This window comes from Terriglobia bacterium (assembly GCA_020073085.1).
Taxonomy (GTDB): domain Bacteria; phylum Acidobacteriota; class Terriglobia; order JAIQFV01; family JAIQFV01; genus JAIQFV01.
This window is the reverse complement of sequence record JAIQFV010000010.1, coordinates 1-57671: the sequence shown is the minus strand read 5'-3', so window position 1 is coordinate 57671 and position 57671 is coordinate 1. Positions and strand designations below refer to the sequence as shown.

Sequence of the window (57671 nt, the reverse complement as noted above, 5' to 3'; positions counted from 1 at the left end):
AGTGCGGGAACTCTTCCCATGGGTGTTCATTCTGCCGCTGTCCGCGTTATGGCAGAATTAGGCATTGATATCTCCGCGCAGCAGTCTAAATCCATAGACCAATTTCTGGATCAGCCGTTTGACTATGTCATTACCTTGTGCGACGAGGCGGACGAAATCTGCCCTGTTTTTCCGGGAGGACGACAACGTCTTCACTGGTCGATCGCCGATCCCGTGGTGGTAAAGGAAAAAGAGGACGAGAGGTTAAATGCCTTTCGAAAAGTTCGCGACGAAGTCTTTGCCCGGGTGTGCTCATTCCTGGCCTTAAACATCTCAGACAGAGATTCTGCTTAAGCAAACAATCCGGGGCGCACGGGCCAGCCGGGCTCAAATCATGACGCCATCGCTGGCTTGCCCGACTCGGTGGAGAGGCGTATACTCCGTCCCTGTTTTTCCTCCCGCCGAATTTTCCTTGAGATATGAGTGACTCTCGCTGATGAGGGAGAAATAATTGCCGAGGACTGATTTCAAAATAAAATTCCATCCGTGGACTCTCATCTTACTTTTGTTCCTCCCCATCCTTGCCATGACCCAAACTACAAAGCAGGGTACGAAGGCGGTTCCTCTCTCGCTCAACCCGACCGAGGCCTCGCATTTTGCCAAGCTCGCGCTCAAATGCGTTACCAAGGAGTATCCCAACAAGCCGGATCATGTCATCAATGACACTTCCGAAGTGCGAAATCCCCGCGCGCTTCATCCTGCGTTCTATGGATGCTTTGACTGGCATTCCTCGGTTCATGGGCACTGGATGCTGGTCCACCTGCTCCGTCTATTTCCGAACTTGCCGGAGGCGAGCGAGATTCGGACGGCATTGAATCAGAATCTCACTGCGGAATACCTCCTGGTGGAAACGGCCTATCTGGACCAACCCAACCGGCAATCCTTTGAGCGGACCTATGGATGGGCATGGCTTCTGAAACTGGCCGAAGAGCTTCACGATTGGAATGATCCGGACGGGAAACAGTGGTCCCGAAACCTGCATCCCCTCGCCGAGGCCCTCGCGAAGCGATACACCAGCTTTCTGCCCAAACAAACCTATCCGATTCGCACGGGCGTTCATCCCAACACCGCGTTCGGATTGGCATTTGCCCTGGACTACGCTAAGAAGGAAGGCGACCAAAAGCTGGAGGAGATGATTGCAGAGCGAAGCAGGACCTATTTCGGGGCGGACATGAATTATCCCGCGGCGTGGGAACCGGGAGGCGAAGACTTCTTTTCCCCGGCACTGATGGAGGCGGACCTGATGCGGCGAGTCATGAACCCGGTCGAGTTTCAAAAGTGGTTCCACCGATTCCTGCCCGGGGTGGCACGGGGGGAACCTAAGGGATTGTTGAGCCCGGCCATGGTCACGGATCGCACCGATCCCAAGCTCGTACATCTGGATGGACTCAATCTCAGCCGGGCCTGGTGCATGCGCAACATCGCCTCTGCGTTGCCGGTGACGGACCCGGCCCGCAGGGTTCTGTCGGAGTCGGCACACCGCCACGCCCAGGATGCGCTGGCTCATGTCGCCAGCGGCGATTATGCCGGTGAACACTGGCTGGCGTCCTTCGCCGTTTTTATGCTTTCAACCCCGTCCCCCCGTTTGGGCCATTAGGACAGCCCCGGCTTGCTGAGGATGAGGAGATGAGTGACAGGAAAGCCTGCTGAGTGGGAAGCCCCAGACCCTCCTCAGACTTCTGCGATCGGCAAGGAAAAACCCGTGATCCCAAGAAGCGGGATCACGGCTACCCAAGCTTACTACTTCGTGAGACGTTGTCATGCGTCAATATTTTCCATCTCCTGAGGAGTCCTTAATGAAATTCAAACTCTTTGTGTGCGCCTTGTTTTGCGGAATGCTCTTGACGAGTGGGCTTCAGGCCCAACCCTCGCTGGATTCCCTGATTGACCGCAACCTCTCAGCGCTCGTCGCCACGTACAAGACGCTTCACGAATCTCCCGAACTGTCCCACCAGGAAGAGAAGACCTCGGCGTTCATGGCCAGGGAGCTGAAGTCCTACGGTTACACAGTCACCGACCGTGTGGGGAAATATAGTAGCCCGGATCGAATCGGGTACGGGTTAGTCGCGGTCATGAAAAATGGTCCCGGACCTACGGTCCTTGTGCGGACGGAGTTGGACGCCCTTCCCGTCGAGGAAAAAACCGGCCTGCCCTACGCGAGCAAGGTGAGGACCAAGAACGACGCGGGCCAGGACGTCAGCGTCATGCACGCCTGCGGGCACGACATCCACATGACTTCGCTTCTGGGGACCGCCAAAATGCTGGCGGAGATCAAGGATCAATGGCACGGAACGCTGATGCTGATTGGACAGCCGGCGGAAGAAGCCATCGATGGGGCTTTGGCCATGCTCAATGACGGGCTGTATTCCCGGTTTTCCAGGCCCGACTTCGCGGTGGCCCTTCACGACTCGGGGAGTTTAGAGGCGGGGAAGGTGGGTTTTACTCCGGGTTACGCGCTGGCCAGTTCGACCTCGGTGGACATTATTATCCATGGCTTGGGTGGACATGGATCAGCACCGGAGACCACAAAAGACCCGATTGTCGTGGCGGCCCAGGTCATCCTGGCCCTCCAGACGATTGTCAGCCGAGAGGATTCGCCGTTCGATCCGGCTGTCGTCACGATCGGTTCGATCCATGGGGGGACAAAGCACAACATCATTCCCGATGAAGTCCGCCTGCAGTTGACCGTCCGTACCTACAAGGAAGAGGTCCGTCAACACATTCTGGCTTCCCTCCGACGCATCACCAAGGGGATCGCGGCCGCGGCGGGAATCCCCGAAGACCGGGCCCCCGAGGTGATGGTCAGCGATACCGAGGTAACGCCGGCGACGTACAACGATCCTGCCTTGACGGAGCGGCTGGCGGAGACGTTCAGAAAGGTTCTGGGTTCGGAGAACGTGGTGAAGCTGGCTCCCATCATGGCCAGTGAGGATTTCGGACGCTTCGGGCTGGAAGGGCGTCAGATTCCCACCTGCATGTTTACGCTGGGAGCCGTTGATCCTGAGAGAGTCGCCCAGAGCAGGCGGACGGGCACGCCGCTCCCCTCCCTCCACTCCAGCCTGTTTGCGCCTCTACCCGAGCCCACCATTCGGACCGGGGTCAAGGCCATGACGGCGGCAGTGCTTGAGCTGATGAAGAAGTTAGAACCATAGCCTGACCGACAAGGCGCAGCAAACGCCGAAGGAACACCTGCTGATTCGTATCCCTCTTCCGTTCCGCGTCTCAGCGGTGGATCAAGCCCCCATTTCAGGCTTCCCGCATCTCGATCAGCTTGTGAATCTCCCGGACCGCTTTCTCAGCATCCTCAGTGTCAACAATCATACTGACGCTGCATTCCGAGGATCCTTGCGCAATGGCCACGACGTTGATCCGATCTTTCCCCAGCGAACTAAAAATCTGACCCGCAATGCCCGGGGTGTGCCGCATCCCCGCCCCGACCACCGTGATGATGACCACGTTTTCCATCGCCCAGATCCGGTCAATATTCTGCTGCTCCAGCTCGCGGCGAAATTCGTCCTTGAGAGCATCCATGACGAGGGAGGCGGCGGGCGAAGGGACGATAAAGCAGATGCTTTGTTCTGAGGACGCCTGCGTGATGAGGGAAACACTGGTGTGGGTGCGGGCGACGGCACTGAAAGTGCGTGCGGCCACGCCAGGCACGCCGAGCATGCCGCGCCCTTCGACGGTCAGCATCGTCTGTCCCCGGATCGCCGTCACCGCCCGGATGGTGCCATGCGGCGCCGTCTCGTCGGAGACGACGCGAGTGCCGGCGCTCGAGGGGTTGAAGGTGTTTTTCACCCACAGGGCGATGTCGCGTTCGATTACCGGACGGATCGTCTTGGGGTGCAGTACCTTGGCGCCATAGTACGCCAACTCGGAGATCTCCCGGAAAGTGATTTCAGGCAATGTTCGCGCGGCTGAAACGATCCGCGGATCGGCGGTCATCACCCCGTCGACATCCGTCCAGATCCAGACCTCACGGGCATCGAGCGCCACCCCCAGCAACGCCGCGCTGAAATCGCTTCCGCCGCGCCCGAGCGTGGTGACGACACCTTGCGCCGTCGCCCCGATGAAACCCGTCACCACGGGGACAACGCCTCTTTCAAGGAGCGGGAACAACCTGGCCTGAGTGCGTGATCGCGTAAGTTCGGAGATCGGGTTTGCGGATTGGAAATTCGTGTCCGTCATGATGAGCTCGGTCGCTTCGATCGGTTCGGCAGGGATCCCCGCCTCCCGCAAATAGGACGCCACCAGATGAATGCTCATCCGCTCCCCCAGCGAGGAGATCGCATCGAGCGCCCGGGCGGAGGCCTCTCCCAGGACATAGACGGCATGGCAGAGGGTTTCGAATTCCTCGACGAGAGAATCGATCCACACGCGAACCTCGTCCCAGCGGACCGGAGATCTCAGATCCTTCGCCAGGTGATTGAGTGTGTCATAATGTCTTCCGCGCAACTCTCCAGCCAGTGCCTTAAACGTCTCTCCATCGCCTTCCGCCGCCGTGTGCGCGCCCTTGAGGAGCATGTCGGTGACCTTGCTCATGGCCGAAACAACGACGACCACCCGCGGCCAATCGGCCTGCACGCCGCGAACGATGCGGCCGACATGGCGTATCGCGTCGGCATTACCGACTGAGGTCCCGCCGAATTTCATGACCAGTGTGTTCAAGCAACGCCTCCAGGAATGGGTTTTATCAATTCAGTAAAGAAGGAGTAATCAAAACCATTCTCAGCCTAAAAGTTGGCATTTTGCAATGGGAAACCTTTAGAATAGGTCGGCTCTACTCCTCCCGAGCATGGGGCCTTCCATCGAGGCAGTACTCGGTGGAGAAGTGCTCGAAGGAAGGAGGGCCAACCTTCTGGCTCTGATCCGGAAAGAATGAGAGCGGTGGCCCCATCGCGGGATATCTTCTCATGACCCACGGTCACGACCTTTACAGAATGCATTCATTTGCCATTGGGGATTTCACTATGCGTGCTCAAACAGGTTTCATTCTAGGTGCAGCCATTCTGCTACTCATCGCATCACCCTTGTCTCTAAACTCCCGGGATCGATCCATTGAAGATCCAACAAGCGCAACCACCGACCCGCTCACCCGACAGGAGCCCTGGATGAAGAATTCCGTTTCAAAGCTCGAGAAAGAACTGACTGCAAAATATGGAGAGGGAGAGCGGGCGAGGCTTCTACGTGGCCTGCAACAGGTGTCTGATTTCTGGCGCGCCGGGGACGGTGACGCGGCCGCGTTCGAGGATTTTGTGCGGTCAAATTTTGCGGCCGATGCAGCCACTCGCGACGCTATGTTCAATCGCTTCGAACATAACCTGGAGCAACTCGACGGACACATGCACGAGATCAACCGCGAGTTTCGGACCCCCATCGATCTGGACATCGGGACGCTCTATCCCTTCGATCAGGTCTTTGGAGGCTACGATCCCTCGGCCCACCTGACCGATGATTTTTTTCAGAACAAGCTCCCCTTTACCATCCTGCTCAATTTCCCGTTGACGACGCTCGACCAGCGCCTCCGCGAAGGCGAACACTGGTCGCGGCGCGAATGGGCGGAGGCACGGCTTGCCCAGAGATTTTCAAAGCGGGTTCCCGCCGAGGTGAATCTGGCCCTGGCGCAAGCGGAAGCAGAAGCCGCCCGCTACGTTTCCGAATACAACATCTGGATGGGGCATGTTGTCGAGGGTGGCGGCCCGCGCCTCTTTCCGGCCGACCTGCGCCTGCTCTCTCATTGGAATCTGCGCGACGAAATCAAGGCCGATTACAGCGATGCGAAATCGGGCCTTGCCAGGCAAAGGATGATTCAACAGGTCATGGAACGGATCGTGACGCAGACAATCCCGGAAAGCGTCGTCAATAATCCCCACGTGGACTGGAATCCTTCCTCGAATGTGGTGACACCGGCGGATGAGAAATCACGGATCGGATCGGGCGTCCCCTCCAGCATACCCGAACCCGACACTCGCTATGCCAAGCTGCTGCTGACGTTTCAGGCCTCCCGTAAAGTCGATCCGTATTCGCCGACCGCGCCTACCCTGATTGCACGGCGCTTCGACGAAAACCGGGAAATCCCCGAGCCCCGCGTGAAAGCCATGCTGGAGCAGGTGGTTTCGTCACCGCTTGTGGCTCAGGTGGCAAAACTGATCGAGTCCCGGCTCGGCAGGCCGCTGGAACCCTTCGACATCTGGTACAACGGTTTCCGGCCTCGGGGCGCTTACACGGAGGCCCAGCTGGACGAGATCGTGGCCCGCAAGTATCCCACGGCGGAGGCCTACCAGAAGGACATCCCAAACCTCTTGATGAAACTCGGGTTTTCGAAGGATCGGGCCGGATATCTGGCCAACAATATCATCGTTGATCCGGCACGCGGGTCAGGCCACGCCATGGGCGCCGGAATGCGCTCGGAAAAAGCGCACCTGCGCACCCGGGTTGAGAAATCCGGAATGAATTACAAGGGGTATAACATCGCGGTTCATGAGATGGGACACAACATCGAACAGACCTTCTCCATGAACAACATTGACCATTACTTGCTTCAGGGGGTGCCGAATACCGCCTTCACGGAGGCACTGGCTTTTGTGTTCCAGGGACATGATCTGGAACTGCTGGGGCTGGCCAATCCCGACGCGAAGAGTCAGGCGATGAAAACGTTGGATGATTTCTGGGGAACTTATGAGATCGCCGGCGTCGCACTGGTGGACATGGCCGTTTGGCACTGGATGTACGACCATCCCCAGGCCACCCCCGAGCAGTTGAAACAAGCCACGGTGCAGATTGCAAAGGACACCTGGAATCTGTACTACGCTCCCGTCTTCAAGACGCGCGATATGGTCTTGCTCGGTGTCTATTCACACATGATCGATTCCTTTCTCTATCTTCCGGATTATCCCATGGGGCATATGATCTCGTTTCAGATCGAAGAGCAGATGGAAAAGGCGGGAAACCTGGGAGCGGAATTTGAACGGATGGCAACCATCGGAAGCATTGCGCCGGATCTCTGGATGAGGAAAGCCACTGGCGCCCCCGTGGGTCCCGAAGCGCTCCTGGCGGCCACGAAGAAGGCGTTGAGCGGTGAATCGGTCAGGTAAATGGGCGCAGAATCACCACACAGACACCGTCTGTAATTGGTCGTCCTTCATCCTTAATGTTCTTGCATAGGCGATGGATGGTTCGTACCAGCGGCATCGAACTTATGACCGAAGCTTGCATGATTTTCCGTAGGAGCGCATAGCCATGCGGCCCCTGGAGTATATGCACATACATAGGTTGGGGCGAATGGCGATGCGCCCCTACCGCGAAGAATCCGGCGTGATCCCTTATGACCTTATTTATGAATTCTGCGCTTTTCTCATTTCCCGACATGTTCTTTGCATAGCGGTTTTGATTTGGGTGTCGCTGGCGCCTGGTCGGATGTGCAGTCAGGACCCTAATCCTCCGCCCCCAAGCAAACCTGACCAAGCATCCAGGGACAAGAGCGAAACCAAGGACGACACAGGGGAAGAACCGGACTTCATCGTGCCCGCGCGCCCGACCGTTTCGAATCCGGCCGAGTTCCAGCGACCCGGCGTCCTGCAATTGGAAATGGGATATAACTCAAACTTCCATGCGCGCGGGGTACGGAGTGAGCTGGATACGCCGATGGCGATACGGTTCGCGGCCAGCCGGAGAATCCTGCTGGAGTTCGACAGTGACAATGTGATTTCTCAGGTTAACTCGGACGGGTTCAGGATGACCAGTGTGGGCGACACCCAGATCGGCATCCAGGGCGTTGCCGGCCATGAATCTCATTCGCGACCCGGCATTGCATTCGCCTACTACCTCAAATTGCCGACAGCCAGCAGTGCCAAGGGACTGGGAACGGGACGGGTTGACCACAATTTCATCGGATTTGTCAGCAAGAAAATTGGCAATACCACCCTGGACTTCAATGCAGTCTACCTGCTGGCCGGTCGGCAGGGGAGAGCGGGCCTAGCCTCCAGCGGACAGGCGGCCCTGGCCGCGTCCTACAATGTGACCCGGAAATTCGTCCTGGAAGCCGAATTCAGTGGCTTCAGTCGGAATGACATTCAGTCGGGTGCAATCTTCGGACTCGGCGTGATTGCTTACCAGGTGAACCGACGCCTTGTTTTCGATGCGGGCATTCGGACAGGCTTCACGCGCGGCTCTCCACGGGTGGGGGCGCTCGCCGGATTGACCGTCGGAGTAGCTGATTTTTTCAAGAGGCATCGTTGACCCTGAAGCCCCGGGGACAAACTGCCGGCAGCGCCTGTCGAACACTCGGATCGTGAAGCCCGGTGTCCGGCTAATCAACGTTTATGAAGTGACCTCCAATCAGCCTGTTCCTTGACCACCTTTCTGCAATGATGGCAAACTTTTCTATCCTTCTATCTAGTTTCCTCTTGCAGGGCCCGTCCCCGATTCAACTGAGGGCCCAGTTGCGCGCGGATCTGGGCCAGATCCTGCTTGCCGTGCTGTTCGTATCGGTGGGCGTCGCCGTGTTAATCCTGGCCGGGTTGCGGCGGAGATTCAAGGATCTTTCGCTCGTCTCGTTTGGCGTGTGCGGTGTGCTTTATGGGGTGCGCTTGTTTTCAAGTGCCGGGACAACACCGCTACTTTTTGACGTCCCGCCCATCTTGTGGGTTTATATAACCGCGTTCATTACTTATTTCATCCCGGTCCCGTTTGTGGTTTACCTGGAGCAGTTCATGGGGCGGGGCTGGAAGTCTTCCATTCGTCGACTGTGGCAGCTGCAGGGCCTTTATGCGGCCGTGGCTATTCCGCTCAGCGCCTTTCGACACAATCCCTGGGAGGCCGGCGGTTGGAACAACGCCCTCGTCATCCTGATCATGGTCGTGATCTTCGGAAACCTTTTCCGCATGGTCCCCCGCCTGGCCGGAGAGTTGAAGGTGTTTTGGGCCGGTGTGACGATTTTCATGATTTTCATTTTAAACGCAAACCTTGTCCAGAGGGGCCTTCTGCCGTGGCGCTGGACCGCAGAGCCGATCGGCCTCCTCATCTTCATCGGCTTTCTCGGCTATGCGGTTGCCCGTCGCTTCTTCATGAACGAAAGACAACTCCTCGCCATTGAGCAGGAGATGATTACCGCCCGGCGCATTCAGGCGTCCATCCTGCCCCAACAAATGCCTGAGGTGTTGGGCCTCAACCTGGCCGCCCGCTATCTTCCCATGGCAGCCGTGGCCGGTGATTTCTACGATTTTCTGGTTCTGGACGGGAAGGGAATCGGGATCCTGGTGGCTGACGTGTCGGGACACGGGGTGCCTGCAGCATTGATCGCCTCCATGGTCAAGGTATCGTTTGCTTCACAGGCCCCACTGGCCTTAGACCCGGCCGCCGTGCTCGCGGGGATGAACCAGGTCTTCTGCGGGAAGTTCGAGCGTGAGTTTATCACGGCGGGTTACCTGCTCCTGGATATGGGAAACCGAAAACTCGTTTATGCCGGCGCCGGTCACCCCTCCCCCTTGTTATTGAAAAGGTCGGAAAATAAGATCTACGAGCTTTCGGAAAACGGTCTCATCATGGGACAGTTTCCGGAGGCGCACTATGTGAATGCCGAGTTGGACCTTGGACCCGGCGATCGAATTGTGCTCTACACCGACGGAATCCCGGAGACCACAAACCCCTCCGGTGAATTTTTTGGAGAAGATCGTCTGAAACAGTTCCTTAAAGCGCAGGAACACCGCTCGCCCGGACGGTTCGCAGATGCCTTACTTGAACAGCTCTTCCGATGGTCGGGCAAACGGTCGGGCGAGACGTTGGACGATGACCTGACGTTGATTGTTGTGGATATTGAAACTGCAGCTGCCTCGACCGATTGAATCCAATCGGAATCACTCATCGTGGAGAAGAATTCATCAGGTTCATTCATGAATTTCCAAAGGAGGCCCTCATGAAAATCAAATCTTCGATCTTGACAGGGATGGCCCTGGTTGTAATGGCACTTTCGTCCTCCCTGCCCCTGGCCCAGGAGCTGAGGCCCATCGAACTGCCGGCTCCCCAGATGGACAACGGGCGCCCGCTCATGCAAGTTCTCAAAGACCGGCACACCACAAGGGCATTCAGCACTGAGAAATTACCGGTGCAGGTGCTTTCCAACTTGCTCTGGGCAGCCTTCGGCATTAATCGACCCAAGACCGGGGGCCGGACCGCACCCTCAGCGATGAATTGGCAGGAAATCGATCTCTATGTTGCCACCGCGGATGGGCTCTTCCTCTATGACGCCAAAGCCAACCTGTTGAAGCCGATCCTCAAGGAAGACGTCCGGGCTTTGACCGGCAGCCAGCCGTTTGTTAAGGAAGCTCCGGTGAATCTCATTTATGTCTCGGATCTGGCACGGACGAGCCGGGCGTCTTCAGAGGATCAAAATCTGTATACAGGCGCAGACGCCGGATTCATCAGCCAGAACGTGTACCTGTTCTGTGCGTCAGAAGGGTTGGCGACCGTGGTCCGGGGCTCGGTCGATCGTCCAGCGCTGGCGAAGGCCATGAAACTGAGGCCGGAACAGAGGATCATCCTTGCCCAATCTGTAGGGAAGCCGAAACAGTGAAAAGCCTGGTCTAAGATGTGACCGAGTAAAATAATTTGGTGAATTGGGCTGTGTAATTACCGATTGCTGTTCTGAAGATAGGGCGCAATCGGAGGTCGTGGGGTGGAGGGGCCTCTTGTTGTAGGCTGGAAAGGAAGGATCCCCCAGCTTCCGTTGGGGGAATTTTTCCTTCCCTTTTGCGCCGGCAAAATTTTTCTAGTGTTTGAGCGAGCCGGGCTTGTCTTTCTCTTTGATTGCGTGGATTCTTTTCGAATCACTCACCCAGGAGAATTGTTATGAAACCCAGGAAAACTTGGGCGGAAAAACTTGCCGACAGTAAGGACCTGCCGAAGGTGGTCGCCATCCCGGAGAAGATGCGCGAAAAGTGGGGAACCGGCACCCTTGTGGTTCCGGCACCTCATGAGGTCGATGAAATCATGAGGAACGTCCCCCGGGGGAAGCTGATCACCATCAATGAAATTCGGGTCGTGCTGGCGCGCAAACACGGTGCCACGATTGGGTGCCCGATCACCACGGGGATCTTTGCCTGGATTGCCGCTCATGCCGCGGAGGAGTCGGCCACCAAGGGAAAGAGGCGAATTACTCCCTATTGGCGGACTTTGAAGTCGAGGGGCATGATCAACGAGAAATATCCGGGAGGGGCAAAAGGTCAGATTGCAAAATTGAGAATCGAAGGACACCGCGTCTCGAGGAGAGGGAGTAAATACGCGGTGGAGGATTTCGAGGAATCCTTGGTGCTCAAAGATCCAGAAGAAGAGTGAAAACCTAAATCCTAACGCTGAGACGCAAGAGGGCCGCCAAGGACGCTGAGGGTGGGCAAGCTTAAACCATAAGAGGTCTTTGCGCCCTTGGCGCCTCAGCGGTGAGGTTTGTGAATCGGATGACCGTCCACTCAATCGAAAGAGGGAATCCCTCGCTCCGGCACGCGCTGCACGCCAAGGAATACTTCACCCTTGCCTTTGGATCGATGGTCGGCGTGGGCTGGATGGTGGTCATCGATGATTGGCTGGCGCGCGGGGGAGCGGTGGGAGCGATGCTGGGCTTTCTGATCGGCGGCCTGGCGCTTGTTCCGATCGGATATGTGTACGGGCGACTCACGGAGCGGATGCCTGATGCGGGAAGCGAGATTGCTTACACGGGCGCCGTTTTTCCCCGTTGGGTGAGCTTTTCCACCGGCTGGGCGATGACCCTGGCCTACTTGATCGTGTGCCCGTACGAGGCGGTCGCGGTCGGGCGAGTGGCCTCTTATGTCTTCCCCTCGATGAATGCCATGGAGCTCTATCGCGTGGGAGGCTATCCCGTCTTCCTGCCCCATCTGCTCGCCGGTTTGGTTCTCACTGCAATGATCACCCTGGTGAATTACCGCGGAGTTCAAGTGAGCGCCGCGTTTCAGAATGTGACCACCTTCGGCCTGCTGGCGATTTTTGTCATCTTTTCGGTGCTGGGCTGGTCTCGGGGGAGCACCCACAATTTCATGCCGCCCTTCGCCGACAGCCGGGGGGTTACCGGCGGATTGCTTTCCACTTTGATGGTCCTTCAAATTGTTCCGTACTTCATGACCGGGTTTGAATCCGCACCCAAGGCCTCGGAGGAGGCGGCCGTCGATTTCAAGTCAAAGCACTTTGTGCGGGTCATCTTTCTCGCCCTCGGTGCAGGAATCGTCTTTTATGTTGGAGTCATTGCGGTCGTGTCCATGGTCCAACCCTGGATGAGCCTGACGAAGGAGCGGTTTGCGACGGCTGTGGCCTTTGAGCGAGCCTTCGGATCGCGCTTCCTGGTGCAATTGATCATGTTCGGTGTGTTGCTCTCCCTGCTCAAGGTCTTTAATGGAAACTTTCTGACCTCGACACGGCTGCTCTTCGCGATGGGTCGCCGGTCCCTGCTCGACGAGCAACTGAGCCGGGTGCATGAGCGGTTCCGCACCCCTGCCGTCTCCATCGTCTTTGTGGGCTGCCTGACGGCGATCGCCTCCTTCCTTGGACAAGCGGTCCTGGTTCCCATCTCCGAAGTGGGGTCGCTCACTTCGGCGGTAGGATGGTTTGCGACCTGCCTTGCCTTTCTCAAAGGGGCAGGCGGAGCGTCGTCCCATCGTGGGCGAATGATTGGGTACGCGGGGATGGTCGTGGCCGCGATGCTGATTCTCATGAAGGTGCTCCCCGCTATTCCCGGAAGCTTCCACCGTTACGAGTACGTGGTGCTGGCGGTGTGGATTGCGCTGGGTGTTCTGCTTTGGCGCCGGCGCACCGTCGCTTGAACCGCTGAGGCCCGGGCCTAATAGAAATCTCCCCGCGATATGCACCCACTCTCTGCATGTCTGTGGCACCCAGCTCATCTTTGGTCTCGGACACGATGGGAAAGATTGACTTGGGGTGCCGCACGCATGCGTTCTTTGCATGCATGCGCCGGCAAGGCTTACGGAGGCGTCAGGAGGGGTTGTTGGGGTGAGGAGGTTGACGATCCGTCGAATCAATCTGTTTGGCTGGGGTTGGCAGACATGCAGAAAGCGCCTGTCTGCGGCACCCGCGCATCCCGAGCGCCCAAGTTCTCCTTCGTTTGAATCTCACATCTACAGCTAAAATCATTGGCTTGAAATCCCCAGGTAGCGTATACTGGTTTTGATCGTCTCCCCCTGGGGGCGACGCTACCTTCATCGGATAATACTGTGGCCTGAGGGCTGACCGAACGCAGGCATGCATCGCCGGAGAATGACAATTGGTCTCCGACACACGGAATTCCGTTGTGCCGGGAGCCATCAATCACGAGGATTTAGACATCTGAATATGTCCTGAGTTTCGTTTTCCCTGGTATCGGCGTGCCTTCTGGGTTCGACTATTATCCAAGCCACCAGTACAACCCACGTAAGCGCTTCGATCCACTCATTCGAAGATAGCGATCCGTTGCGGAAGGGCCTGAATGATGAGGGATTCCGTGGCGTTGCGTTCCACAATTGAACCTAACTCAAGCAGTACGGCCCAAACCAATAAGGAGATCATTGTGAACATTTACGTGGGTAATTTATCTCGAGACGCCAGTGAGGAGGATATTCGGACTGCTTTCCAGTCCTTCGGACAGATCGAGGCGGTCAACATCATCCGGGACAAGTTCAGTGGCGAACCGAGGGGATTTGGTTTCGTGGAAATGCCTAATCAGGCTGAGGCCCAGGCTGCAATCACCGCTCTGAATGGCTCCGATCTGAAAGGCAGGGCACTGAGCGTGAATGAGGCCCGCCCGCGTCCGTCGTTTGAGCGGCGCCCGGGCGGGGGTGGAAGACCCGGGGGTGGAGGCGGATATGGTGGTGGCCGAGGCGGTGGAGGCGGTCGGGGCGGGAGACATGGTGGGGGTGGTGGCGGCGGCGGACACCGTTCCTGGTAACTCCTTCCAGCTTGTGAACCGTTGGGCCATAGCGGAATAGGTGTTGGCGAGGAAACCCTTCGCTGGGGGTCTGTCCTTTCGGCGATCGGCGCAACCCTGATCATCGTCGCGTCGATCGCCATCGCCTGCCCCTATCCGGACGCCTGCACTCGAGTGGGCCCTTATCTTTGGGCAGGGGGCCCCGGCGATCACCTGCTTGTTGTTTGTCGAGGTGTTTGTCGCGCTCATTCCTCTTCGCCGGGGAGAGAAGCGGTCCTTGTGGGCCTACTTGCTTTCCCTGCTCCACGACGGCATTCCTTTTCTCACCCTGGACGCCCTCCCTGCTCCCCGCGAAAATATTTTCGTCACGCTGATGCCTCCATCCTGGAGCCTGGGCTTTGGATTCATCGGGGGGATCCTGGCGGGAACGAGCATCTTTCGACCGGAACCAATTGAATAAAGGGCGAATCCGCCCCCTCCTCACCCCGCTGACCTCCCCCCTCCAGATCCAGATTGAGCGCACCCCTTCCTTCCGGCCCGGGACTCCGTCGGAAGACTCGCAAAAGGCCGCGTGCTGTCGGGATTCTTTCCTATATATCGTAATACGATATGATGGCTAAAAATAGTTGACTCCGCCCATGGACATTAATATACTTCCGTTTCTGTTCCAAAATGCTTAGAGGCAGGTTTTGTCAATTCTCGCGGGGTGTAAGGCCCGGCGAGTAACTCGCAATGTCCGAAGCGGAGTCCTGTCTTCCGACCGAGCGCGTCCCGGTCGCGGACAGGTGTTCCGCCGGGCAGCGAAGACGTCTTCATCCACACCCGTAGAATCCCGGCGATGGCGCAGATATTTCATCGCAGCACGAACATCCTGTCGAGGCTCACCATCTACGGGGCCGTTTTTATCCTTGCCGGCCTCGTTTGGGCGGCCTACATCATTTATAGTTCTCCTTATTTTACGGAAGTCAACGTCGCCCGCCAGCAACCCGTCCCTTTCAGCCATAAACACCATGTCAGCGGCCTGGGACTGGATTGCCGTTTTTGCCATACCTCGGTGGAGGAGTCCTCTTTTGCAGGAATCCCTCCCACTGAGACCTGTATGACTTGTCATTCCCAAATTTGGTCTGACAGCCCCATGCTCGAGCCCGTGCGGGCAAGTTACCGCAACAACACTTCGCTGGAATGGACACGGGTTTACCAGCTTCCCGGCTACGCCTACTTCAATCACAGCATCCATCTCAACAAAGGCATCGGCTGTTCCACCTGTCACGGACGCGTCGACCGCATGCCGCTCACCGCTCGAGAGAATCCGATGCAGATGCAATGGTGCCTCGATTGTCATCGCAACGTGGAGCGGTATGTCCGGCCCCGGGAGGATGTCTTCAAGATGGATTATGTGCCGCCCCGCGATCAACTCGCGTTGGGAGAGAAGCTGGTGAAGGAATACAAGATTCAAAAACTGACGGATTGCACGACATGTCATCGATAAACGAAAAGGGGATTTCCAGGCAGGCTCTTGACCCGGCTTCCATTCGGGCGCGTCTGGAGAAAACACGAGGCCGGGAGTACTGGCGAAGCCTGGACGAGCTTGCCGGGACCGAGGAATTTCTGGAGTTTCTCCGCAATGAATTTCCACGGCAATCCGGCTTGCTTGGGGAAGGCCTCGACCGTCGTCAGGCTTTGAAACTCATGGGGGCCTCGCTGGCGCTGGCGGGCCTGGCCGGTTGCGCCCACATGCCGACGGAAAAGATCCTGCCCTATGTCCGTCAACCGGAAGAGGTCGTGCCCGGCAAACCCCTGTTCTTTGCAACGGCCATGCCGTTCGGGGGATTCGGAAAGGGCTTGTTGGTCGAAAGTCACCTCGGGCGACCCACGAAAATCGAAGGGAATCCGCAGCACCCCGCCAGTCTGGGCGCGACCGATGCGTTTGCCCAGGCGTCCATCCTGACGCTCTACGATCCGGACCGGTCGCAAACGGTGTCCCGACTCGGGAATATTAACACCTGGGTCGAATTCGTCGGCGTTGTGAACGAGATCCGGGCCGAACAGCAAATCAGCAAGGGCGCCGGGCTGCGCATCCTCACCGAGACGTTGACCTCACCTACGCTTGCCTCCCAGCTCCAGGAATTGCTGGCCGAGTTTCCCCGCGCCCAATGGCACCAATACGAGCCCGTCGGGCGCGACAACCTGAAGGCCGGGGCACGGTTGGCCTTCGGTGAAATGGTGGAAACCGTGTACCGCTTCGACCAGGCCGATGTCATTCTTTCTCTGGAGTCCGACTTTCTTTTCGCAGGCCCCGGTTGCGTCCGCTATGCTCGGGACTTCACCAGACGCCGCCGTATGGAGGCGGAGCCGAGCGGGATGAACCGGTTGTACGTTGTCGAGAACGCCCCCTCCGTGACCGGCGCCATGGCGGACCATCGCCTTCGCATGCGGTCCACCGACATCGTAGGACTGGCCCGGTTCCTGGCAAAATCCCTGGGGATCGCCACCGGATTTGAAGGCCCGGGTTCTTTGAGCGTTGGCGAGGGCGTATGGATCAGCACCGCAGCCCGCGATCTTCAACGCCACCGCGGCTCATGTGTGGTGTTGGCGGGGGAGCCGCAGCCTCCAATCGTTCACGCCCTCTGCCATGCGATGAATGAGGCGTTGGGCAACGTCGGAAAGACCGTGGTGTATACGGATCCCGTGGAAGCCAATTCCATCGACCAGAGGCAATCCCTCGAGGCCCTGGTCTCTGATATGAAGTCCGGCCAGGTGGAGGCCCTCTTCATCCTGGGAGGGGATCCGGTGTTCAACGCTCCCGCGGATGTGCCTTTTGGCGATGCCCTTGGAAGGGTCAAACTGGCAGTCCATCTGGGGCTCTATGAAGACCAAACCTCACAACTGTGCCACTGGCACATCCCCGAAACACATTACCTGGAGGCATGGGGTGACGTTCGCACTTATGACGGAACGACCTCCATCATCCAGCCGCTCATCGCTCCGTTGTACGCGGGCAAGTCGGCCTATGAGGTGCTCGCCGCGCTGCAGGGCCGGTCCACAAGATCCGGCTACGAGATTGTGCAGGACTATTGGAAGAATCACGGTCAGAAGAATGCGGGTCTGAGTTCAAAGAGCTTTAAAGAATTCTGGGAGGTCGCGCTTTATAACGGCTTCATCGATGGGACCGCCCTGAATCCAAAATCGGTGAGCGTCAAGAAGGGAATTGCATCGTCCCCCTCTTCTCAGCCATCGCAAAGCACATCGGCGGCTGCGGCCCAAGCCGCGGCTCCCCGTCCTCTGGAGATTGTTTTTCGGCCCGACCCCACGATCTGGGATGGCCGATTTGTGAACAACGGCTGGTTACAGGAGCTGCCCAAGCCGATGAGCAAGCTGACCTGGGACAACGCGGTGTGGATCAGTTCCGCCACGGCGGACCGCCTCGGGATCCACAATGAAGAGGTGGTGAGCCTGCGTTTCGAAGGGCGCGAGGTGAAAGCCCCGGCGTGGATCATGCCGGGCCATGCGGATGAATCCCTCACGGTGCATTTCGGGTATGGCAGTCCGCTCGCCGGCCGCATCGGCGCCGGGACCGGCTTCAACGCCTACCCACTCCGGACCTCGGTCCATCCCTGGATCGGATCCGGCGTGGAAATCCAGAGGACCGGAGAGCAAGCCGCCCTGGCGGTGACCAACATTCATCACAGTATGGAAGGGAGAGATTTCGTTCGCGTCGCGAGTCTGGAAGAGTACCGGAAGAACCCCCACTTCGCGCAAGAGATGGATCCCGCTCCGCCGCCCGACTCGACGCTGTATCCCGAGATTAAAGACACCGGATATGCCTGGGGAATGGCCATTAATCTGAATAGCTGCATCGGGTGCAATGCCTGCGTCGTGGCCTGCCAGGCCGAAAACAATATCCCGGTGGTGGGGAAAGACCAGGTCCGCCGCAGCCGGGAGATGCAGTGGATCCGGATCGATCACTATTTCCATGGAGGCCCCGACGATCCCGAGATCTACCATGAGCCGGTGATGTGCATGCACTGCGAAAATGCCCCCTGCGAATTGGTGTGTCCGGTCGGAGCCACCAACCACAGCGCCGAAGGTCTGAACCAGATGATTTACAACCGGTGTGTCGGGACCCGCTATTGCTCCAACAATTGTCCCTACAAAGTGCGGCGGTTTAATTTCTATCAGTTTGGTGACTGGGAGACAGCCAGCCTCAAGCTGCAAAGGAATCCCAACGTGACGGTGCGCAGCCGCGGTGTCATGGAGAAGTGCAGCTACTGCGTCCAGCGGATTAATGCGGCCAAGATTGATGCCGAGAAAGAAAACCGCAAGGTCCGCGATGGGGAGGTGGTGACCGCTTGCCAGGCGACATGTCCCACCGAGGCCATCGTCTTTGGCGACATCAATGATCCGACGAGTCGCGTCTCGCGCCTCAAGGCACAAACGTTGAATTACGGCTTGTTGACGGAGTTGACCACGCATCCAAGGACGACCTATCTGGCGAAGATAAGAAATCCGAACCCCGAGATGGAAGAAAGCTGACCTGATGGCCACAGAGCCCTTGAAGGGATCACCCGAGCTCGTACCCGCGCCGCTGATCGGTCCCGGTTATAACTACGCTACCGTGACCGACAAGATCAGCTCCATTGTGCTGACCCAAAAGACCCCGCGGAGCTGGATCTTCGGCTTTGCGGTGGCCTTCTTTCTCCTGATGGTGCTGATGTTTGCCATCGGCCGATTGTTCCTGCTGGGGGTGGGAATTTGGGGGATCGAAATTCCGGTCGGCTGGGGATGGGCGATTGTCAACTTTGTCTGGTGGGTGGGAATCGCCCATGCCGGCACCCTGATCTCCGCCATCCTGCTTCTGATGCACCAGGAATGGCGGACTTCGATCAATCGCTTTGCCGAGGCGATGACCCTGTTCGCAGTGTCCTGCGCGGGGATGTTTCCGCTGCTCCATCTGGGCCGGCCCTGGATGTTTTACTGGCTGTTCCCCTATCCCAACACCATGAAGGTGTGGCCGCAGTTTCGCAGCCCGCTGGTCTGGGACGTTTTTGCGGTGTCCACCTATGCCACGGTTTCCCTGATGTTCTGGTACGTCGGACTGATTCCCGATCTTGCCACCATTCGCGACCGGTCGAAGCGGCGGGTGGGTCAGAAGATTTATGGGATTCTCGCCATGGGATGGCGGGGTTCGGCAGCCCACTGGAAGCGTTATGAGACGGCGTATTTACTGCTGGCGGGACTGGCTACCCCCCTGGTCGTGTCGGTGCACAGCGTGGTGAGTTTCGACTTTGCGGTGGGGATTGTTCCGGGATGGCATTCCACCATCTTTCCGCCCTATTTTGTGGCGGGGGCGATCTATTCCGGATTTGCCATGGTGCTGACCATCTCCATTCCGGTCCGTAAAGTTTATGGGCTTGAAGATTTCATTACCCAGCGCCATCTCGACAACATGGCCAAGATCCTCCTGGCCACCGGTTTGATCGTGGGTTACGGATATGTGATGGAAACGTTCATGGCGTTTTACAGCGGAAGCCCGTACGACAAGTTCATGATCATGTCCCGGATGACCGGACCCTACATGAAATTTTACTGGGCCCTGATTTTTTGCAACATGGTCGTCCCGCAGTTTCTGTGGTCCAACCGGGTGCGCTCCAGTATCAGCGGACTGTGGGTGATATCCATTCTGGTCAACATTGGGATGTGGCTGGAGCGCTATGTCATCGTGGTCGGCAGCCTGGCTCGGGATTACATGCCGACCATGTGGTATCGCTATTCCGGCACGGTGTGGGATGTCGCGACGTATGTCGGTTCAATCGGCCTGTTCCTGACCCTGCTGTTCCTGTTCCTCCGATATCTTCCGATGATTTCGATCTTTGAACTTCGCCAACTCGTGCCGCCGGAAAAGAAACCGGCCGCCCTGGGGGGAACGCAAGCCCGTGTCGAGGGATGACAAGGTATGAAAAGACATCCGCTGTATGGACTCATGGCAGAATTCGAGACCGCGGAGGCGCTGATTGCCGCCGCACACGCGACGCGGGAAGAAGGGTATCGCCGCATGGATGCTTACTCGCCCTTGCCCGTCGAAGGGTTGGCGGAAGCCATCGGGTTCCATGATCGCCGGCTTCCGGTCATCGTGCTGATTGGCGGGGTGGTCGGATGCCTCAGCGGCTATTACCTGCAATACTGGTGCTCTGCCATCTCCTATCCCTTGAATATCGGGGGCCGACCGTTGAACAGTTGGCCGTCGTTTATCCCGATTACATTTGAAATGACCGTTCTCGTGGCCGCTCTTTCCGCCGTACTGGGGATGTTGGCCCTCAATGGACTGCCGATGCCTTATCACCCGGTTTTCAACTCGCCGCGGTTTGCGCTGGCAACGCGGGACCGGTTCTTCCTGTGCATCGAAGCCCGCGATCCCAAGTTTGACACGGAGAAGACGAAGAACTTTCTCGCAGGCTTGCATGCCCGTGAGGTCACCGAGGTATCGCGATAAGACGATGAACGACCGCAGGACACAATTCATCTTGCTGGCAGCCGCGGCAATGGCGATGCTCCTCCTGGGGGCGTGTCGGACCGACATGCATGTTCAACCGAAATACAAATCGCTCGAACCCAGCACGTTCTTTGACGATGGACGCTCGGCCCGGCCGCTCGTTGAAGGAACAGTGGCGCGCGGGCATCTCCGCATCGATGAACATCTTTATAACGGAAAGGTGAATGGCGTGGATGCGGAGACCTTTCCATTCCCGGTGACCCGGGGCGTATTGGAGCGCGGACGGGAACGATTCAATATCTTCTGCTCTCCCTGCCACGACCGTACCGGCTCGGGCAATGGGATCATCCCCCAGCGCGGATTCCGTCATCCCCCGTCCTACCACATCGACCGGTTGAGAAAAGCGCCAGTTGGACACTTCTTCGATGTGATTACTAACGGTTTTGGAGCGATGTATAGCTTTGCCTCCCGAATCCCTCCGCGGGACCGGTGGGCGATTGTGGCTTACATCCGGGTCTTGCAGCTGAGCCAGAATGCGACCATGGCGGATGTCCCGCCCGAGTCGCGGGCGCAACTTCAACGGGAAGGGCCATGAATTCGGAGACATCCATTCAGCCGGGTCTGGAACGCGTCGGGCAGAGGGCGGCGATCGTGGGCGCCGTCGCCCTGTTGCTGTGCGGCATCGGGGCCTACTCGCGCCCCGACGAGTTCTATCAATCCTATCTCTTCGCGTTTGTCTTCTGGATGGGAATCTCCATTGGATGTGCCGAGGTCCTGATGTTGCATCATCTGGTCGGCGGGGACTGGGGCCTCGCCATCCGGCGTCTCCTCGAATCGGCGAGCCGGACCCTGTGGGTGATGCTCGTGTTATTCGTCCCGATCCTCTTGGGCTTAAGGCATCTTTACCTCTGGGCCCGACCGGACGAGGTGCTCCATTCGCCGGAGCTGCAGCAAAAGAGCTTCTATCTCAATGTCCCCTTTTTTCTGGTCCGGATGGCCGTCTATTTTATCGTCTGGCTTGTGTACAGCCATCTCCTGAACAAGTGGTCCACCGAGCAGGACCGGACCGGCGGGCCGTCCCTCATGAGACGGTTACAATCACTCAGCGGACCCGGAATTGTGATCTTTGGCCTTACGGTGACCTTCGCCTCCATTGACCTGGTCATGTCGCTCGAGCCGCAATGGTCGTCGACGATTTATGGAATGATGTTCATCGTAGGAGAGGTGCTTTCGGCCTTGTCGTTTGTGATTGTGGTTGCCATGATCCTCGCGGAGCACAAACCTTTCGCCGCGGTGACATCTCCCAAATCCTTCCACGATCTTGGAAACCTCCTGCTCACATTTGTTGTCCTGTGGGCCTACATTGCTGTAGCGCAATTGATCATCGTCTGGTCGGGCAACCTGCAGGATGAGATTCCATGGTATCTGCGCCGTACAGCGGGAGGGTGGGGCAACGTGGTGCTGATCCTGGCGGTCTTCCATTTTGCGGTGCCATTCCTGCTTCTGCTGTCCCGGGATGTGAAGCGGAAGGCCCGCGCACTCGGGGCGGTCGCTGGTGGAGTGCTGGTCATGCAGCTCATCGATACCTTCTGGCTGATCGAGCCGGCGCTCCGGCGAAAACAGTTCCATGTCTCATGGATGGATTTTGCCGCCGCGATCGGAGTGGGTGGACTTTGGATCGCATTTTTTTCCTGGCAATTGAAGAAACGTCCTTTGATACCCCTGCACGACCCGCGTGTGGAGAAGTTTTTGTTGCAGGAAGAGAGGGCCTGATCTGGACGAGATGAAACCAGGAACAGCTGTTATTAGGAAGCCATGAAACCAGGGGACCGTCTGGCGAAGGAGGGTTTCTTAAATCATTGCCATGGTTTTTGATTGGAAGTTTTGACTTCCTATATTCCGGGTTTCCTAATGATCGATTTTTTCGCCCTTGTCGGCACAAATTCTGTTGATTAGGCATTCAGCATGAAAGAAAAGCAACCCGCTCATCCGGAGACGCCTCTCGGGCACGAGATCACCGATGCCCATGCGCCCAGCATCATCAAGTTCGCCATCGGGCTGGCCCTGGTCATTCTGCTGTCTCTGTATGCGATGGCGCGGCTGGCGGATTTCTTCCAGGAACATCAAGCGCCGTTGGGACCTCAACCCTCTCCGCTTGTCAAATCGCGGCAGGTTCCCCCTTCGCCTCAACTTCAGGTGAGCCCAGGCGCCGATCTGAGGGAGTTCCGCGCTGCTGAGGATGCCAAGCTGGACGGCTATGGATGGGTGGACCGGCAGAACGGGATTGTTTGGATTCCAATTGACCGAGCCATGGACCTGGTCACGCAGCGCGGTCTTCCTGTTCGCGGAGAGACGAAAGATAAAGCCTTGGTGAAAGGTAAAAAATGAAGAAAGATCGGAACCAGCCAACGGAGGCAGGTTTGGAGATTCAAAGATCTCGGCCCGCCCGTTCAGCCTTGCGGCTCGTTGTGGCGCTTGGGGTCTCGATGATGGTGTTTACCATGCCGCTGAGGGCGCAGAACGGATTGCCACCGGCGCTTGAGGGTGTGGGCATCGACCAGCGGCTTGGTGCGCAGGTTCCGCTTGATCTTCCGTTCCGCGATGAAACGGGGAAAGTGGTTCGTCTGGGGGATTACTTTGAGGGGAAACCGGTCGTCCTGTCACTCGTCTATTACAGCTGTCCCATGCTATGCACGATGGTTCTGAATGGACTGCTCAACAGTTTGAGGGAGGTCAAGTTCGACATCGGCAATCAATTTGACGTGGTCACCGTCAGTTTCGACCCGCGCGACAAACCCGAAATCGCGGAGGCCAAGAAGAGGGTTTACACCGGTCTCTATGCCCGTCCCGGCGCCACGGCGGGTTGGCATTTTTTAACGGGGGACGAGGACTCCATCCGACAGCTGACCCAATCGGTGGGCTTCCGGTACACCTACGATTCCTCCACCGGCCAGTTCAATCACGCCACCGCTGTCATGGTGCTGACTCCCGACGGAAGAGTCTCCCGTTATTTTTACGGAGTGACGTATGTGCCCCGTGACCTGCGCCTGGGCCTCGTCGAAGCTTCGAACCACAAGATTGGATCCCCGGTTGACGCGGTCATGTTGTTTTGCTCGCAATACAACCCGGCAACAGGAAAATACGGGCTGGTGATTTCACGGGCCCTCCAGTTGGGAGGATTGATGACCGTGCTGGCAATGGGCGCGTTGGTGTTCATCCTATTTCGCAATGAGCGGCACCGACCTGCACCCGTGCCCAAATCATCGCCATGAGTTTTGGTAATTGGTTGGGAGATCCACAAAATGACCCGTTGTGGAATGGTTTGGTAGCCTCGCCACGGGTTTATGTGGCGGGGGCGTTTGTTCGCAGGATGCGCCCAATGAGCGGTTGTGGAATGGTTTGGTAGGCTCGCCACGGGTTTATGTGGCGGGGGCGTTTGTTCGCAGGATGCGCCCAATGAGTGGTTGTGGAATGGTTTGGTAGCCTCGCCACGGGTTTATGTGGCGGGGGCGTTTGTTCGCAGGATGCGCCCAATGAGCGGTTGTGGAATGTTTTGGTAGCCTCGCCGCGGGTTTAAGCGGCGGGGGCATTTGTTCGCAGGATGCGCCCAATGAGCGGTTGTGGAATGGTTTGGTAGCCTCGCCACGGGTTTATGTGGCGGGGGCGTTTGCTCGCAGGATGCAACGAATCACCGGTTGTGCACGCACCCATGGAAGAGCCCCCGCCGGCAAAGAATCCACCGCGGTGGAAGGCTACCAAATCTGACTTCTGGCCTCTGGCTTCGGTTCCCAGAGCGCCCGGATCTTCGACCAAGCTAGAGACCACGGCAAGTACCAACATTTTTGAGGACTTCGAACAGTGCCACCAGGAATTCCATTAGCGCCGCCACAAGCCTCCACCTTCGCCCCCAGTGTGGACCACCTCTTTCTGTTCCTCGTGGGAGTCACCGGTTCAGTGGCCATCCTGGTCTTTGTGTTGATCTTTGTTTTTGCCGTGAAATACCGCCGACGGTCTCCGGATGAAGTGCCGCCGAAAGTCCACGAGACGATGTTCCTCGAAGTCGCCTGGATTGGCATTCCATTCCTGCTGATGCTGGTGATGTTTGGATGGGGCGCTGAAATCTATTATGAGGAATTTCATCCACCCCCCGGCTCCCTGGAAATTTTTGTGGTCGGCAAGCAATGGATGTGGAAACTCCAGCATCCCGAAGGGAAGCGGGAGATCGACGAACTCCATGTCCCGGTCGGACGGCCCGTGAAGTTGACGATGACGTCCGAGGATGTAATCCACGATTTCTTCATCCCGGCGTTTCGAGTGAAGAAAGACGTGTTGCCGGGCCGTTACAGCAGCCTCTGGTTTGAAGCGACGAAAACGGGCACGTACCACTTTTTTTGCTCGCAGTATTGCGGGACCAACCACTCGGAGATGAAGGGATGGGTCGTCGTCATGAACCCGGCGGAGTACCAGCAGTGGCTGAGTGGCGGGGCCGGAGGGGAAACCATGGAGCAGGCCGGCGCCCGGCTCTTCCAGAAATTAGCCTGTACGAACTGCCATCATCCCGACAATTCCGGCCGAGCGCCAACACTCGTTGGCGTTTATGGCAGGCCTGTCAAACTGGCCGACGGTTCCACCACGATGGCCGACGATGCCTATATCCGCGAGTCGATCCTCCGGCCAGCGGCCCGGGTGGTCGCCGGATACCAGCCCATCATGCCGACCTTCCAGGGCCAGGTGAATGAAGAGGGCATCCTGCAGTTGATCGCTTACATCAAGTCGCTGAAGATCCCGGAATCGCCAGAAAGGATGAAGGCCGCCCCATGAGCACCTTGTCTGTGGAACAACCCGAACAGTCCCCCTCGCGCGTTCATTACCTGAATGTTCATTACGGGGTGAAATCGTGGCTGCTGACCACCGATCACAAACGCATCGCACTGCTCTATCTCGCTTCCATCACCCTGTTCTTTCTCGTCGGCGGAAGTGCTGCGGTTTTGATCCGGATGAACCTGCTGACGCCCACGGGGCTGCTGGTCGAGCCGGCCACTTACAACAAGCTGTTCAGCATTCACGGAATCGTCATGGTCTTTTTCTTTCTAATCCCATCGATTCCGGCGGTGCTGGGAAATTTTCTGGTGCCCCTCATGATCGGGGCCAGAGACCTCGCTTTCCCCCGGTTGAACCTTCTGAGCTGGTACGTTTACATCGTGGGCGGCCTGTTCACGTTGTACGCGGTCATCGCGGGCGGGGTGGACACCGGATGGACCTTTTACGCCCCTTACAGCAGCGTGTATTCCAATACCCACGTCATGGCCGCCGCCATGGGGGTTTTCATCACAGGGTTCTCTTCCATCCTGACGGGACTGAATTTCATTGTCACCATTCACAAAATGCGGGCCCCCGGCATGACCTGGTTCCGCCTGCCGCTCTTCATCTGGGCGATGTACGCCACCAGCGTCATCTTTATCCTGGGAACACCGGTGATCGGAATCACCCTTCTGCTGATTGCGCTGGAGAGGGTGGCCCATCTGGGAATCTTCAATCCCGCCCTGGGCGGCGATCCATTACTCTTTCAACACCTCTTCTGGTTCTACTCGCATCCTGCGGTCTACATCATGATCCTTCCGGCGATGGGGGTAGAGAGCGAGTTGATCACTTGCTTCTCCAAGAAGCGCATCTTCGGCTACAGCTTTGTGGCCATGTCGAGTCTGGCCATCGCGCTGCTCGGGTTTCTGGTGTGGGCTCATCATATGTTCGTCGCCGGCGTGTCGATGTATGCGGGGATGGTGTTCTCCATCCTGAGTTACCTGGTGGCCGTTCCTTCCTCCGTCAAGGTTTTCAACTGGACGGCGACGCTTTACAAGGGATCCATTTCCTATGAGGCGCCGATGTTGTACGGCATGGGATTCATCGGCCTGTTTTCCATGGGAGGTGTGACGGGCATGTTCCTGGCCTCGCTGGGAATGGATGTGCATGTTCATGACACCTATTTTGTGATCGCGCACTTTCATTACATCATGGTGGGCGGGGCGGTCATGGCCTATCTGGGCGGCATCCATTTCTGGTGGCCCAAGATCAGCGGGCGAATGTATCCCGAAGGATGGGCCCGGTTCTCGGCGCTCATCATCTTCCTGGGATTCAACCTGACCTTTTTTCCGCAATACATCCTCGGCTATCTCGGCATGCCGCGGCGCTATCCGGTTTATCCACCCGAGTTTCAGGTGTTAAACGTCATGTCCACGGCGGGGGCATCGATCCTGGGGGTGGGGTACTTGATCCCCCTGATCTACCTGATCTGGTCGATGCGTTATGGTCCGGTCGCGAGCTCCAACCCCTGGGGGGCAAAGGGCCTGGAATGGGAGACCGCTTCACCGCCGCCGACCGACAACTTCGAGGAGACACCGGTGGTCACCGGGGAAGCGTACGACTATCCGTCCCGGGAGGTGGAAGTTGCCTGACAGTCACGCCGTGGCGGCCCATCAATTTGACGATCTGGACCAACAGCGCGAGGCTGCAAGCCTGGGAATCTGGGTATTCATCGCCACCGAGATCATGTTCTTTGGGGGCCTGTTCACCGGCTACACCGTGTACCGGACTCAGTACTTTACTTCCTTTGTGGCGGGCAGCCATTTGCTCGACTTGAAGCTGGGTGCCGTCAACACAGCCGTGCTCATCTGCAGCAGCTTGACCATGGCGCTCGCCGTTTATGCCGCGCAAACCGGGAAGCGCAAACTTCTGGTCGCCTTCTTAATTTTTACAATGATCCTCGGATCGGTTTTCCTCGGGATCAAGTTTGTGGAGTATGCCACGAAGTACCACCATCACCTGATACCGGGCTACAATTTTGCGCCGGAGGGGGTCTATCCTCCGCAGATGCAGCTTTACTTTTGCTTCTATTTTGCGATGACGGCGCTGCACGCCCTCCACATGATCATCGGGCTGGGGCTCCTGACGGCACTGGTCATCCTGGCCGGTCGCGGACGGTTCACCCCCGACTCGCACAACCCGGTGGAAGCCATCGGGATCTACTGGCATTTTGTCGATATCATCTGGATCTTTCTTTTTCCGCTGCTCTACCTGGTGGGAGGCCGCTAGTGAAGCACCACGTCGTCCATCCCGGAATTTATTTTCTTGTCTTTTTCATTCTGCTGATATTGACCGGAGTGACCACCGCGGTAGGATTCTATGACCTCGGTCGATGGAACACCGTGGTGGCGCTGGCGATCGCCGTTTGCAAGGCCACGCTCGTCGTCTTGTTCTTCATGCATCTGCGTTACAGCAGCGCACTGCCAAGGCTTGTCATGTTGGGAGGGCTCTTCTGGCTCGCCCTCTTGATCGGATTGACGCTTGTTGACAACCTCACCCGCAGCTGGGATCCCAACCCTCGGGGATGGGAGACGACGTCGTCCGTCCAGCGGCCATGAAAGGCGAGACTGTGAAAGCCCTGTCAGGGACAACTGGCACAAAGTTAAACGATGTATTGCAGGAGAACTTGTTCGAAGGCCGCCTCGGCCTTGTCTTTTGCCAGCCCGCCGTCCCGCGCTTCCTGCGGGAGAGCAAGGCAGCGTCAGGATGAGCGAAGAATTAGATTAGGCCCGGAGGGTCGTCCGAGTGTAGCCCCACCTGAAGCCCTGCGCTCTTTGCGGGGCGAGGGTGGGGTTGCTTCCGATGCCGCATTCCGTCGCCCTGGAAAATTCGACAACGCGACCCTCCGGGCCTACGGCGATTCTTTCGCCCCGCAAGCGGGGCTCTTACCTTTTTCCTTATCCCTACCCCACCCTCGCTCCGCAAAAAACGCGGGGCGTCGGGTGGGGCTGCTTCCGATGCCGCATTCCGTCGCCCTGGAAAATTCGACAACGCGACCCTTCGGGCCTACGGCGATTCTTTCGCCCCGCAAGCGGGGCTCTGGTGATTTTTGATTCAGGTACCCCACCCTCGCTCCGCACAGAACGCGGAGCTCAGGTGGGGCTACATTCTGGCGGCCCTCCGGGCCTAACTTGACTCTATTTCCAATCTTCCTCCCGCTCGCTCCACATCTTCCTCCCGCTCGCTCCACACCTTCTTCCCGCTCGCTCCACACCTTACTCCACCGCATTCCACATCTTCCTCCACCTCACAAAATTCAATTTGTGAGTCGAGGCCTTACGCCATCTTGAACACGAATCCGGCGGTGGCCATGATGATCAGCAGCCACACCGGATTGACCTTGAACCGGATCAGCAGAACCAGCGACACCGCCGCAATGACACCGTCCACCCAGTTGTGGATCGCTTTCCGGCCCAATTGTAAGGCCGCCACAGCGATCAGGCCGACCACGGCGGGAATGACGCTTTCCAGAAATTCTCCGACTATCTTGGCATCCTTGAATCTTAAATAGACCCTCGAGATGATGTACATCAGCACCATGGCGGGCAAAAAGAGCGCCAGGGTGGCGATCGCGGCCCCCGCAATCCCGAACCTCCGGTAACCGACAAATGTGGAGATCATCGCGATCGGGCCCGGGGTCAGACTGCTGATGGCCACCCCGTCAATAAATTCTCCCTCCGTGAGCCATCTCAAATGGGTCACGATGTCGCGGTGCAGGATGGGAATCAACACAAACCCGCCCCCGAAGAAGACCAAACCCGTTTTCAGAAACACCCAGCCCAGCAGGATGAGCGGCAGACTGAGTGCCTTGAGACTCACCGACGCCGCGATTCTTGAAACAGCCGAAGGAAGTCTCATTGCGGCACCTGCTTTCTCAGGCGGTACCGCAGCAGCCCCAGGGCCCCGGCCGCAACCAGGATGATGACGGTGTTGACTCTCCAGTACGCAGCTGCAAATGCGACGAGAGCGATGACCACGAATGAGGGGTTCTTCAGCTTGGGCCTTCCCATCATGTAGGCGGCCCACAGAATCAAGGCAATGATGACCGGGCCGATCCCGACCAGGGCCGATTGCAGCTGGGGAATCTGATGGAAATGGAAGTAGAGGTAAGAGAGGCCCACGACAATCCAAAACGACGGGAACAGGAATCCAACGACCGCGGTGAGGGCGCCGGTGAGTCCCGCCAGGTGGTACCCCACGAAAAAAGCGGTGTTCACGGCATAAGGGCCGAGAATTTGCGCGAAAGCGACGCCGTGAAGGAATTCGTCTTCCGAGATCGAGTGGTGCTTCTCAACGCACTCGCGCTGGATCAACCCGAGGACCGCGGAACTGCCCCCGAATCCGATCAGCCCCAGATAAAAAAACCGTGCAAACAACCGGCCCAGCGAGATTTTCGGTTTCGGCGAGGACATGGAATGAGGATCGGAGGATGCAGGGTTCACTTCACCGTCTCACTGGAAGAAGGGCTGGTCCGGCCGGGGGTTTCATCGTGCCGGTCCGCAATCTCGTTGCAGAACAAGGCGACCGCTTCGTACTGCCGGGTCTCAAACTGCAAGGTGGGATGATCGATTTGAAACTCGTGGACCAGGATCTCGCGGATGGCGTGCGAAAGACGGTCCACTTCTTCGAGCGTCTGGTTCTTCACCAGAATGTGGGCGGAAAAGGCCACGCTGGCGGAGGATGAACTCCAGACGTGGATATGGTGCACTCCCTCCACTTCCGGCAGTTGCTCCAGCCGCGCCTTGATGTCATCCACCTTGATCCATCGCGGGGCCGCATTTAGAAGAATGTTCGTCGCTTCCTTCAGGATGCCCCACCCTCCCGAAACGATGAACACCACGATCAGAATCGATGCCAGGGAATCGGTGATTCCCCATCCCTTCACCATGACAAACACCCCGGCAATCATGGCTCCCAGGGAAGACAGCGCGTCCGAGACCAGATGCACGAAGGTGCTGCGCACATTCAGGTTTTCTTTTGCCGGCTCGCGCAGCAGCAGCGCCGCCGCCCCGTTGGCCAGCAATGCCACCAGGGCCACCCCGAACATCAGTCCGCCCCGGACCGGCGCCGGGCTCTGGAGCCGATGCCAGGCCTTGATGAAGATGACTCCGGCCACGGCGAAGAGGACGGCGACGTTGAGGACCGCCGCGAGAATTTCCACACGCTGGTACCCGAACGTCCGGCGGGAATCGGCCTCGCGCTGCGAAATCCGGTGCGCGGTCAGGCTGATGACGGCGGAAGAAAAATCCGTAAGGTTGTGGAAGGCATCGGTGATGAGAGCGAGGCTGTTGGCCACGATTCCGAAGGCCAACTCCGCCACGAAGATGACCAGGTTCAACAGAATCGTCAACAGGAGCCTGAAGCCCACATTGCCGTGATGTCGGTGAAGCAGGGACATAGATTTACAAACGACGTGCTCCGGACTGCAGAGGCGAAGAATACACCTTTTTTGGTTTGGAGTCTTGTTTCCGGCGGAATTCCAGCCTCCTCGGGAAAAGATTTAACCGCGGAGATCGCGAAGGACGCTGAGCTCGTGTGGGGTAAGCGAGGGGAAACGAGTCAGGTCCGGAGGACCGAAAGATTGTAGCCCCATCGGAGCTCCGTGCTTTTTACGGAGCGAGGGTGGGGTACGCGGGTCCGCCAAAAATCATACACGAGGCCCGGAGGGCCGGCAGAAAATGTGAGAATACAATCGCGGGACCTCGCTCACACCGGCAGCGTGAACGAAAAGCACGAGCCCTTCCCCAACTCGCTTTGGATGGAAAGCTTGCCGCCGTGGGCCTCCACGATGTGCTTGACGATGGCGAGGCCCAGCCCCGTCCCTCCCAGCTCCCGCGAACGCGCTTTGTCGACGCGATAAAACCGCTCGCCCAGCCGTGGGAGATCGAGCGAGGGAATCCCCATGCCATGGTCGGTGACCGAGAACCGGAGACCTCCCTCATCGGGGCGAATGGCCACTTCGATCTTTCCCCGGGGAAGCGAGAATTTCACAGCATTGTCGAGCAGGTTCAAGAGGACTTGGCGGATCGCATCAGGATCACACTCCACTGCCGGGTTCGATGGGTCGGGATCGAACCCGATCGAAATGGACTTCATTTGAATGGCGCTCCCGAGGTCCCCGATCGATTCGCGGACAATCTGGTTTGCATCGGCGCGCAATCGTTTGAACGGATACTTTCCCGATTCGATCGTCGAGAGCGTCAACAGATCGGCCGTGAGCTTGGCGAGCCGGACCGACTGTTGCCGGATCCTTTCGAGGAATTCGCCGCGCCGGTGCGGGTCGTCGACGGCCCCGTCAATCAGGGTCTCCGCATAGCCCTGGATGGAGGTGAGCGGGGTCCGCAGCTCGTGCGATACATTCGCCACAAAATCCTTCCGGACGCGATCCACCCGCTCAATCGCCGTCGTATCGTAAAACACCGCGATGAGCATCTCAATCGCGCCTCGGGCGTTCATCACCGGGGCCAGGGTGGCCTGGAAATATCGCTCCGGCGTGGAGTGCAACAGAAAACTCTTGGTCGCCGGGGCGCCGGTCGAGTACACGCTTTCAAAGAAGGCCTGGAGTTCCGGGTGGCGAAAAGCCTCATGCCGCGGAGTCCCCGGGGGAATGGGAGAAGCCCGGCCCAGCAGGTTCCCCATCGCCCGGTTGCTCAGGCTGACTTTCCGGCTCTGGTCCAGGACGAGGATTCCCTCCGACATGTTTTCGAGCACCATTTGCAGCTTGGTGCGTTCGGAATCCACCGATTCAAAGAGTTGTTGGAGTTGGTCGGCGGTGGAATTGAGCGATTGGGCCAGCGAACTCAGCTCGTCACTCCCTTCGACCGGCGCCCGGTTCTGAAAATCGCCGGTGGCGATCGATTCGGAAAATCGCGTCAACGTGTGGATCCGCGAGACCAGCGACCGGGAGAGAAAGTAGCCGATCACGGCCGCCAGCAGAAAAGCGATGAGCGAGGAGAGCCGGATGCGCTGGCGGATTTCGTGGATCTGGCGCTGCAAATCAGAGAGGGGATAGGCAAGACGGAGCGCCCCGAAAAGCCTTCCGTCCGCCTCAAGCGGAACGGCCACATAGAGGAAGTCAATATGGAGGGTGTGGCTGAACCGGATCGAGCGGCCTGCCCGTCCCGCCAGGGCCTCGATGAATTCCGGACGGGTGGCATGGTTTTCCATTTCCGCAGGATTGGCATTGGTGTCGGCCATGACCACGCCGTGCGGCTCGATCCAGGTGATCCGCGCGTCGGCCGGCAGATGCGCCTCGAGAAGCTTCTGTCGTATGTCCCCGATCGCACTCGACGGTGTGATGTCGAGCGCCAGCAGCCTCGCCTTTTGCTCCAGGTTGCGCGCGATCTCGTCAATCTCGCGCCGCTCCGTAAAGCGGGTCAGATAAAAATCCAGAACGGCGAGGAGGCTGAGGATGATCGCCAGGTAGGTGAGGAGAATCTTGGTAAACAGGTGGCGGCGCATGGAAGACAGGTGTCAGGGGTCGGGTGCCAGGTGTCAGAAAAAGTTGCCAGTTGCCAGAGACCCGTTGCCGGAAGAACAGTTGTCAGTTCTCAGTTGTAAGTGTCATGGAGATGGAAGTTAGAATTCGGCCGGCAGAAACCAGAATACAGTTTTAGAATGTTTCCTCCGATGCTTCCTCTACTCCAGGTTGTTTTATTTATTTGGGTTTTGGAATTCGTTTGGAATTTGGCGTTTGGACTTTGGAATTTATTTGGATTGTGGTGCTTGGACTTTGGAATATAAACTGTCCTAGCTTTCGGCTTCTCCGCTCTCAAACTTATACCCGAATCCCCTCACGGTTTTCAGATACGCTGGGTTTTCAGAGTCTCGTTCGATTTTTTCCCGAAGCCTTCGAATATGGACATCGACAGTGCGTGGGGTGACAAAGGCCTGCGTCCCCCAAACGGCATCGAGCAGTTGGTCGCGGCTGAACACCCGGTCGGGATGCGAAAGGAGGTACTCGAGCAGCTTGAATTCGGTGGCGCTCAGTTCCACCACCTCGCCCTCGACCCGGACAGCGCATTGGTCCCGGTTCAGGGCGATGCCCCCCTGCGTGACCACCGCCGGCTCCTGGGTCTTCTCGGCGCGCCGCAGGTGGGCCCGGACCCGCGCCACCAGTTCCCGCGGTGAGAAGGGTTTCGTAATGTAATCATCCGCGCCCAGTTCGAGGCCCAGCACCTTGTCAAATTCTTCGGCCCGCGCCGTAAGAAAGAGAACCGGAATGTCCTTTCCTGAGGGGTCCCGCCGGATCTCCTTGCACAGCTCGAAGCCGTCCGCGTCGGGCAGCATCACATCCAGCAGGATCAGATGGGGCTGAGTCTTCCGCAGGAGCGGCAGTATTCCACTGCCATGAGCCTGGAGGTGAACCTCGAAACCGTTCTTCTCGAGGTTGTACTTCACCAGCTCCGCGATGTCGTGATCGTCTTCAATGAGGAGGATGCGTCGGGCCATAAAAGCAGGTGTTAGGTCATAGGTTTTAGGTGTTAGAAAACAGTTGCCATAACAGAAATGAGGTGTCAGGTGCCGGGTGTCAGGTGTCAGAGGCCAGGCGCCAGAAAAAAGCTGTCAGTCGCCGGGGAAAATTTGTCGATTCTCAGTCGTTCTGGATCAGCAATTCGTCCCTAGCCGTAAGTGTATCCTGTTGACCGAAGAAGATCTACCTTGGATATGATTGGAAAAACTGGAATTCTGGCTAAGTCCTAGCCTCTTTAGGTTCGGCCAACTGAAGAATTGATTGCTTCTGAATGATAACTGGTCACTGGCAACTGGCAACTCTTTTCTGACACCTGACACCCGGCACCCGACACCTTCTTCACGCCACGGCCCCATGGCATTTCTTGTACTTCTTCCCGCTGCCACACGGGCAGGGATCGTTGCGGCCGATTTTTTCCCCGCGCAGGACGGGCTTAGGCTTTTCCGTAGCCGATTCACCGCCGCTGAAGGTGAGTTCCTTCTCGATCCGCCGCCGCTTGCGCTCCACCTCGCGCTGCTGCTGTTCCTCGGTGATCGGTTGCATGAGGAAAAGGTACCGCAGCGTATCCTCGCTGATCCGCTGCATCATCGCCTGGAACATGTCGTAGGATTCGCGCTTGTACTCCACCAGCGGATCGCGCTGACCGTAACCGCGCAGTCCGATCCCTTCCCTGAGGTGATCCATGTCGAGGAGGTGGTCTTTCCACTGCTGGTCCACGACGTTGAGCATGATGACGCGCTCGTGAAACCGCATCGCCTGCTCGCCGATCTGCTTCTCCTTCTCGGCGTATTTGTCCTCGAGCTTCTTGATGAGTTCATCGAGGAGCTCATCGTGGTTTAATTTTTCCACCTCAACGCCAAGGGCTTTGAGGTCCGCCCCGAACTGGCGCTGGACTTCGATCCGCAGCCCTTTCACATTCCACGTATCGGGATGTTCGTCCTTGGGGCAATTCGTGTCGACAAACGATTGAACCAGTTCGTCCATCAGCGAGAGGACATACTCCTTTTTGTCTCCCCCCTCGAGCAGTTGACGGCGCATCCCATAGATCGCCTCGCGCTGCTTGTTCATCACGTCGTCGTACTCGAGCAGATGTTTGCGGGCGTCAAAGTTGTGCGCCTCCACCGTCTTCTGGGCAGCTTCGATGCGTTTGGAAATCATGCGCGATTCGATGGGAACGCCTTCCTCCATGCCGAACTTTGTCATGATCGTCTTGATGCGTTCGCCGCCAAAGATGCGGAGCAGATCGTCTTCCAGCGACAGGTAGAAGCGCGACGAGCCGGGGTCGCCCTGCCGTCCGGCGCGGCCGCGCAACTGGTTGTCGATGCGTCGCGCCTCGTGGCGTTCCGTGCCCAGGATATGGAGTCCCCCGACGCCGACCACCTCGTCGTGCTCGCGGTCGGAGGTCTCCTTAACCCGGGAATAGACAATGTCCCACTGTTCCTTCTCGGCGGTCGCGGGATCGATGTTCAGGCGCCGCAGTTCGGCGCGGGTCATGAATTCCGGATTTCCACCCAGCAGGATGTCGGTCCCGCGGCCGGCCATGTTGGTCGCCACGGTCACCGACGACTTCCGCCCGGCCTGCGCCACGATTTCGGCTTCCTTCTCGTGGTACTTGGCGTTCAACACCACGTGCTTGACGCCGCGTTTCTTCAGCATCGAGGAAAGGCGTTCCGATTTTTCCACCGAGATGGTTCCCACCAGGACGGGTTGTCCCCGGCCATGCAGCTCCGCAATCTCATCCACCACGGCGTTGAACTTCTCGCGCTCGGTCCGGAAGACCACATCCGGAAACTCGTGCCGAAGGAGGACCTTGTTCGTGGGAATGGTCAGCACTTCGAGGTTGTAAATATTCAGGAACTCGGCGGCTTCCGTCTCGGCTGTGCCGGTCATGCCGGCCAGCTTCTTGTACATGCGGAAGTAGTTTTGAAAGGTGATGGTGGCGAGCGTCTGGTTCTCGCGCTCCACCTTGACCGCCTCCTTGGCCTCGACCGCCTGGTGCAACCCATCGCTCCAGCGACGGCCCGGCATCAGGCGGCCCGTGAACTCGTCCACGATAACCACCTCGGGTCCGTTCTCTCCGTCCTTCACCACGTAATCGACGTCCTTCTTGAACAGCGTGTGGGCCTTGAGGGCCTGGTAGACGTGGTGGATCAAGTCCATGTGCGAGGGGTCGTACATGTTTTCGACCCCCAGCAGGTGTTCACAGGCGGTGACGCCCTCTTCGTTCAATGTGGCCGTCTTCAACTTCTCGTCGATCTGGTAATGCTTTTCGGGAATCAACTTGGGAATGATGCCGTTGATCTTGTAATACTTGTCGGTCGATTCATCGGAGGCGCCGCTGATGATGAGCGGGGTGCGGGCTTCATCGATCAGGATGGAATCCACCTCGTCGACAATCCCGTAACTGTAAAGGATGCGGTTGCCGGATTTCTTGTGGATGGTCTGTTCCTCGGTCGGCAGCATGCGGTGGACGCAGTCGTGAATATCAAACTTCATGTTGTCGCGCAGATAATCGAACCCGAACTCGTTGTTCGTCCCGTAGGTGACATCGCTGAAGTAGGCGATCCGCCGCTCCTCATCGCTGAGATCGTGCTGGATGACGCCCACCGAGAGGCCGAGAAAATGATAGATCTTGCCCATCCACTCACTGTCGCGCTTGGCGAGGTAATCGTTCACGGTGACGACATGGACGCCGCGGCCGTTGAGCGCATTCAGGTAGACCGGCAGGGTGGCGACGAGCGTCTTGCCTTCCCCCGTCTTCATCTCCGAGATCTTTCCCTCGTGGAGCGCGATGCCGCCGATGAGCTGGACATCGAAATGGCGCATCTGGAGCTGGCGCCAGCCCACCTCGCGGACCACCGCAAATGCCTCCGGGAGGAGATCGTCCAGCGCGGCGCCCTGGCGCAGTTTTTCCCTGAATTCCGCGGTTTTACCCCGCAGTTGATCGTCGGTAAGCTTTTGAATCCGGGATTCGAAGTCGTTGACGGCCGCCATCATCGGGCGGATCCGCTTCAATTCACGGTCGTTACGGCTGCCAAAGATCTTCTTGAGAATGTTGTCGAGGAGCATTCCGTCGCTTTCTGTGGCGAGTTACAATTCTTCATTCTAAGATTGGCCTCCTACATCGTCAAGAAAATAGGGACTGGCACCTCCCGCTCGAAGATCTGGAGGTCGCATTCACCTGGGTGCCTGTCCCTATTTTCGTGCATCGTCAAGGCAAAAGGGCCTTTCAATCGGTCTCACCTCAGCGCCCCCATCACGAGAAGGAAAATTCAAATTCCAATCCGCCTGCGGCGGACAAATTCCAAATAAACTCCAAAGACCAAAATCCAAACAGAAACGGGGTCCCTTTTGCCCCAGCGATAAATGGACAATGGGGGTCTCGGCCATCGTCCAAATCCCCAAATCCGTCAATCCAAATTCCAAATAAACTCCAAAGACCAAAATCCAAACAGAAACGGGGTCCCTTTTGCCCCAGCGATAAATGGACAATGGGGGTCTCGGCCGTCGGACAAATCCCCAAATCCGTTGCGGTGGATAGGAATTTGGTTCTTGCTTGGATTCTGGGTTTTGGAGTTTATTTGGAATCTGGAGGTTTGGACTTTGGATTTTGCTTTTCTCGATGGAGTCCTCCTCTTCCTCGACGCCACAAAAGCGGACAGCCCGGCGACATTTGACAACCGAGAGGCCAAAGAGATGATTAGCAATCCCACCCGTTCAATCCTGTCCGGTGGTGTCAAGTGTCGCAGCCGGACCCCTTTTGTTTTATAATGGATGCGGTTAGCAAAAAATTGATTCACTCGCAGCCGGGAGTAACACACAAAGCTCTTGGCTGGGCACGGGCAGGAGTGTTGCCTCTTGACACAACTCTGATGTAGGTGATCCCCATCCCATTCTGTCCGGAACCGTTGGGGATGTGCTTATTTGAACAGACGCCCAAGTTGCCCCTGAGTAGCATGGCGGAGCAAAGCGAGGTTCTCCGGAAATTAGATTCTCGCGCTCGAACCGACCACCGCCTCATGAAATCAGGTCGATTAAACACAGCCGTAGCGTCCGGCCTACTGAGCCCCATAAGATGGTATGACCGATAGGGCTGACAAACCTCCCGCGGCCGGGTCCTCGCGAAAACTGAGGATCACCGATGTGGTTCGTCCTCACTGGAAGGCGCTGACCCTCGCGCTGGTGGCCGTGCTGGGCGAAGCGCTCACGGATATTCTCGAGCCGTGGCCCATCAAAATTGTCGTCGATAACATTCAGCGTTCGGGCAAACTTCCCGGCCGGTTGGCCGGAATTATTACCAGGCTGTTCGGCCAGGACCACTATGCGGTTCTGAACTTCGCCGTCGCCGCGGTCGCTCTCATTGCGATCGTCGGCGCCGTCAGCGCCTATTTCGAGAAATACCTGACCACGAGCGTCAGTCAATGGGTGGGGCACGACCTGCGCCGGACCCTGTACCACCACATTCAGCGGCTGTCCCTGGCCGAACACGATGAATCGCGGACCGGCGACCTGATCACCCGCGTCACCAGCGACATCGAAGCCGTCCAGGACTTCATCAACTCAGCCCTCCTCGGCATTCTGGTCAACGTCATGACGTTGATGGGCATGATCGGGGTCATGTTTTATCTCAATTGGCGCTTCACCCTCATTGCCCTCTCTGTCTCGCCGGTGCTCTTCCTGGTGGTCTATTCCTTCACGCGGCGCATCAAGAAGGCCTCGCGTGCGGTTCGAAAGAAAGAAAGCGAGCTGCTCTCCCTGGTGGAGGAGGTGCTGACCTCCATCCGCGTGGTCAAGGCATTTGCCCGGGAAGACTACGAACAAAAGCGGTTCGAGTCTGAAAGTCTGGAAAACGTGGAAGCCGGGCTCCAGGCGCGAGCCGTCAAGGCCAAGCTTGCACCGGTGGTGGAGGTCATCGTGGCCATCGGGACGTGCCTGGTGTTGTGGTACGGGGCACGGCTGGCACTGGCCGACCAGCTGACCACGGGGACGCTGATTGTGTTCCTGTTGTATCTGGGGAAGATGTACAAGCCGATGCGTGATCTCTCTAAAATGACCGACACCGTGTCGAAGTCGATGGTTGGTTACGAGCGTATCCAGGAAGTCCTGGAGATTGAAAGCCGCGTGAAGGACGAGCCGGGCGCACGCCGGGCCCCCAAGTTCAAAGGTCAAATTGAGTTCGCCCAGGTCAGCTTCAACTATGGAGGCGACAAGGAGAAGGAGGTACTCCGGGACATCAGCTTCAAGATCGAACCCGGACAGGTCGCGGCGTTCGTGGGCCCTTCGGGGACCGGGAAGACCACCCTCGTGAGCTTGATTCCGCGTTTCTACGATCCCGTTTCCGGACATGTCGGAATTGATGGCACCGACCTTCGCCGCTATCACCTGAAGTCGTTGCGCGATCAGATCAGTTTCGTCCTTCAGGACACCCTCCTCTTCCGCGCCACGATTTGGGAAAACATCGCTTACGGCAAACCCGGCGCCGCGCCCAAAGAAATCAAGCGCGCCGCCGAACTGGCCAATGCACGGGAATTCATCGAGGAAATGCCCGACGGCTACGACACCATGGTCGGCGAGCGCGGCGTCACGCTCTCGGGCGGTCAACGCCAGCGGATTGCCATTGCCCGGGCGGTCATCCGCAATACTCCCATTCTGATTCTCGACGAGCCGACCGTGGGCCTGGATGCGGCCTCCGAACAGTCCGTCATCGAAGCCCTCGACAAACTGATGAAAGGGAGAACTTCCGTCGTCATCGCACATCATCTCGATACCATCCGCCACGCGGACGTTATCTTTGTGATCAAAGATTGCGAATTGGCGGAACAAGGCACCCACGAGGCCCTTTTGGCGAAAAACGGAGTGTATGCAGAATTATACAAGATCCAGACTCCCGAGGCGCTCAGCAAACCACAAATTACCCGGTAGCCGGTTAATAGTTTTTTTCAATAGGGAAGAGGCACAAACCATGCGACGAACAAAAGCCAGGCGGTACTTCATAATGATGCTGATGTTGTTGGCGGTTTCGGCATCATTCGCTGCGCCGAAGAAAGATAAAAACAAACAGAAGGGGAATCCCGCCAACCTGCCGGAATTGATCTGGCGTGATCCGGGCGACGTCGCTTCCTTGAACCTGCTCTACGGTGTCGGCGGGAAAGAGCACGCGCCGGACCCGAACGGCAAATACACCTTCGTCAAGGAAGACAAGCAAGGAACCAGTCCGAAGTTCGATATCAAAGACGAGCAGGGTGTCCAGTGGAAGGTGAAGCTGGGCCAGGAACCCCAGTCGGAAACCGCGGCGACGCGCTTATTGTGGGCCGCCGGCTATTTCGTGGATGAGGACTATTACCTGGCGGAAATTAAAGTGGCGGGAATGCCGAAGCTGGGCCGTGGAAGTAATTTTGTTTCTGCCGACGGCACGGTCCACAAAGCGCGCCTGGAACGCAAGCCGAAAGGGGTGAAGAAGCTCGGCGATTGGGGCTGGTTCGACAATCCTTTCCTCAACAAGCAGGAATTGAACGGCCTGCGAATAATGATGTCTTTGTTGAACAACTGGGACTTAAAACGAGTAAACAACTCGATCTACGAGGTGGACGGGGAACGCAGGTACGTGGTGAGCGACGTGGGGGCCACGTTAGGAAATACGGGCAATCGGCTCTCGCGATCCAAGAGCGATGCTAAAGAATATGCAAACTCGAAATTTATCGGGAATGCCGGGCCCGACTTCGTTGATTTTGTGCTGCACGCCAAATCCGATATGGAAAAGGTCACCCAACACATCCCGCGCGCCGACGCGAAATGGCTGGGGGAGAGGCTGGCGATGCTTTCTGAAGAACAGGTCCGCGACTGCTTCCGCGCCGGAGGCTATGGGCCGGAAGACGTCACGGTGTACACCGAGGCCGTGCGCAAGCGAATTGCGGACCTTCGAGCCCTGTGATCATCAAGAAAGCGGCAGGCGGCTCGCCGAAACGGCCGTTTGAAGCATCTATTGATAGAAAATGGTGGCGGATGACCCCATCTCTCGAATGGAACGCTTTGGTAGCCGTGATCCGCATGCTTTTCCGCGGATCACGGGCTTTTGCGAACGGCCGGGAAAGAACCCGCGATCCCAAAAAACGGGATCACGGCTACCAAACCTTGTGCAACTCAACATGGATGGGACGAAAGGCTAAAGCCGGAGAGATTCGAGCATGAAACTGATCATCGAGCCCGCTGACGGGGTGGGGCCGCTGCTTTCTGCCATCAAGAGCGCGAAGCGGAGCGTGGAGATTGCCATCTTCCGCTTCGATCGCCGAGACGTGGAGATGGCGCTGAAGGCGGCCGCGGAGAGGGGCGTCAAGGTGACCGCCTTGATCGCATTTGCCAACCGCGGCGGCGAACAGGGCCTGCGCAAGCTGGAACTGCGCTGCCTCGCCGCCGGCATCATTGTGGCCCGCACCTCCGACGACCTGATCCGTTATCACGGCAAGTACATCTTGATCGATCGCCGTGTCTTGTGCGTCCTGTCATTCAATTTCACGCATCTGGATATCGACCACAGCCGTGGCTTCGGCATCGTCACTACCCATGCCGACTGGGTCCGCGAAGCGGCAAAACTGTTCCAGGCCGACTGCACCCGGACAAAGTTCATGCCGGGAGAAGAGACGTTTGTCGTCAGCCCGGAGAACTCCCGGAAGGTACTGGCCACGTTTCTGAGACGGGCAAAGAAACAATTGTTGGTCTACGACCCCCGGATCTCGGACAAGGAGATGCTTCGCGCCTTGCAGGAGCGGGTGAAAGCGGGTGTCGAGGTCAAGGTCATCGGCTCGGTGGCCGGGCGCGTCCCGTTGGATGTGCGGAAACTCGGCGCCCCACGGCTGCATACACGCACGATTATCCGCGACCGGCGCCAGGCCTTCGTCGGCAGCCAAAGCCTTCGCACCTTGGAACTGGACGCGCGCCGCGAAGTCGGTCTCATTGTCCGCGATGCCCGGGTTGTGAAACAACTGATCGACACTTTTGAATCGGACTGGACCGCGACGACCGCTAAGAAAGAAACGGCCCCGCCCCTGGAGACGGCCCCACCCAAAGAGGCGGAAGCTCCCGTGGAGACGCGCCCGGCGGTCTCAGAAGCGGATGCAGAGAAGGCGGTTCAAGTCTTCACGAAGGAATTGGATCCTCTGGCAGCCACCGTGAAGATCGCCGTGAGAAAAGCGGTGGCCAAGGCCGGTGACGACGTGCTGAACGATAAGGCCGTCAAGGACACCATGAAGAAGGTGGTCAAGAAGGCAGTGAAGGAAGCCGTCAAGGAAGCGGTCCAGGAAGCCCAGGAAGCACAAGATTCCCAGGGCGTCAAAGAAGGCAAAGAAGCTAAAGAAGCCAAAGAAACCAAGGAAGCCAAGAGTGAATCGTAGGCATGAGCGGTGATCCTGCCGCGGGGAAGAGTCGAATGAGAGCGAAGAATCGGGTTTCGTACCGGGAGGTTGCCCTGCTGGCAGCACTCTCCCTTGCTGCCGCCGGGGTGCTTGCGGGCCAGGTGGCTACCCTAAACAAAGAACAAACAGACGACGCGGCGGGCTTCAAGCAGTTCACAGTCCGCGTGGAGGAGTATCTCAAACTCCACAAGGCGGTCGAAAAGCAGCTTCCGGCCCTGAAGAACAAGGAGGAACTGCCGGAAATGATTGCCGCGCACCAACAAGCGATGGCGAGAAAAATCCGTGAGGCGCGGCCCCACGCCCGGCCTGGCGACATCTTCGTCCATGCCAGCCGCGAAGCATTTCGGCATGTGATCCGCAGCGTTTGGCAGGACCCTGAAAACGCCACTGCACGCGCTACCCTCCGACAGAGAGACAGGGTCAAGGGAGTCCGCCTGCAGGTGAACGGAATCTACCCGGATGCAATCGCCGAAACGACCTTCCCCCCTACTCTTTTGCAGAAGCTTCCAGCCCTGCCGGACGAACTGGCCTACCGCATCGTGGGCCGCGATTTAGTCCTGGTCGACACGAGAGCAAATCTGGTGGTTGACCTGCTTCACGAAGCGCTTCCGTAGATTCTAAACATACTGGAATAATTCATGCGACGCCGCCTCTTTCTTTTTTTCATCCTCCTTACCGTTCTTCTGTCGGGCCTGGGAGCGGACGAGTTCAAGTTTCCGCTCAAGCCCGATTCGGTCCGCTTTGCCGCCATTGGAGACATGGGAACGGGCAAGCCGCCTCAGTATGAGATCGCCCAACAAATGCTCAAGGCGCGTGAATCGTTCCCCTTCGAGTTTGTGACCATGCTGGGCGACAATATTTACGGTGGCAGCAAACCGGCCGATTTTGACCGGAAGTTTGCGGTGCCCTACCAGCCGCTCATTGATGCCGGCGTCAAGTTCTACGCGTCGCTGGGAAACCACGACAATACCAATGAACGCTTCTACAAACCCTTCAACATGAACGGGGAGAGCTATTACACTTACAAAAAGGGCAACGTGCGCTTCTTTGTTTTGAACAGCAATTACATGGACCCGAAACAGACCGCGTGGCTGGAGGCGCAGCTGAAAGATGCCGGCAAGGGTGACTGGAAGATCTGCTACTTTCATCATCCCCTCTATTCGTCGGCGAAATATCATGGTCCGGCCCTCGATCTGCGGCAAGTGCTGGAGCCGCTGTTCATCAAGTATGGCGTGGACGTCGTGCTCTCGGGACACGACCACATTTACGAGCGGGTCCATCCCCAGCATGGAATCTATTATTTCACGGAAGGGGCTTCCGGAGAGTTGCGTCCCCGCGACCTCGCGCGTTCCGCGATTACCGACAAGGGATTTGATACCGACCGCTCCTTCATGCTGATCGAAATCGCCGGCGAGGAGATGACGTTTCAGACCATCTCGCGCACCGGCGCCACCGTCGACTCCGGGGTGATTCACCGGACCCCCCGGTAAGGAAAATCCAAATTCCAAATTCCAAAATCCAAATAAATTCCAAAGACCAAATTCCAAACAAGAACGGGCTGTCTTGCCTCAGTTGAGAATGGACAACGGGGGTCTCGGGCATAGAACAAATCCCCAAATCCGGTGCGGTGGGATTGGGATCAGGTTTTTGCCTGGATTCTGGGGTTTGGGGTGTGGAATTTATTTGGAATTTGTCCGCCTCGGCGGATTGGAATTTGCTTTTTATGATGTGTGCGCCACCCACCGATTTCAAATCCGCTTCAGCGGACTTGCCTTTGTACAGCCCGCCGGTTCACCGGCGGGGACGGATATCTCGAGAGCAGCTACCCCGATTCATCGGGGTTGATTCTGCTGCAGCGTCCCGTTAACGGGGCGCTGGGATTTAATCCTCCCCGAGAATCAGGATTCGATGAATCGAGGCTTCCAGCCATCCGCCTCGTCGTTTCCTTGGAATTTGGATTGTGCTTCTAACGAAAGCCTCACTTGACAAGTGTTACGTAACGGGCTACAGTCTGTGACGTGAAAATACGGAACTTTGCCCATAAGGGCCTGAAGAGACTCTACGCGGAAGACAACGCGAAAGGTGTTCCGCCCGACATGGTGGACAAGCTCCGCAAGATGCTGGTATTTCTTGATGATATGCAGGGCCCCGAGGAATTGCGGTCGCTCCCGGCGTGGAAAGTACACACACTGACCGGCGACCGCAGGGCTGCATGGAGCCTCACCGTCACTCGCAACCGCCGTTTGCCGTTCCGTGTCGACATCGCAGAGGGCGAAATCTGTGACCTTAACTTGGAAGACTACCACTAAGATGAAAGGAGGCAGCGACATGCCTATGAAGAACCCGCCCCATCCCGGAGATTTCATTCGGACTGAGATTATCGAGCCCGCCGGGCTATCGGTAACGGCAGCTGCCGCCGCGCTTCAGGTGTCCCGGCCCGCGCTGTCCAGCCTGCTTAACGGTAGGGCTAACCTTTCGGGTGACATGGCGCTCCGCATTGAGAAAGCCTTTGGCGTGAAGATGGACACGCTGATGCGAATGCAAGCCTCTTACGACATTGCCCAAGCCCGCAAGCGTGAGAAGCGAATTCGGGTACCGAGATTTCATCCGCTGGCCGACGTCCACGCATGAGCGCCCATGCTGATGTGACGCGGGCTCTCAAGGACTGCCCCAGAAATTCCAGAGAGCAAAATATGTGCGTCACCCGACCTTGATGTAAATGTTATCTGTTTCCGCTTGAAATTTGGAATTTGGAACTTATTTGGAATTTGTCTGCCGCAGGCGGATTGGAATTTGGATTTTGCTTTTCCCTAGCTCCTCCCATGAGTGATGACATGAAACGAATTTTGGAGAGCAAGCGTGCCTTACGCCGGAAGCTTGCCTCGCTCCCCGAAGTGGAAAAGCTGCGGATGCTCGATGACCTTCGCCAACGCGCACTCACCCTCCGCCGGGCAGCCATTCCCCTGACCACGGGATCCCGGGTCCTCAGAGAATCGCCCCGTGAATACCGCGCTCCGGAGGAAGGGAAAAAGTAAGAATGTAGAATGTGCAACAGAATCAGGTCAGACTTTCAGCGATCAGCTGTCAGCCATCAGGCCTCGGTCATAATGCTTGGCCGGGGCGGATTAGGATTCGGCCTTTGTTTGGTTTTTGGGGTTTGGATTTTGGAATGGGATACGGCCTCCAGACAGTTCCTCACACATCCCGGGAATCGCCGTTTGGAAGAGCTTTTCCTCTTCCCCGAAGGGGAAGCCTTCAATAGCCCAGGGTTGCCCCTTGGGCGACCCTGGGTTCAAAATTTTTATTTGATTCACGGATTACCCTGAAAGGGTTCCTTCAATTTAGGGTTTTATTTGACCTCGTGAGGGCAAGCTCAGAGGAACCCGGACCTCAACGACTGGACGCGGCGACTAGCGTTATCATATTCTTCTTTTCCAGGAATCAATTCGATTGGCATATCAAGGTTCTTATCCAAGCGCCATTCTAGCCTGACCCGCATTACTTCTCTTCCGAGGGCTGACCGTTCTCGAGTCCGCTTCAGCGGACATGCCTTCGTACAGCCCGCCGGTTCACCGGCGGGTAGCGATCCCCCCGAAGCCGCTACCCCGATTCATCGGGGTTGATTCATTCGCCCCGTCCCGTTAACGGGCGCTGGGGTTGGTCCCGCTTGAGAATCAGGGTTCGATGAATCGAGGCTTCCAGCCTTGCTCCTCGTCTTTTCCTTGGATTTTGGAATTTGGGTTTTGTTTGGAATTTGGCGGTTTGGAATTTGGACTTTACCCCTTTGGACTGCGGGAGCTTGCTCCCGCTTTTCCCGGGGCAGGCTGACTGCTCCCAATCAAAGCGCAAGCAAGCTTGCGCACTCCAAAGACGTCACCGATGATCGCCCCGTTTGGCCTTTGATTGGATTTTGGAATTTGGGTTTTGTTTGGATTTTGGCGGTTTGGAATTTGGAATTTGCCCCTTTGGACTGCGGGAGCTTGCTCCCGCTTTTCCCGGGGCGGGCTGACTGCTCCCAATCAAAGCGCAAGCAAGCTTGCGCACTCCAAAGACGCCACCGATGATCGCCCCGTTTGGCCTTTGATTGGATTTTGGAATTTGGGTTTTGTTTGGATTTTGGCGGTTTGGATTTTGGAATTTGCTTCAAGTATGGGGCTCTGGGTTTTAATCCTGCTTGAGAATCAGGATTCGATAAATCGAGGCTACCGGCCTTGCTCCTCGTCTTTTCCTTGGAATTTGGGTTTTATTTGGAATTTGGCGGTTTGGAATTTGGATTTTAACCTCCGGCCCCTTTCCCAAGTATCGCTCCTCCCGCCCCTTCACTCATTACCCCAACTGGAACAACGGTTGAGCCTTCAAACCTCCTGTGCTATGCTCCCTTCGCAACATCGGCCGGCAAACGCCTATCTCTTCTGCACGGCCCGGTACCATTCCCCTTGTCGGCCCATACCCATCAAACACTCAATGAACCCCATGAGCTTGACCGACTACCACGCCAAGTTCTTTGCCTATGAGCTCACCAAGCGCTGTCCCTCGGACAGTGTCGAAAAACTCACCGGCGCTTTGGTGGATGCGCAGGTTGACTTGAATCCTCATCAGATCGAGGCGGCACTTTTTGCCTTCCGATCGCCCCTTTCCAAAGGCGCCATTCTTGCGGACGAGGTCGGTCTTGGAAAAACCATTGAAGCCGGGCTGGTCCTTTCCCAGAACTGGGCTGAACGAAGGCGCTGCGTACTCGTCATAACCCCTTCCAACCTTCGAAAGCAATGGTATCAAGAGCTCCAGGAAAAGTTTTTTCTCCCATGTCAAATCCTGGAAACCAAATCTTACAACGAGAAGATCAAGCTGGGTAACCTTCGACCATTTGACGCGGACGAGATCATCATCTGCTCCTATCATTTTGCACGGAACAAGGCGACAGATATCGCTGCAATGCCTTGGGATCTCGTTGTGATCGATGAAGCCCACAGGCTGCGAAATGTTTACAAGCCATCCAACGTAATTGCCAATACTCTTAAGCAGGCGCTTCGAGCCGCGCCGAAACTCTTGTTGACTGCAACCCCATTGCAGAACTCTCTTGTCGAGCTTTTCGGTCTGGTCAGCTTTGTCGACGACTTCATCTTTGGCGATCTCAAGAGTTTTCGTGAGCAGTTCACTTACCTCAATGACCGAACGGTTTTCAACAGTCTGAAGGCGCGGCTCAAACCGATCTGCCAGCGCACACTTCGAAGGCAAGTCCTCCCTTATGTCAGATACACGAAGAGACTGCCCATCGTGCAGCCCTTCACGCCGGAGGAAGGGGAACACAAACTCTACAACCTTGTTTCGGAATATCTTCGACGGGACAATTTGCAGGCCCTACCAGCAAGCCAGCGGTCACTCATCACCCTGGTGCTGAGAAAGCTCCTGGCTTCATCAACCTTTGCCATCGCAGGGGCGTTGGATTCTATGAGCCGGAGACTCAAGGAGCGGATCAAAAATCAGGAGCCGCCGCAGTCTTTGGAAGAGGACATGGTGACTGACTACGAGGCCCTGGATGAGACGGCTGATGAATGGTCCGAAAACGGTCCGGTTGAACCTCTATCTGCGGAAGACCGCACAGCAATCGAGCATGAAATCGCCGATCTTGAAAGTTTCCGCGAACTCGCAGTATCCATCAAACAAAATGCAAAAGGGCGGGCTTTACTCACCGCATTGGAGAGGGCCTTCATCGAAGCGGAGCGACTGGGGGGCCCGCGGAAGGCCATTGTTTTCACGGAATCGCGTCGCACGCAGGACTATTTGGTGCGCGTCCTTGCCGAGAGCCCATACCACGAGGGAATAGTTCTTTTTAATGGGTCGAATAGTGACCTGGGGTCTCGCGAGATTTACGCTGATTGGCTTCAAGAACATGCCGGGACAGACCGTGTCACAGGCTCCCGGACCGCAGACTTGCGATCGGCGATTGTGGATTACTTTCGGGAAAAGGGGCAAATCATGATTGCCACAGAAGCGGGAGCCGAGGGGATAAATCTCCAATTCTGCTCTTTGGTGGTCAATTATGACCTGCCCTGGAATCCTCAGCGTGTTGAACAACGCATCGGGCGATGCCACCGATATGGTCAGCTACACGACGTGGTCGTCGTCAACTTCCTGAACCAAAAAAACGAGGCTGACCAACGTGTATTTCAGCTTCTCTCCGAAAAGTTTCAGCTTTTTGAAGGGGTGTTTGGCGCCAGTGATGAGGTGCTGGGAGCCATCGAATCCGGTGTTGATTTTGAAAGGCGTATTGTCGAAATCTATCAACGTTGCCGCACGGCTGAGGAGATCAACGCTTCCTTCGACCAGCTCCAGCATGAGCTCAGCGCTCAAATTGACGAGGCAATGACGAACACCCGCCAGCAACTGTTGGAAAACTTTGATGACGAGGTGCGGGAGAAACTGCGGGTCAGTGACGAAAGCTCCCGACTGTATCTCAACCGGTTTGAACAAATGCTGATGGAGCTTACTCGCCACGAACTTGGAGAACACGCTGAATTCCTTAACGACTCTGCATTTCGCCTGAACTCTTCTCCGTTTAACGGTGACTTTTCTCTTGGCCTTTATGAACTTCCTCGCCGGTCTGGTGAAGCCCATCTTTACCGCCTCAACCATCCACTCGCCTTGCAGGTGCTAAAGCGTGCCAAGGATCGCTCCTTGCCTCCCGTGGAAATCCATTTCAATTACAGCGACTATGAGGGCAGAGTGACTGCTTTTGAGCCCTTGGTGGGCGAAACAGGAGCTCTATGCGTTTCTCTTTTAACAGTTGACTCACTCGACCAGGCAGAGGATTACCTCTTGTTTGCAGCCGCAACGGAAAGTGGACAGGCCCTGGAAGAGGAAGCTGCGCGCCGATTGTTCGCACTCCCGGCGCATGTGGTCAAAGAACTACCAAATGGAAGTGAGGCTCCCGAGTTGGAAAAGTTACTCCGGCGTCGTCAGGAGGATATCCAGCAGGTGATCTCCCGGCGCAACGCGGCATTTTTTGAGGTGGAAGCTGAGAAGCTCGATGGGTGGGCCGATGATTTGAAGATGGGGCTTGAAAGAGAGATCAAGGAGTTGGACCGCCAGATCAAGGAAGCACGACGAGCGGCCAGCGCCAGCCTTTCGTTAGAGGAAAAACTGGCCGGGCAGAAACAGGTCAAGGCTCTGGAGTCCGAACGAAACGCCAAGCGCCGCGCCCTCTTTGACGCACAGGATGACATCGATCGCCACCGCGAGCAGCTTATTGCTCAAATCGAAGGCAAGCTCAAGCAGCGAATTCTCCAAACGAAATTGTTTTCTATCCGATGGAGATTGGCATGAGCCCTTTGATTAGTAATCCCTAGCCGGAAAATGGTTTATGGTTTATTTTATCTCTGTTATAACAAGCTAAACTTGTTAAATTAGATATTTAATAAACTGTGTGATTGTAATTGGTTTACGATTATGCTATTTTAACAAGTATGACTAGTGAAAAAGGAAGCAAAATAAACCGGCTTCTCAGAAAATGGCCGTCGGGCGCGGTCGCAGTGTCGCCCTGGCTGGAAAAGCAGGGCGTCTACCAGCAACTGGTTCACGAATACGAGAAGAATTCGTGGCTGCGCCGGATCGGTCAGGGGGCCTATGCCCGGTTGGGCGATAAGGTCGATTGGACAGGCGCCCTTTATGCCATTCAAGAGCAGATGGGGCTCCCCATTCACGCAGGAGGGAAAACGGCACTGCAAATGCTTGGACTTGCCCATTACTTGCCCCTAGGGAAAGATGCCGTCGTTTCCTGGTTCGGACCTCCCGGCGTCAGGCTTCCCACGTGGTTCAAGCAATACCAGTGGGATGTCAAGGTCAGGTACACAGCCACAAACCTGTTTGCTGGGGACCCAAATCAAGGCCTGACGAAAGGAGAGACGGGGTTCTATTCATTCAAGCTTTCCACGCGCGAGCGAGCGATCATGGAAGTCCTGTACTTGGTCCCCAGGGCACAATCGTATGAAGAAGCCAGGCTTCTCATGGAAGGGCTAACGACGTTACGTCCCCGCGTCGTCGAGTCTCTGGTCACACACTGTACCTCGGTGAAGGTCAAACGCTTGTTCATGGTGCTTGCCGAAGGCTGTCGACATCCCTGGGTCAAGAGGCTCGACCTGTCGGGTGTCGATTTCGGCAAGGGGAAGCGCATGTTAGTCAAAGGGGGGCGGCTTGATCCCAAATACAACATTACCGTGCCGGACATAAACGCACGGCAGAGCGAATCTGGAGGGCGTGGTTGAAGAATAGTCCCTATTTCCTATTCACAGATCCCACATTGGGTGTTGATTTCAACTGCGGCTTGTGGTATATCTTATACCACAATGGCGACGGCGAACGAAAGTGCATCATTTGAGGGGAAGAGCGTGGGATGCTTGCGAGGAGACGACGATGAAATTCGGAGAATTTGTGCGAGGGCTTCGCGCCCGGAAAAGGATGAAGCTCCGTGAGTTCTGTCTCAAATATGGACATGACCCCAGCAACTGGAGCAAGGTGGAGCGTGGAGAGTTGGCGCCGCCCAGCGACCGCAAGTTGTTGGAAGCCTGGGCTAAGCAACTGGGAGTCAAGAAGGGGGGGGGCGAATGGTTTCGGTTTTTCGATCTCGCCTCTATCGAGCGGGGCAAAGTTCCTGATGACCTGATGTCTGATAAGGAAATTGTTGATGCATTGCCGGTTTTTTTCCGAACCTTTCGTGCAAAAAGGCCTACGGAAGCGGAACTGAACGAACTGATTCGATTGCTCAAGAAATAGGCAAAGCCATTGAAGACTCTTAAATTCTTCAAAGCCCCCTTCTTCAATTCATACGAAATTCAAAAGAAGGCTGACCAATTCAGAAAGCGGTATGCCGCTGCTGGCATTCCCGTGGATATTGAAGACATCATTGAGTTTGAGCTGAAATTGGGCATCCGACCCGTGAGCGACCTATACCTCAAATGCAACACCAATGCCTATCTCACTGCCGACTGTTCCTCAATTGTTGTGGATGAGGGCCAATACTTGAACCCACGGAACCTTTTTCCACTGAGATTTTCCTTGGCTCACGAAGTGGGCCATCTCGTTCTTCATAAGGACATTGTTAATAAATTTCGGCCTGGCTCCATCGATGAGTGGAAGAACATTATGAAATCGATTCCCGATCGCGAGTATGGGTTTTTGGAATACCATTCGCACGAGTTTGCAGGAAGGCTGCTTGTCCCTCCAGAATCCCTGATTTTGGAAATCGGATCTTGCAGGGCTGATATCAAGAGAACCTACGACCAATACCCGGACATCTCCGATGACTTGGTCATCGAATATGTGGCTTCAAAAATCTACAGGAAATTTGAGGTGTCCCCCGAGGTGATTGCAAGGAGGATCAAGATTGAAAAAGTGTGGAAGCGGCCGTAAATCCATAGGAAAATCGGGGCAGTCCAATTTCCCTGTGGATTCTGAGACTTGATTGGGCTGTGGGCCTTGGATTTAGCTTTTGTTTGGATTTTGCATTTTGGAATTTATTCCTGAGAGTGCCTTATGACTGAACCCACAATCATTTGTCCCAATTGTAAGACCGAGATCAAGCTGACCGAATCGCTCGCGGCGCCGCTCGTCGAGGCGACCCGCCGGGATTTTGAGCAACGCCTCGCTCAGAAAGATGCGGACATCGCCAAGCGCGAAGTGTCGATCCGAACGCGTGAAGAGGCTCTGTCGAAAGAAAAGGAAGTAATCGACCAGCAAGTGGCTGAGAAGATGCGCCAGGAGCGCGTCAAGATTGCGGCTGAGGAAGCCCGCAAAGCGAAGCTCGCTTCGGCGACTGATCTGGAACAAAAGACAAGGCAATTAGCGGACCTCGAGGAGGTCCTCAGGCAGAGAGACGTGAAACTGGCCGAGGCGCAAAAAGCCCAGGCTGACCTTCTCCGGAAGCAGCGCGAACTGGACGATGCCAAGCGCGAGGTGGAGCTGACGATTGAGAAGCGCGTGCGTGCAGGGCTTGCCGCGACGCGGGAGCAGGCGAAAAAGGAAGCAGAAGATGAGTTGAAACTCAAAGTCATGGAGAAAGAGGAAACCATCTCCTCCATGCAAAAACAGATTGAGGAGTTGAAGCGCAAGGCCGAGCAGGGATCGCAGCAAACCCAGGGCGACGTTCAAGAAATTGAACTCGAAGCGCTGTTAACCGAAAAATTTCCTCAGGACACGATCGAGCGGGTTCCCAAAGGTGAACACGGGGGCGATGTGTTGCAGCGCGTTATCGGTCCCTTCGGCCAGGTCTGTGGGATGATTCTGTGGGAATCCAAACGAACCAAGAATTGGAGTGACGGTTGGCTCTCGAAGCTCCGCGACGACCAGCACGCGGCCAAGGCAGAACTTGCCGTGATTGCCACCCAAGCGCTCCCGAAGGGAGTCGAGACATTTGATCAGGTCGATGGCATCTGGGTGACCCACTTCAAATACGCCATCCCGATCGCGGTAGCGCTTCGCCAGTCGCTCATCGAGATAGCCACGGCTCGTCAGGCTACCGAGGGCCAGCAGACCAAGATGGAAATGGTCTACCAATACCTGACCGGTCCGCGGTTCCGGCAGCGGGTCCAAGCTATTGTGGAAGCCTTTTCTTCCATGCACGAGGATTTGCAGAAGGAGAAGAAAGCGATCACCAAGCAATGGGCCAAGCGGGAGGAGCAGATTGACCGCGTCATGCAGGCGGCCGTAGGAATGTACGGCGATCTACAAGGCATCGCTGGGAAGACGCTGCAAGAGATTGAAGGGCTGGAATTGCGAGCGTTGAATCCTTCTCCATCTGAGGACGAAGTGTAGATTGAGGAATGACCTCTGCGATTGGGGAAATTGATCCCCAGGTGCAAAATGAGATAAAGAAAAGAGTAAATACGGGGAGAGTCGTTGGAGTCTGGAGCCAAGACGAAGTGAAGAAGCACTTGATGGACGCTCGAATATGAGCCAAATATTCAACATCTACTGTGATGAGAGTTGTCACCTGGAACATGACCGGCAACCGATTATGATCCTGGGGGCCGTGTGGTCTCCCCAAGTGAAGACCCGCGAGATCGCGACGCGGCTTCACGAAATCAAGATGCGACATAACCTGAGTCCAACCTTCGAGTTAAAATGGGGGAAAGTTTCAAAAGGGAAAGAGAACTATTACCAAGAGGTTTTGGACTATTTCTTTGAAAACCCTGACTTGCACTTTCGAGCACTCGTGGCAGATAAGACGAGACTTCGACACGAAGCGTTCGGACAAGATCACGACACTTGGTACTACAAGATGTATTTTGTACTCCTCCAGGTTCTGTTCAGTCCCGAAGGGCGATATAGAATTTATCTGGACCAGAAGGATACTCGGGGTGGTCAGAAAGTTGAAAAGCTGCACGAAGTGCTCTGTCACAACGTGTATGACTTCGATCTTGAAATTATCGAACGCGTCCAGATTGTTGCTTCTCACGAAGTGGAACAAGTCCAGCTTTGTGATTTCTTGTCCGGGATTGTCGGCTATGCTGTCCGTGAGCTGAAAGGAAACAGTGCGAAGCTGGCCTTGGTTCAGCGGATGCGTAAGCGCTCCGGCTATTCGCTCACACGCTCCACGCTCCTCACTGAATCGAAGGCGAACATTTTCAGGTGGCAGCCGGACGAGGTGATTGGTTGAGCGACCTGCCACCATTCATCGAGGTGGAAGATTTCGCCGGGGAGGATTTCACTGAGAAGTGGCGGGTGTGTCTTGAGGAGTTGTACCGCACTTACCTGGACACCGTTGCATTTGGAAATCTGAGATTTCGGGGACTCCCGGTGAGATGTCAATTTCGACCCATGACTTTTGGCAAACATTTCGCTTTCTGGCACATGATGCAAGAGGGGAAGATTGAGGATGACCGGCATATTGATCTTCAGCGCTGTCGCCGAGTCCGCTGGATCAGTTGGGTAATCCAAAATAGTGAAAACGAACCAAGAATCCGAGTCTTCGAACAAGCGCCTCGGAACCGTGAAAGATCCTACGTGCTTTGGCTTGACGAGGAGGATTATGCCGTGATTCTGTGGAGAAGAAACGATTACTATCTCCTCAAGACAGCGTTCCTGTTGAAGGAACATAAAAAAAAGGAGTTTGCTCGGGATTGGGAGAAGTACAAATCGGGTCAAAACGGCTGAGGCCGCCCCTTGCGGAACGGCCTCGAAAGCTCTTTTCACACGTGGTGAATGAGCGACATCTTTATAGCATAATCCACGAGTAAATGTAAACAGGTTTTTCCAAATAAGGGCTAGGTGGGGGTTTCATTTTCTGAATCAGGTATTGAATACGCTTTATTGGCTTAGTTGTCAGTTGATACCGTCGGGCCGGTGGGGACCGATCCAATTAGGGAAACTCAAATGGTGAGAAAGAAGAGTCAGGACGACCAGAAACCCGCAAATGCGCAGGCCGTGCAAATTCCAAGGCCTCGGCTAAACAAACTGAAGGTCAGGAACTTTCGTTGCATTGGGCCTTCTCCAGTTGAGATCGAACTGGACGACATTGTGGTCCTCGTCGGACCGAACAATGCTGGGAAGACGTCGATTCTCCGAGCCTACGAGGTCGTGATGGAGCATGGCTCAGAGAAGGGCGAGCTGACTACAGACGACTTTCCTAACGGCAAGATCGAGGCCAACAGTCCACCCACGATTGAGCTCGAGACGGTTGTATTCGAAAAGACTGCACCGGGTGCAAGGTGGGTGAGAACGGACCCTGGGAGTAACGAGATGTTCGTCCGAGAAATGTGGACTTGGAACAAGGCGGGTACGCCAAAAAAAGTTGGATGGGATGTGGCTGAAAACAATTGGCACACAAGCGAAGGTCCTTGGGGTGCGCCAAACGTCGCTCAGGCTTATCGCCCTCAGGCTCACTATGTGAGCGCATTTCGGAAGCCCGAAGAACAGGCGACAGAAGTAGTTGATCTGCTAAGTAAGGCGATCAAAGAGCGAGTCAAGGAGTTAAGCAAGAAAAAGGCGGATGAGAATGGGGAAACGGGGCCAACGGATTATGAGCAGCTTCTGGATTCAATAAAACAATTACGTTTAGCAATTGCTGACGAGGCCACCAAGGCAGTTGCTGATGTGCAACAAAGCCTAGCAGAAATGATAGGCCAAGTGTTTAAGGGGTATTCGGTCCTCTTTGATGCAAGACCTGAAGATGACATCGATAAGGCCCTAAATATATACAAGCCTGATCCACTCCTTAAGATGGGCCCGGTAGGTGGGTTCTATACGACTTTGGAGCGTCAGGGTAGCGGCACCTGTAGAACGCTAATCTGGGCCGCACTGCGCATTCTTTCAGAACGTGCAGATGGAAGAACTGGCTCTGGTACAGATCGGCCACATCTTCTTCTTATGGATGAACCAGAGATTTGTCTTCATCCAGACGCTATCCGAGAAGCATGTAGGGTTCTATACGACCTCCCAAAAACGAAGAACTGGCAGGTAATGATAACAACTCATTCGCCAGTATTTATTGATCTCTCCCGTGATAACACGTCTATCGTTCGGGTCGAACTTCTGTCGAACGGTACCGTTCAAGGAACCACGATCTACAGGCCGAAGAAGGCGAAGCTTGATGAGGACGATCGAATTGAGTTGAAACTATTGAACCTTTGCGATCCATATGTCGCTGAATTCTTCTTTGGTGGAAAGACTGTGCTCGTCGAAGGCGACACGGAATACACAGCGTTTAGACATGTTATTGCCCAAGACGGGACAACATACAAAGACATTCACGTGGTCAGGGCGCGAGGGAAGGCTTGTCTTTCTGCTCTTTGTAAAATTCTGGACCAATTTGATAAGGGCTATGGCATCCTGCACGATGCTGACAGGGAGAAGGTCCAAGGGAAGAAGTCAAAAAAGGAACGTGCTAATTCCGCTTGGTCCGAGAATGAAAAACTTCTCTCCGCTACTGAAGAGGGGCGTCGGGCAGGCAGGGTTCGGTTGGTGGCCTCTATCCCAAACTTTGAAGAGGCCTTTCTTGGTGAGAGCGTCGGCGGTAATAAGCCCTACTCGGCATTGGCAAGACTCAAGTCGGATGAGGAGGCCTTCCGGAAAATTGCTAGCGTGCTCGATTGTCTCATTGATCCACAAAAAGTCGTCCCGAGCGGGGCACTGGCATGGGCCTCATTAGGTGAACTCAAGGCCGCCGTCGAAGCCTTTGACGCTGCAGGTACCGAGGCAGGGTAGGAAGCAAGAGACTTTCGTGAGCCTGAATCATAAGGTGAAGTTGGAGCTCACTTGGATCGGGAAGGAGAACCGGCCCAAGCTGGAGCCGCGCATCCTGCTGGAGGAGCGCCAGAAATCGTACCACGCTTCACACCGTGTCTCCGGCCACGATGTTTTCGACAATCGACTCATCTTCGGGGACAACCTTCTTGCTCTCAAGGCGCTCGAACAAGATTTCGCCGGCAGAATCAGGTGTGTCTTCATTGATCCACCATACAATACTGGCAGTGCGTTCACTCATTACGATGACGGGGTAGAACACTCTCTATGGCTCTCCTTAATGAGGGATCGTCTTGAGATTATCTACCGTTTGCTATCCGCGGATGGGTCGCTGTGGATCACAATTGATGACAACGAGGCGCATTACCTGAAGGTGTTGTGCGATGAAGTGTTTGGGCGTGTAAATTTTGTCGCCAACGTGCTTTGGCAAAAGTCTCACACGCGGGAAAACCGGACCGACATTTCAGCAATACACGACCATGTCCTTGTCTTTGCAAAGCAGCGAGAGATGTTCAAAAACACACGGAATCCGTTGCCCGGATCAGCTAGGTTTCTGACCGCCTGAAACGGTTCTATAAGGCAATTGTATTATAAGATGTTTCATTCTATACTCGGGGCATGTCACGACATCCTTTGCAAATTCATGTCTCGCCCCACGACCAAAAGGAACTGCACCACGTGCTGAACGGGGGTCTGCAGCCAGTTCGAGTGGTGTATCGCGCCTTGGCGCTGCTGCACTTGTCGGAGGGATCGACGGCTCCGCAAGTGGCCCAGTTTATCAAGAAGCTGACTCCCAAGGCCGTCCGAGTCATCGCTCATCGCTACCAGCGGGGGGGATTGGAGCGGGCTCTCTACGAAAAACCGCGCCCGGGAGCGGCGCCGCTGCTGGATGCCTCGGCCAAGCAACGGATCATTGCGATGGTTTGTAGCTCTCCCCCCGGCGGCCGGGCCCGCTGGACCGTCCGCCTGATCGCGGCCGAAGCGGTGAAACGCAAACTCGTTCCTCGAGCCGGCCGGGAGACCATCCGAATTCTTCTTGAAAGCCACGACTTAAAACCGTGGCGGGAAAAAAATGTGGTGCGTGGCCGAGCTCAATCCGGAGTACATCGAAAAGATGGAAGACGTGCTGGCGACCTATGAAAAGCCCTACGATGGCAGTCAGCCCGTGGTCTGCCTGGATGAAAAGCCCGTCTCGCTGCATGCCGATGTGAGAGCGCCCCTTCCCATGGCCCCCGGCCGCATCGC

Annotated in this window: 49 protein-coding genes (1 of these 49 running past the window's edge); 42 read left to right on the top strand and 7 right to left on the bottom strand. The window is 56.4% G+C overall.

The window, feature by feature from the left end; genetic code table 11:
- The 3 genes from LAO21_11900 to LAO21_11890 form a co-directional block, all read left to right on the top strand.
- Window positions 1-333, top strand: partial view of an arsenate reductase ArsC gene (locus LAO21_11900; protein ID MBZ5553417.1) — the 3' portion only. It extends 96 nt beyond the left edge of the window; 333 of the gene's 429 nt are visible here — the last part of the coding sequence; its start codon lies off the left edge, out of view; it ends in the stop codon at window positions 331-333.
- Between the two features lie 232 nt (window positions 334-565).
- Window positions 566-1636 carry a DUF2891 domain-containing protein gene (locus tag LAO21_11895; protein ID MBZ5553416.1) on the top strand — a complete coding sequence of 357 codons (1071 nt, stop codon included), beginning with the start codon at window positions 566-568 and terminating at the stop codon, window positions 1634-1636.
- A gap of 238 nt (window positions 1637-1874) precedes the next feature.
- Window positions 1875-3191, top strand: a complete 1317-nt coding sequence (locus LAO21_11890) for an amidohydrolase (GenBank protein MBZ5553415.1) — start codon at window positions 1875-1877, stop codon at window positions 3189-3191.
- Between the two features lie 94 nt (window positions 3192-3285).
- Here LAO21_11890 and LAO21_11885 read toward each other — a convergent pair whose 3' ends face one another.
- Window positions 3286-4692: an aspartate kinase gene (locus tag LAO21_11885; protein MBZ5553414.1), complete on the bottom strand. Its 1407-nt coding sequence runs from the start codon at window positions 4690-4692 to the stop codon at window positions 3286-3288.
- Between the two features lie 458 nt (window positions 4693-5150).
- On the opposite strand from LAO21_11885, the gene LAO21_11880 reads away from it, so the two are divergent.
- The 20 genes from LAO21_11880 (at window position 5151) to LAO21_11785 (ending at window position 27868) form a co-directional block, all read left to right on the top strand.
- On the top strand, window positions 5151-7133 hold the full coding sequence (locus LAO21_11880; protein MBZ5553413.1) for a hypothetical protein: 1983 nt from the start codon (window positions 5151-5153) through the stop codon (window positions 7131-7133).
- A 163-nt stretch (window positions 7134-7296) separates the two neighbouring features.
- A complete protein-coding gene (locus LAO21_11875; protein ID MBZ5553412.1) occupies window positions 7297-8277 on the top strand; it encodes a transporter in 981 nt (326 codons plus the stop codon).
- Between the two features lie 131 nt (window positions 8278-8408).
- Window positions 8409-9881 (top strand): serine/threonine-protein phosphatase, encoded by a 1473-nt coding sequence (locus tag LAO21_11870; GenBank protein MBZ5553411.1) that lies wholly within the window; start codon window positions 8409-8411, stop codon window positions 9879-9881.
- 71 nt (window positions 9882-9952) lie between these two features.
- Window positions 9953-10609: a SagB/ThcOx family dehydrogenase gene (locus LAO21_11865; GenBank protein MBZ5553410.1), complete on the top strand. Its 657-nt coding sequence runs from the start codon at window positions 9953-9955 to the stop codon at window positions 10607-10609.
- 275 nt (window positions 10610-10884) lie between these two features.
- Window positions 10885-11370 carry an MGMT family protein gene (locus tag LAO21_11860; GenBank protein ID MBZ5553409.1) on the top strand — a complete coding sequence of 162 codons (486 nt, stop codon included), beginning with the start codon at window positions 10885-10887 and terminating at the stop codon, window positions 11368-11370.
- A gap of 119 nt (window positions 11371-11489) precedes the next feature.
- Window positions 11490-12863 (top strand): APC family permease, encoded by a 1374-nt coding sequence (locus LAO21_11855; protein MBZ5553408.1) that lies wholly within the window; start codon window positions 11490-11492, stop codon window positions 12861-12863.
- A 659-nt stretch (window positions 12864-13522) separates the two neighbouring features.
- Complete coding sequence (locus tag LAO21_11850) at window positions 13523-13981, top strand: RNA-binding protein (GenBank protein ID MBZ5553407.1); 459 nt, start codon at window positions 13523-13525, stop codon at window positions 13979-13981.
- 196 nt (window positions 13982-14177) lie between these two features.
- Window positions 14178-14420 (top strand): hypothetical protein, encoded by a 243-nt coding sequence (locus tag LAO21_11845; GenBank protein MBZ5553406.1) that lies wholly within the window; start codon window positions 14178-14180, stop codon window positions 14418-14420.
- A gap of 378 nt (window positions 14421-14798) precedes the next feature.
- The gene (locus tag LAO21_11840) at window positions 14799-15449 is read left to right on the top strand and encodes a cytochrome c family protein (protein ID MBZ5553405.1); all 651 of its coding nucleotides are present in this window, start codon (window positions 14799-14801) and stop codon (window positions 15447-15449) included.
- The gene (locus LAO21_11835; GenBank protein ID MBZ5553404.1) at window positions 15437-18493 is read left to right on the top strand and encodes a TAT-variant-translocated molybdopterin oxidoreductase; all 3057 of its coding nucleotides are present in this window, start codon (window positions 15437-15439) and stop codon (window positions 18491-18493) included. The genes LAO21_11840 and LAO21_11835 overlap by 13 nt, the downstream gene beginning before the upstream one ends.
- Window positions 18494-18497: 4 nt before the next feature.
- Window positions 18498-19907 (top strand): polysulfide reductase NrfD, encoded by a 1410-nt coding sequence (gene nrfD, locus LAO21_11830; protein ID MBZ5553403.1) that lies wholly within the window; start codon window positions 18498-18500, stop codon window positions 19905-19907.
- A 33-nt stretch (window positions 19908-19940) separates the two neighbouring features.
- Window positions 19941-20450: a DUF3341 domain-containing protein gene (locus tag LAO21_11825; GenBank protein MBZ5553402.1), complete on the top strand. Its 510-nt coding sequence runs from the start codon at window positions 19941-19943 to the stop codon at window positions 20448-20450.
- Window positions 20451-20454: 4 nt separating this feature from the next.
- Complete coding sequence (locus tag LAO21_11820; GenBank protein MBZ5553401.1) at window positions 20455-21045, top strand: cytochrome c; 591 nt, start codon at window positions 20455-20457, stop codon at window positions 21043-21045.
- A complete protein-coding gene (locus LAO21_11815; protein MBZ5553400.1) occupies window positions 21042-22223 on the top strand; it encodes a hypothetical protein in 1182 nt (393 codons plus the stop codon). The genes LAO21_11820 and LAO21_11815 overlap by 4 nt, the downstream gene beginning before the upstream one ends.
- Window positions 22224-22415: 192 nt before the next feature.
- Window positions 22416-22838, top strand: coding sequence for a hypothetical protein (locus LAO21_11810; protein ID MBZ5553399.1), 423 nt, complete (start codon window positions 22416-22418; stop codon window positions 22836-22838).
- A complete protein-coding gene (locus LAO21_11805; GenBank protein MBZ5553398.1) occupies window positions 22835-23722 on the top strand; it encodes an SCO family protein in 888 nt (295 codons plus the stop codon). The genes LAO21_11810 and LAO21_11805 overlap by 4 nt, the downstream gene beginning before the upstream one ends.
- Window positions 23723-24320: 598 nt before the next feature.
- On the top strand, window positions 24321-25271 hold the full coding sequence (gene coxB, locus LAO21_11800) for a cytochrome c oxidase subunit II (protein ID MBZ5553397.1): 951 nt from the start codon (window positions 24321-24323) through the stop codon (window positions 25269-25271).
- Entirely contained in the window at window positions 25268-26902 is a 1635-nt protein-coding gene (gene ctaD, locus LAO21_11795) for a cytochrome c oxidase subunit I (GenBank protein ID MBZ5553396.1), read from the top strand. Before coxB ends, ctaD begins: the two co-directional genes overlap by 4 nt.
- 10 nt (window positions 26903-26912) lie before the next feature.
- Window positions 26913-27539, top strand: a complete 627-nt coding sequence (locus LAO21_11790; GenBank protein MBZ5553395.1) for a cytochrome c oxidase subunit 3 family protein — start codon at window positions 26913-26915, stop codon at window positions 27537-27539.
- The gene (locus LAO21_11785) at window positions 27539-27868 is read left to right on the top strand and encodes a cytochrome C oxidase subunit IV family protein (protein ID MBZ5553394.1); all 330 of its coding nucleotides are present in this window, start codon (window positions 27539-27541) and stop codon (window positions 27866-27868) included. Before LAO21_11790 ends, LAO21_11785 begins: the two co-directional genes overlap by 1 nt.
- Window positions 27869-28586: 718 nt before the next feature.
- Here the strand turns inward: LAO21_11785 and LAO21_11780 are convergent.
- The 6 genes from LAO21_11780 to secA all read right to left on the bottom strand — a co-directional run bounded on the left by LAO21_11780 (window position 28587) and on the right by secA (window position 36852).
- Window positions 28587-29168, bottom strand: coding sequence for a chromate transporter (locus LAO21_11780; protein ID MBZ5553393.1), 582 nt, complete (start codon window positions 29166-29168; stop codon window positions 28587-28589).
- A complete protein-coding gene (locus tag LAO21_11775; protein ID MBZ5553392.1) occupies window positions 29165-29722 on the bottom strand; it encodes a chromate transporter in 558 nt (185 codons plus the stop codon). The genes LAO21_11780 and LAO21_11775 overlap by 4 nt, the downstream gene beginning before the upstream one ends.
- 26 nt (window positions 29723-29748) lie before the next feature.
- Entirely contained in the window at window positions 29749-30708 is a 960-nt protein-coding gene (locus LAO21_11770) for a cation diffusion facilitator family transporter (GenBank protein MBZ5553391.1), read from the bottom strand.
- A gap of 308 nt (window positions 30709-31016) precedes the next feature.
- On the bottom strand, window positions 31017-32771 hold the full coding sequence (locus tag LAO21_11765) for a cell wall metabolism sensor histidine kinase WalK (GenBank protein MBZ5553390.1): 1755 nt from the start codon (window positions 32769-32771) through the stop codon (window positions 31017-31019).
- Window positions 32772-33059: 288 nt separating this feature from the next.
- On the bottom strand, window positions 33060-33761 hold the full coding sequence (locus LAO21_11760; protein ID MBZ5553389.1) for a response regulator transcription factor: 702 nt from the start codon (window positions 33759-33761) through the stop codon (window positions 33060-33062).
- A 361-nt stretch (window positions 33762-34122) separates the two neighbouring features.
- Window positions 34123-36852 (bottom strand): preprotein translocase subunit SecA, encoded by a 2730-nt coding sequence (secA, locus tag LAO21_11755; GenBank protein ID MBZ5553388.1) that lies wholly within the window; start codon window positions 36850-36852, stop codon window positions 34123-34125.
- A 1011-nt stretch (window positions 36853-37863) separates the two neighbouring features.
- Between secA and LAO21_11750 the strand changes: the two genes are divergently transcribed.
- The 19 genes from LAO21_11750 (at window position 37864) to LAO21_11660 (ending at window position 57566) form a co-directional block, all read left to right on the top strand.
- On the top strand, window positions 37864-39705 hold the full coding sequence (locus LAO21_11750; GenBank protein MBZ5553387.1) for an ABC transporter ATP-binding protein/permease: 1842 nt from the start codon (window positions 37864-37866) through the stop codon (window positions 39703-39705).
- A 40-nt stretch (window positions 39706-39745) separates the two neighbouring features.
- Window positions 39746-40714, top strand: coding sequence for a hypothetical protein (locus LAO21_11745; GenBank protein ID MBZ5553386.1), 969 nt, complete (start codon window positions 39746-39748; stop codon window positions 40712-40714).
- A complete protein-coding gene (locus tag LAO21_11740) occupies window positions 40711-40971 on the top strand; it encodes a hypothetical protein (GenBank protein ID MBZ5553385.1) in 261 nt (86 codons plus the stop codon). The genes LAO21_11745 and LAO21_11740 overlap by 4 nt, the downstream gene beginning before the upstream one ends.
- Window positions 40968-42170: a phosphatidylserine synthase gene (locus LAO21_11735; protein ID MBZ5553384.1), complete on the top strand. Its 1203-nt coding sequence runs from the start codon at window positions 40968-40970 to the stop codon at window positions 42168-42170. Before LAO21_11740 ends, LAO21_11735 begins: the two co-directional genes overlap by 4 nt.
- A 35-nt stretch (window positions 42171-42205) precedes the next feature.
- Window positions 42206-42805 (top strand): hypothetical protein, encoded by a 600-nt coding sequence (locus LAO21_11730; GenBank protein MBZ5553383.1) that lies wholly within the window; start codon window positions 42206-42208, stop codon window positions 42803-42805.
- A gap of 24 nt (window positions 42806-42829) precedes the next feature.
- Entirely contained in the window at window positions 42830-43681 is an 852-nt protein-coding gene (locus tag LAO21_11725; protein ID MBZ5553382.1) for a metallophosphoesterase, read from the top strand.
- Between the two features lie 528 nt (window positions 43682-44209).
- Window positions 44210-44500, top strand: coding sequence for a type II toxin-antitoxin system RelE/ParE family toxin (locus LAO21_11720; GenBank protein ID MBZ5553381.1), 291 nt, complete (start codon window positions 44210-44212; stop codon window positions 44498-44500).
- 1 nt (window position 44501) lies between these two features.
- Window positions 44502-44822, top strand: coding sequence for a HigA family addiction module antidote protein (locus LAO21_11715; GenBank protein ID MBZ5553380.1), 321 nt, complete (start codon window positions 44502-44504; stop codon window positions 44820-44822).
- A gap of 203 nt (window positions 44823-45025) precedes the next feature.
- Window positions 45026-45226, top strand: a complete 201-nt coding sequence (locus tag LAO21_11710) for a hypothetical protein (GenBank protein ID MBZ5553379.1) — start codon at window positions 45026-45028, stop codon at window positions 45224-45226.
- A gap of 1429 nt (window positions 45227-46655) precedes the next feature.
- The gene (locus tag LAO21_11705; GenBank protein MBZ5553378.1) at window positions 46656-49514 is read left to right on the top strand and encodes a DEAD/DEAH box helicase family protein; all 2859 of its coding nucleotides are present in this window, start codon (window positions 46656-46658) and stop codon (window positions 49512-49514) included.
- A 140-nt stretch (window positions 49515-49654) separates the two neighbouring features.
- Window positions 49655-50452: a type IV toxin-antitoxin system AbiEi family antitoxin gene (locus LAO21_11700; GenBank protein MBZ5553377.1), complete on the top strand. Its 798-nt coding sequence runs from the start codon at window positions 49655-49657 to the stop codon at window positions 50450-50452.
- Window positions 50453-50600: 148 nt separating this feature from the next.
- Complete coding sequence (locus LAO21_11695) at window positions 50601-50960, top strand: transcriptional regulator (GenBank protein MBZ5553376.1); 360 nt, start codon at window positions 50601-50603, stop codon at window positions 50958-50960.
- A 9-nt stretch (window positions 50961-50969) separates the two neighbouring features.
- The gene (locus tag LAO21_11690; GenBank protein ID MBZ5553375.1) at window positions 50970-51596 is read left to right on the top strand and encodes an ImmA/IrrE family metallo-endopeptidase; all 627 of its coding nucleotides are present in this window, start codon (window positions 50970-50972) and stop codon (window positions 51594-51596) included.
- 123 nt (window positions 51597-51719) lie between these two features.
- A complete protein-coding gene (locus tag LAO21_11685; GenBank protein ID MBZ5553374.1) occupies window positions 51720-52997 on the top strand; it encodes a DUF2130 domain-containing protein in 1278 nt (425 codons plus the stop codon).
- A 136-nt stretch (window positions 52998-53133) separates the two neighbouring features.
- Window positions 53134-53841, top strand: coding sequence for a DUF3800 domain-containing protein (locus tag LAO21_11680; GenBank protein MBZ5553373.1), 708 nt, complete (start codon window positions 53134-53136; stop codon window positions 53839-53841).
- Entirely contained in the window at window positions 53838-54338 is a 501-nt protein-coding gene (locus LAO21_11675; GenBank protein MBZ5553372.1) for an oxidoreductase, read from the top strand. Before LAO21_11680 ends, LAO21_11675 begins: the two co-directional genes overlap by 4 nt.
- Before the next feature lie 270 nt (window positions 54339-54608).
- Window positions 54609-56387, top strand: coding sequence for an AAA family ATPase (locus tag LAO21_11670; GenBank protein MBZ5553371.1), 1779 nt, complete (start codon window positions 54609-54611; stop codon window positions 56385-56387).
- 22 nt (window positions 56388-56409) lie between these two features.
- The gene (locus LAO21_11665; GenBank protein ID MBZ5553370.1) at window positions 56410-56991 is read left to right on the top strand and encodes a site-specific DNA-methyltransferase; all 582 of its coding nucleotides are present in this window, start codon (window positions 56410-56412) and stop codon (window positions 56989-56991) included.
- Window positions 56992-57044: 53 nt separating this feature from the next.
- Window positions 57045-57566, top strand: a complete 522-nt coding sequence (locus LAO21_11660) for a helix-turn-helix domain-containing protein (protein MBZ5553369.1) — start codon at window positions 57045-57047, stop codon at window positions 57564-57566.
- The last annotated feature ends 105 nt before the right edge of the window (window positions 57567-57671 follow it).

What these genes read in the sequence shown, in the direction of transcription:
- LAO21_11895 (MBZ5553416.1), top strand. Translation starts at nt 566, where the DNA reads ATGACCCAAACTACAAAGCAGGGTACGAAGGCGGTTCCTCTCTCGCTC.
- LAO21_11890 (MBZ5553415.1), top strand. Translation starts at nt 1,875, where the DNA reads ATGCTCTTGACGAGTGGGCTTCAGGCCCAACCCTCGCTGGATTCCCTG.
- LAO21_11885 (MBZ5553414.1), bottom strand. Translation starts at nt 4,692, where the DNA reads ATGAAATTCGGCGGGACCTCAGTCGGTAATGCCGACGCGATACGCCAT.
- LAO21_11880 (MBZ5553413.1), top strand. Translation starts at nt 5,151, where the DNA reads ATGAAGAATTCCGTTTCAAAGCTCGAGAAAGAACTGACTGCAAAATAT.
- LAO21_11875 (MBZ5553412.1), top strand. Translation starts at nt 7,297, where the DNA reads ATGCACATACATAGGTTGGGGCGAATGGCGATGCGCCCCTACCGCGAA.
- LAO21_11870 (MBZ5553411.1), top strand. Translation starts at nt 8,409, where the DNA reads ATGGCAAACTTTTCTATCCTTCTATCTAGTTTCCTCTTGCAGGGCCCG.
- LAO21_11865 (MBZ5553410.1), top strand. Translation starts at nt 9,953, where the DNA reads ATGAAAATCAAATCTTCGATCTTGACAGGGATGGCCCTGGTTGTAATG.
- LAO21_11860 (MBZ5553409.1), top strand. Translation starts at nt 10,885, where the DNA reads ATGAAACCCAGGAAAACTTGGGCGGAAAAACTTGCCGACAGTAAGGAC.
- LAO21_11855 (MBZ5553408.1), top strand. Translation starts at nt 11,490, where the DNA reads ATGACCGTCCACTCAATCGAAAGAGGGAATCCCTCGCTCCGGCACGCG.
- LAO21_11850 (MBZ5553407.1), top strand. Translation starts at nt 13,523, where the DNA reads ATGATGAGGGATTCCGTGGCGTTGCGTTCCACAATTGAACCTAACTCA.
- LAO21_11840 (MBZ5553405.1), top strand. Translation starts at nt 14,799, where the DNA reads ATGGCGCAGATATTTCATCGCAGCACGAACATCCTGTCGAGGCTCACC.
- LAO21_11835 (MBZ5553404.1), top strand. Translation starts at nt 15,437, where the DNA reads ATGTCATCGATAAACGAAAAGGGGATTTCCAGGCAGGCTCTTGACCCG.
- nrfD (MBZ5553403.1), top strand. Translation starts at nt 18,498, where the DNA reads ATGGCCACAGAGCCCTTGAAGGGATCACCCGAGCTCGTACCCGCGCCG.
- LAO21_11825 (MBZ5553402.1), top strand. Translation starts at nt 19,941, where the DNA reads ATGGCAGAATTCGAGACCGCGGAGGCGCTGATTGCCGCCGCACACGCG.
- LAO21_11820 (MBZ5553401.1), top strand. Translation starts at nt 20,455, where the DNA reads ATGAACGACCGCAGGACACAATTCATCTTGCTGGCAGCCGCGGCAATG.
- LAO21_11815 (MBZ5553400.1), top strand. Translation starts at nt 21,042, where the DNA reads ATGAATTCGGAGACATCCATTCAGCCGGGTCTGGAACGCGTCGGGCAG.
- LAO21_11810 (MBZ5553399.1), top strand. Translation starts at nt 22,416, where the DNA reads ATGAAAGAAAAGCAACCCGCTCATCCGGAGACGCCTCTCGGGCACGAG.
- LAO21_11805 (MBZ5553398.1), top strand. Translation starts at nt 22,835, where the DNA reads ATGAAGAAAGATCGGAACCAGCCAACGGAGGCAGGTTTGGAGATTCAA.
- ctaD (MBZ5553396.1), top strand. Translation starts at nt 25,268, where the DNA reads ATGAGCACCTTGTCTGTGGAACAACCCGAACAGTCCCCCTCGCGCGTT.
- LAO21_11780 (MBZ5553393.1), bottom strand. Translation starts at nt 29,168, where the DNA reads ATGAGACTTCCTTCGGCTGTTTCAAGAATCGCGGCGTCGGTGAGTCTC.
- LAO21_11775 (MBZ5553392.1), bottom strand. Translation starts at nt 29,722, where the DNA reads ATGTCCTCGCCGAAACCGAAAATCTCGCTGGGCCGGTTGTTTGCACGG.
- LAO21_11770 (MBZ5553391.1), bottom strand. Translation starts at nt 30,708, where the DNA reads ATGTCCCTGCTTCACCGACATCACGGCAATGTGGGCTTCAGGCTCCTG.
- LAO21_11765 (MBZ5553390.1), bottom strand. Translation starts at nt 32,771, where the DNA reads ATGCGCCGCCACCTGTTTACCAAGATTCTCCTCACCTACCTGGCGATC.
- LAO21_11760 (MBZ5553389.1), bottom strand. Translation starts at nt 33,761, where the DNA reads ATGGCCCGACGCATCCTCCTCATTGAAGACGATCACGACATCGCGGAG.
- secA (MBZ5553388.1), bottom strand. Translation starts at nt 36,852, where the DNA reads ATGCTCCTCGACAACATTCTCAAGAAGATCTTTGGCAGCCGTAACGAC.
- LAO21_11750 (MBZ5553387.1), top strand. Translation starts at nt 37,864, where the DNA reads ATGACCGATAGGGCTGACAAACCTCCCGCGGCCGGGTCCTCGCGAAAA.
- LAO21_11745 (MBZ5553386.1), top strand. Translation starts at nt 39,746, where the DNA reads ATGCGACGAACAAAAGCCAGGCGGTACTTCATAATGATGCTGATGTTG.
- LAO21_11735 (MBZ5553384.1), top strand. Translation starts at nt 40,968, where the DNA reads ATGAAACTGATCATCGAGCCCGCTGACGGGGTGGGGCCGCTGCTTTCT.
- LAO21_11730 (MBZ5553383.1), top strand. Translation starts at nt 42,206, where the DNA reads ATGAGAGCGAAGAATCGGGTTTCGTACCGGGAGGTTGCCCTGCTGGCA.
- LAO21_11725 (MBZ5553382.1), top strand. Translation starts at nt 42,830, where the DNA reads ATGCGACGCCGCCTCTTTCTTTTTTTCATCCTCCTTACCGTTCTTCTG.
- LAO21_11715 (MBZ5553380.1), top strand. Translation starts at nt 44,502, where the DNA reads ATGAAAGGAGGCAGCGACATGCCTATGAAGAACCCGCCCCATCCCGGA.
- LAO21_11710 (MBZ5553379.1), top strand. Translation starts at nt 45,026, where the DNA reads ATGAAACGAATTTTGGAGAGCAAGCGTGCCTTACGCCGGAAGCTTGCC.
- LAO21_11705 (MBZ5553378.1), top strand. Translation starts at nt 46,656, where the DNA reads ATGAACCCCATGAGCTTGACCGACTACCACGCCAAGTTCTTTGCCTAT.
- LAO21_11700 (MBZ5553377.1), top strand. Translation starts at nt 49,655, where the DNA reads ATGACTAGTGAAAAAGGAAGCAAAATAAACCGGCTTCTCAGAAAATGG.
- LAO21_11695 (MBZ5553376.1), top strand. Translation starts at nt 50,601, where the DNA reads ATGAAATTCGGAGAATTTGTGCGAGGGCTTCGCGCCCGGAAAAGGATG.
- LAO21_11685 (MBZ5553374.1), top strand. Translation starts at nt 51,720, where the DNA reads ATGACTGAACCCACAATCATTTGTCCCAATTGTAAGACCGAGATCAAG.
- LAO21_11680 (MBZ5553373.1), top strand. Translation starts at nt 53,134, where the DNA reads ATGAGCCAAATATTCAACATCTACTGTGATGAGAGTTGTCACCTGGAA.
- LAO21_11660 (MBZ5553369.1), top strand. Translation starts at nt 57,045, where the DNA reads ATGTCACGACATCCTTTGCAAATTCATGTCTCGCCCCACGACCAAAAG.